Raw genomic sequence first — 56,307 nt, forward strand, 5'->3', positions numbered from 1 at the left:
CCTGACTCCGATTGAATATCGAAATCAGGCCTTACAAGCCGCTTAACCGAAATGTCCAACTTTATGGGGTCACATCACTGTCAGGCTTTTTTATTATTTAATGTTTAATCACGCTGTAGCGCAAAATGCATGAACTGGTGACCACGATAAGTCATGGTGCCTTTATCGCCTGGGTTTAGGGCGTGGTAATAATGGATACCGACCATAAATTCACGTTTTGGACCTCCGGCAACGGGCTCAACGTAAATCCAATATTCTTCATCTTCTTCACCTGGGTGAGAGCCGATAACCTTATTACTTTGCTTATCAAGGATCATGACATCCAGTTTTCGCTCTGGTGCATCAAGTCCTAATGTATGGCGGCGATAGCTAAAAATGAAATAGCCAAATGAGAAGATAAATAGAATGCAAATTGCCACAATGATCCCTGTTGGCATAAGGCTTACTCCTTGAAAGATGAAAGACTGTCTTGCTGGTTATTATTCACAATCAGGGAGATATCACTAATCAATGGGTAGAAAAGCGTGATCTAACCGTAACAAAAATAAGATAACTTTACGTAAGCTATCTTGCATATTGGCACTTTAGTTGTAAGGTAAATATAAGGCATCAACAAGGAGTGGGCTCATGGTCGATATTGAGCAAGTAATTGATCGTTCACGACGTATTGAAGATTTATTACGTCACCATTATCACGCCAAAGGTTCTGATCTTCAGCAATTGATTGGCAGTTGTGAAGATCGTTTACCCCATGATGTGTTAATGACACTAGAAAAGATCGCTGAACTGAATCAACGCTTTACGTCATCGGATGAATCCGTTGATTCAAGTGATGAATTTATTCAACTGTGTGATTGGTGTGAAAAGGAGTTAGCACCACGCAGCAGTCGCTTGGTATGGGGTGTTGCCATTACCTTGCTTTGTGGTTTTACATTAGCCGCAATATGGTTTTATACCGTAAATTGGCACCATATTAAGCTCTAAGCACTAAATTCCCCTGTTTTTATTCAAGCCCTGTGTAGTAATGCATCGGGTTTTATTTTGCGCTAAAACGGAGAAGTTGTTGTTATTTGGTGCAATTAAGGAAGGTGGGTGTGAAGCAGATAAAAAAATGGCGCCAAAAGGCGCTATTTTTTTTAATTGAGTAATTCTTTTAGTAGAGAATTGGTAGTGTCATTAGGCCAACGACTACAGCAATCATCATAAGTCCTTGTTTTTGAGAAGATGTGAACATATTGTCATCCTTTTTTTTGTTAACAGTTTAGCTTGACAAAAAGAATAACATTTTTTTTACCGCTTAAGCAATATGATGGCGTCAAAATCAAGATAAAAACATTTTTATATCATGATAAAGGCTTCAAATAGCCAAATAAACAGTGTTTTTCTTACCTTTTTAAACTGTTTAATGTTGTCTTTGTAGTTTTTTATCGATTTTAACTTGCTGTTTTTATTGGTTTTGGTGTTGTTTTTCTTGTTCTTTTCTTATCTGTTGGGAATTTTATCTGTTAAAACATGGCTTATTTGTTCAATGTTTTGAGTATGGCAACTTATTAGTAATTAATTTGTTTATTAAAGCTTTGCTATATAACCAAATCTAATGAATTTCTTACTTAATATTTCCAATAGCTCTATTGAGTGGTGTTTTTTATTGGAAATAGCGCATACTCAAAGCGTATATTTTACATTTTAACGGCTATGGATATTATCTTTTTGTTTTTAAGGTGTTGTTTTTCAAAGTAGTGTTTGTTTTTTTTGATGACGATTCTTAAATGAAGAAGGTTATGGTTTTTAGGTATCTTTATTAAAATGGCAGGAAAACGCTACACAAGAAAAGTAAACGTTTGCTTTGTATTGTTTAGTTGTTCGTGATGTTAGCTTTTGTAGGCTTTGTGATCTCGGAGTGAAGAATTTCCGATTATTGAGATGGCAAAAGCCGTGATATTTAGTCACTGTTACAAGAGCTACGAAAAGGAACGTGAATCGTCACTTATGTGGTTATGTATTATTTTATTAGCAGTGCTCCATATCATGGCTGCTTATCGGGGCCCTCGTTGGCTGTTCTATGTCAGTAAGCCGCTCACGGTCGTGTTGATGGTGATCGCTTGTTTATGGAGTGGTGCGCCAAGTTTTTATTATTGGGCAATTGTTGTTGGGTTATGTTTCTCGGTGCTGGGGGACATTTATCTGATGTTGCCACAAGATCGATTTATGGCGGGGTTAATCAGTTTTTTTCTCGCTCATGTCGTTTACACTGCAGCGTTTGCGAGTCAATGGCAAGGGCATGTGGGCTGGTGGCTACTGGCATTGTGTATAGCGATTGGTATTGTGGTGTTTCTACTCTTGTTACCTTATTTAGGGAAGCTACAAGCGCCCGTTGCGCTATACATGAGCGTGATCATGTTGATGGCTTTTGCCGCTGGGCAATTTTGGTTGTTATCTCACAGCCAAGCAGCATTGTTAGCTGTGGTAGGGGCGGTGTTGTTTGTGCTATCGGATCTGACATTGGCGATTAATCGTTTCAAACAAGAATTTACCGCTTCAACAGCGATCATTATGTCGACGTATTTTATTGCTCAAGGGCTGTTTGTGGGATCAGTGCTTGCGCTGTAGCGAAAGTGTCATTTGAGGAGTTCCCATGTCTGAGCAATGGCAATGTATATATAGCGCGAGTAATAGTCTTGAAGCACATAGTGTAAAAGGCTTATTAGAAAGCGAAGGGGTAAAAACACGCTTAACGGGAGAAGCCTTAGGTGCTGCAATAGGTGAGCTTCCGGCTAATGTGGTCGAAGTGAAGGTGTGGGTTTCACCGTGGCAATGGCAACGAGCGCAAGTGATTGTGAGTGATTACCAACGTAATGATTATCACGATTGGTGTTGTAGGCAGTGTGGTGAAGTCAATCAAGGGCAATTTGAATTGTGCTGGAATTGCCAATGCGATCGCGACCAGCATTAATCATTGTTATAAGACAATAAAAAAGCGAACTTGTGAGTTCGCTTTTTTGTTCTATTCTATGTCACATCATGTGCTTGCGACGGATATCGAGTAGGGCGAAGATACCAAAGATAAGTATCGACCACTTCTCCCAACCGGACATATTAATTTTATCGCCAAATGCGCCGATAAAAATCAGCATTTGCAGGCCGTGCATCATAAACAAGAACGCGGTCATGATATATAACGCCATGGCTGCCACGCCAGGGAATGGGTGAACAATATTGACCAATAGCACTAGCCAAACAAAAGCGATGGCGAGTTTAGCGACAAGTATTAATGCCTTCATGGTTCCTCTCTAGCAAATAAGCGATAGCAAACCTGTCCTGCTGTTTTTTCACGGTGCAGGTGCCAATGGCTTGGCGTTGTCAGGTTGCCTAATTCCTTTTCGGCTTCAATATAAATCATTGCATGGGGAGCAAGCCAGCCGTTGTTTTCCAATGCGGTGATCACATCTTGAATAAGATCTTTTCTAAAAGGAGGATCAATAAAGATTAAATCATGTGCACTGCCTGGTTGTGACAGAAACGCTAAGCTGTCACCATTAACCACTGTCGCATTTGTTGCACCAACGGTTTTTAAATTTTGCTCCAATTGATTGGCTGCTTTTTTGTCCAGTTCAAGCATCGTGACGCTTTCTGCACCACGAGAAAGGGCTTCAAAACTTAAACCGCCGCTACCAGCGAACAAATCAAGGCATTTAGATTGATAAATGTCTTGCGCTAACCAGTTGAAAAGTGTTTCTTTTACACGGTCTGTGGTAGGACGTAGTCCTTCGACATCATGAACGGGTAATTTGCGTCCACGCCATTGTCCGCTAATGATGCGAACGAACCCGCCAGGACGATTATTTTGTGGTTTGCGAGTTGTTTGTTGTCTACGCTGCGTCATAGATTTTTTTGACCGTTGAGAAAATGATAGTATACACCTGTTTTTAGGCTGCAAATTGTACCAATCAAGCGCTAGGATTCGCCAATGGCAGAAAAAAAGAAACGCGGATTATTTTCATGGCTCGGATTTGGCTCTGAAGATAACGATGCTCAAAAGGAACAAACTACTGAACAATCAGTAGTCGATGGGGCTTCAGAAAGCCCTGAATCAACACATTCCTCTGACGAGGCAACAGCGAAAGTTGAGCATAATGAAGATGTTCAAACTGACGACTTAGCTGCAGCAGAGCAAGAGAAGATTGCTAAGACTGATGATGTCGAATTGGCAGAGACGTTGCAAGTAAATGACGCTGAAAAAACGCACGTTGTTGAAGAAACGGTAACGGAAGCGCCAGAAGTTTCATCAGAGCTTGAGCCATCAGCACCAAGTAAAGATGCAAAAGAAGACGAGGCAGAGCTAACTGCACAAACAGAGGCTGAAAATGAAACAGCCCCTGAGGTAGTAGAAGCCAAGCCAGTTGAGCAAGAAAAGCCAAAATCTGAAGGCTTCTTTGCCCGCCTAATGCGTGGTTTAAAGAAAACCAAGACCAATTTTGGTGCAGGTTTCTTCGGTCTATTTAGCGGTAAGAAAATCGATGACGAACTGTTTGAAGAGCTGGAAGAGCAGCTATTGATTGCAGATGTCGGTATGGATACCACGCTGAAAATTATCGAAAATCTGACCGATAAAGCATCTCGAAAGGAACTTAAAGACGGTGAAGCCCTCTATGGTTTACTAAAAGATGAATTGGCAGACATGCTAAGCAAAGTCGAGCAGCCTTTGGTTGTTGATACGAGCAAGAAGCCGTATGTCATCTTAATGGTAGGCGTTAATGGTGTTGGTAAAACCACCACTATCGGTAAGCTAGCGAAGCAATTCCAATCTGAAGGTAAATCCGTCATGTTGGCGGCAGGTGATACGTTCCGTGCGGCGGCTGTTGAACAGCTGCAAGTATGGGGTGAGCGTAACCACGTCCCAGTTGTGGCGCAACATACGGGTGCTGACAGTGCTTCAGTGATCTTCGATGCCATTGAATCGGCAAAAGCGAAGAACATTGATGTGGTGATTGCCGATACCGCAGGTCGCTTGCAAAACAAAGGCAACCTAATGGAAGAGCTGCGTAAGATTGTTCGCGTAATGAAGAAGGTGGATGTCGATGCCCCTCATGAAATTATGCTAACAGTGGATGCGGGCACTGGCCAAAATGCGATCAGCCAAGCTAAGTTGTTCAGTGATGTGGCTCCGGTATCGGGGATCACGATCACCAAATTGGACGGCACAGCAAAAGGTGGCGTAATTTTCGCTATTGCAGATCAGTTTAATATTCCTATTCGTTACATCGGTATCGGTGAGGGCATTGACGATCTCCGTCCATTTGCAGCAGATGAGTTTATTGAAGCGTTATTTAGCGATGAGGAATAAAGCGTGATTCGATTTCAGCAGGTAAGTAAAGCTTATCGTGGCGGTAGGCAAGCCCTACAGAAAGTAGATTTCCATCTACGTCCAGCAGACATGGCTTTTTTAACCGGTCACTCAGGTGCCGGTAAAAGTACCCTGCTGAAATTAATTTGTGCTTTAGAACGCCCAAGTGATGGTCAGATCTGGTTTAACGGTCATGACATCACGCGTTTACCCAATAAGCAGATCCCATTTCTGCGCCGAAATATCGGCATCATTTTCCAAGATCACAAGCTACTGATGGATCGCAGTGTGTACGACAACGTTGCATTGCCATTACGTGTTGAGCAAGTGCCGGAAAATGACATCAAGCGTCGTGTTTGTGCGGCGCTTGATAAAGTCGGACTGTTGGATAAAGCCAAGTGTTTGCCAATCCAACTCTCCGGTGGTGAGCAACAGCGTGTGGGTATTGCCCGCGCTGTTGTGAACAAACCTATGTTACTGCTTGCCGATGAGCCAACTGGTAACTTAGACCCAGATTTATCACAACAAGTATTGCGCTTGTTTGAAGAATTTAATCGTGTTGGGGTAACCGTATTAATGGCAACCCACGATACATCATTACTAGCGAGCCGAGATTATCGTCGCTTAGATCTACAAAAAGGAAACCTAAGGGAGTTGAGTCATGGCGCGTAAATCGACCGGTTTCTTTGCGATTCATCGCCAGCAAGGTGGAGCAGCTTTAAGAGACATGTTCCGTCGCCCATTAGGTAACTTTTTAACCCTAGCGGTATTGGCTTTTGCCCTTACGCTACCGTGTACTTTCTACCTAATGGCAAAGAACATCACTGTAGTGGCTGATTCTTGGCAAAACCCAAGTCAAATCACCGTTTACCTGAATAACAAGGTCAGTGATAGTGACGGTGAAGCTTTTGCTGACAGCATTAAAAAGTGGCCAGAAACCGAAAGTGTTCAATACATTTCAGCCACACAAGGGTTAGAAGAGTTTCGTGCTCATGGCGGTTTTGAAAAAGCACTGAGCTTGTTTGATGCTAAAGATAACCCACTGCCAGCGGTGATCATTGTTAAACCTGCGCCTGATTGGCAAAGTGATGTTCAAGCCCGTGCTCTTGCTGACAAGCTAGGCAAAGACCCAATGGTGAACGAAGTACGTTTAGACAGTGATTGGCTACAGCGTTTAGCCGCAATTCAAGATTTAGCGATCACACTGGCAATGCTAATGTCTGGCTTGATGCTATTTGCGGTCTTTTTGATTGTGGGTAATACCCTGCGTCTACAAGTACTGAGTCATAAAGATGAAATCCAAGTGATGAAGATGGTGGGCGCAACAGACAGCTACATCCTACGCCCTTATCTTTATGTTGGTGTTTGGTATGGCTTAATTGCCGCTGTGATTGCGTGGATCTTAACAGCAGTGGTAACGCTATTGCTTGATGAAGCGGTTGCAAAGCTGGCTAACCTCTATGGTAGCAATTTTAGAATGATCGGATTGAGCTGGGATGAGAGCTTAATTATGGTTATGCTAGCAGCGTTTTTAGGCTTACTAGCAGCAAGATTATCTGCTGGACGTCACCTAAAGGAGATCGAGCCGGTGTAAATTGTCGTTTATATCAGTTTCGATACAGCTTTATTGATTAATGATGCCTGTAATTCATATTCATTAGCGCTTCGGCTTGCAATTGGACTATGTTTACAGGCATTATTGCAGGTTCACGTAACGTAAGTTGGCGTTTATTTATCGTTACGATAGAACAAAAATAGTACAAAACACGCGAGGTCTTTGAATGTCAAAAGAGATGTCTGCAATGGCTCTGGTATCAACGGACAGTTTGGATAGTTATATTCAGACCGTAAACCGTTATCCCATGCTCACGCCAGAACGTGAGAAAGAGTTAGCTGAACGTCTGCATTACGATGATGATATTAACGCTGCGAAAGCATTGGTAATGTCGCATCTGCGCTTCGTTGTGCATATTGCTCGAGGTTATTCTGGTTACGGCCTGCCGATTGCTGATCTTATTCAAGAAGGCAATATTGGTTTAATGAAAGCGGTGAAACGTTTTAATCCTGAAGTTGGGGTGCGATTGGTTTCATTTGCAGTGCATTGGATCAAAGCAGAAATTCACGAATACGTTTTGCGTAACTGGCGTATTGTGAAAGTGGCAACCACCAAGTCTCAGCGCAAATTATTCTTCAACCTACGTAAGTCGAAAAAACGTTTAGGTTGGTTCAACAACGAAGAAGTTAACATGGTTGCCGAGCAACTGGGTGTTGAGCCTGAAGAAGTACGAGAAATGGAATCGCGCTTAGCGGCGCAAGATCCGACCTTTGAAATGCAGAACGATGATGACGATCGTGATGCTGCACCGATGGCGCCCGCATATTTCCTTGAAGATAAAAGCTCTGATGTGGCACTGACCTACGAAGAGAATAACTGGGAAAACCATGCTAATAACCGTTTATCACAGGCATTAGCCAGCCTTGATGAGCGTAGCCAACACATTGTTCGCTCACGCTGGTTAGACGATGATAAGTCGACCTTACAGGATTTAGCGGATAATTATGGTGTGTCTGCTGAGCGTATTCGTCAGCTAGAAAAAAATGCGATGAAAAAGCTAAAAGATGCCGTGGGCGATTTTTATTGATCCATGATCGCAGTTTAGCAATGAGAAAAGCCGACCTGAGTGTCGGTTTTTTTGTGCCTGAAGATCCGGCTAATCAGTGAGTAACTAAGTCTTGTGAGATGCGAGTAATAACAGCTCGCTAGGGTATTGAAAATAATGAGATAACCGTCACTATTGTGAGTATCTCTGTGTATTAAAGAACATATTATCCACAGCTTATGATTGGATCCGATCTACATGTAGTGGATCATTTTTTAGCAAAACACATTATCAACGCAATTCACAGATTTTTCCACAGATGAACACTTTGTGTTCATGTTGTGGGTAAGATCGACGGCAAGCCCTTGTCTTCACTTGAAAGTTATTTTGTTACTCGCTTCGGAAAATGTGGATAAACCGTAATTTTCTGATGGAATATATTCATCATAAGCTGAGGTATAATGGTTTGGTTAGCGCGAAAGCGTGATTCAAGCGTCAGGATCGTGTTAAAAGGATCCTATGTTTAACCCTGTCGATCTGATAATAACAACAGTAAGGATCGATAGAGATAACCTAAAGTCAGTCAAAGGAAATTCATGGAACAGTTTCAGCACATTTCAGTAGAACAAGCTTACGAATTATTACAGCAGGTAGACAGCCAAGCGGTGTTAGTTGATATTCGTGATCCTCAGTCGTTCGCGTTAGCGCATCCCGAGCAAGCCTTTCATTTAACCAATGACACCATGGTGAGCTGGATGGATGAGGTGGAGTTTGAACAACCCGTGATCGTGATGTGTTATCACGGTATTAGCAGCCAAGGTGCGGCGCAGTATTTGATCAATCAAGGCTATGAGAATGTTTATAGCTTAGATGGTGGTTTTGAAGCATGGCGCCGTGCGGCATTGCCGATGATCCAAGCATAAACTGCTTTATAGTGGTATCTCGTATGAGATAATGATAGATCTTGGTTTAGACATTTTTTCTGACAGATAAGGTCATCATTATGTATCGCTTAGCGGGATTCTATAACCCTCGACAAGCCCAGGCTTTTATCGACTATATGGCCTATCGGGGGATTGAAATCTCCATGGCGCCAGAGCCAGAGGGTAAATTTGCATTATGGCTGGCAGATGAGCAGTATCTGGTGGAAGCCGAAGCTGAGCTGAATGCCTTTTTGCAAGATCCTACCAATAAAAAGTACCAAGCCGCATCATGGCAGGTTGCGGAAAGCCGCACTGCCAAATTCCATTACAACAATCCCAGTTTGATCAACATGGTCAAAGCACAAGCGGGGCCTTTTACCTTACTGGTTATGGTCGCTTCGCTAGTGATTTACGGCTTATGGTTGTTAGGGTTTGAAAGTACCTTATTTGCATGGCTTCATTTTCCCTTTATGAATGGCGATCAATGGGAACTATGGCGTTACTTCTCTCATGCACTTCTGCATTTCTCACCAATTCATGTCATTTTTAACTGCCTATGGTGGTGGTTACTAGGTGGACAAATTGAGCGCCATAGTGGCTCGGCTAAACTGGTGCAGATCTTCTTATTGTCTTCATTAGTTTCAGGTTTTGGTCAGTTCTGGCTAGATGGCCCTAATTTTGGTGGTTTGTCTGGCGTGGTATACGCATTAATGGGTTATATCTGGTGGATGGGCTGGTTAGCACCTCAACGAGGTTTGGTGATTGCGCGCTCTTATGTGATCTTCATGCTGGTATGGTTGGTGATTGGTTTTGCTGAGCCGATGGGAACATCCATTGCGAATATGGCGCACCTATTTGGCTTATTGACCGGTTGTGTGATTGCGTTTTTTGACGCAAAAATTAATCCGCCACGTCAGGCTTAATGGGTACTAGAAATATCGTTAAAGCGGCAATGTTCGCTTTAACGATATCACCAAAGTGCGATGTTACTGGTAAAGGAACTTGGTAAAGAGTAATTCAGCAACAGGCTGTTGACGGGTCTCTGCCAGCAGCAGTCGATTGACTTGATCTTGGCAAGCTCTACGAATTTCTTCACGACCTGCGAGCGATTTAATTTTCGCTTCTGGCTGCTTGCTCACAATTTCTATGATGGCGTCACGGATCAATGGAGTATGGTATTCAATTTCCGTTAAGTGCTTTTGATCTCTGATCATTAGATCAATTTGCAAACGAATATAACCGAGTCGTTTACCTTGAGTCACATAGTTGGTGGTGATATCAGGCTCTAAGGTGTAGTAGGTGATCTGAGGCTGGCTTGCGACCTCTTCACTGGGGGATGCCACCGCAATGGGGCTTTGAAGCAAGCCAACAAGCGTTAGTGCTGTCGCAAAAGCAGATAATTTCATCATTATACTTATGTTGTCCACGTAGTTTGTGAGAAACAGGTGTAATCTTTTCACAGTAACGATATTCGTACAGGTTACAGCTTGCTACAATAGCAGATCATTATGTTAATAAATTAACCGCATTCAACCAAGTGTTATCGATCACGAGTTCGTTGATTAAGTAGTGAGAACATGTCGGAATTCAAGCAGTTATATAGTCCGTTACTTGAAGGTGCTGTATGGTATCCCGCCGTTGAATGGGCATTAGAAGGAAGCTCTGTCGGGCATTGGTTATTAGAGTCTGACTCTCTATCTCGCCGTTTTGCTGCTCACTGCCGTGTTTTCTCGGTCACAGTTTTAGAGCAAAAAATAGTGAACAATGGTGAGTTGTCACTATCAGAGCGAGCACTGCTTGGCATGAGTGATTGCCTTGAGCGTACGGTTATGTTGCAAGGCGATCAACAATCTTGGGTTTATGCGCGCACGTTAATTCCAACCTCGACGTTATGTGGTGAGGAAAGTGATCTCGCAGAGCTTGGCACCAATCCCCTTGGATATCGTGTTTTTAATGGTTCGAATGCACGTCGTGATGCATTGGAAATTGCAAAGTTAGGTATGCCCGAGCGACCGATTTGGGCGCGTCGTTCACGATTATGGATCAATGAAAAACCCCTGCTGGTGGCGGAATTGTTTTTAGATGGCTCACCAGTTTATGCAAGGAAATAACCCATGTTAGAAATGACCAAGGCCAGAGCGTTTTGGCAATTAGCACGTTTTGACCGCCCAATAGGCAGTCTTTTATTGTTATGGCCAACCTTATGGGCGCTGTTTTTGGCTGCAGATGGGATGCCAAATATCAATGTCTTAGTGGTGTTTGTGCTCGGTGTGATTTTTATGCGTGCAGCAGGGTGTGTGATCAACGATTTTGCTGATCGTAATTTTGATGGCCATGTTAAACGTACTAAGCATCGCCCAATGCCGTCGGGAAAGGTATCAGAGCGTGAAGCATTAGGGCTGTTTTTCTTATTAGTACTGGTCTCGTTTTTGCTGGTACTAACAATGAATAAATTAACCATCATGTTGTCTGTGGTGGGGTTGTTATTAGCATCAAGTTATCCGTTTATGAAGCGTTACACTCACTTGCCGCAGTTGGTATTAGGGGTGGCATTTGGTTGGTCAATCCCAATGGCCTACGCTGCGCAAGCGGGCAATTTATCGGTGAGTGCATGGCTACTGTTTGCGGCAAATATTTTGTGGACGATTGCTTATGACACTCAATATGCGATGGTTGATCGTGATGACGATTTAAAAGTTGGCATTAAATCCACAGCGATTTTATTTGGTCGCTTCGATAAATTAATCATTGGTGTGCTGCAACTGGCAACGCTTGGGTTATTGATCGCTGTGGGTATGGTGTTGCAATTAGGGCAGGTGTTCTATTGGTGCTTATTATTAGCATCATGTTTGTTTGTTTATCAGCAAATGTTGATCAAAGAGCGTCAACGAGAAAGCTGTTTCCGTGCCTTTTTGAATAACAATTACTTCGGCATGATTGTCTGCTTAGGTATTGTATTGAGTGTTTGCTTATAACACTGAAAATGAGCAAGAAAAAAGCGCCTTCAAGGCGCTTTTTTTATATCAGAACACTAGGGTTAATTACGCTTGTGTCTCTGCTGTTACTTCTTCTTTACCGTCATCTGGCTGCATTACCGCTTGAATGGTGAGGTTCACTTCTGGTGATACTAGCGATGTAAGAAGGTTTGCCAGATTCTCAACCGGGCGAGTGACTGCGTGACATTCACTGTTCAAGTAGCCTTCGCTGCGTAATGTTTTCACTAAGCTACTGAATACGCCTTTGTCGAAGAACTCAGGCGCATTAATACCGTGTAGACGGCTTAGACGCTGTGCTAATACTTGGCTGTGTTGCTCTAAGTCATCTTTCGCCATTTCAGGCTCTGCGCGCAGTAGTGTTAAAGTGATCGCATAGCGTTGCAGGGTTTCTGAAATCGTACGTGCAAGTAGCTGTAGTGAGCGAATACGGGTGCTATTGATTGAGATGTTAATGCCATCGTTAAGAAGTAGACGCTGACGTACTAGCTCATCAATGATCTTATCAATTTCAGTATTCAGTTGCTCTTCATCAAAGCGTAAGAATAACTCTGCTTTCAAGAATGGGTAGAGTAACTCTACCTGCTCATGGATCTCATCGTTCGTCAGGCTTTGCTGCTGTACCACGATGTGGGCAATCAATGATGGCAACGCAAACAAGTGAATGATGTTATTGCGGTAGTAGGTCATCAAAATCGATTGCTGACGATCAAGCGAGATAATATCACCTAACTTATCACGCTCTACCACGAATTTATCCATCGCAATGGCGTGATCAACCATTTGCTCAGCACTTTCTTTGGGTGTCGTACATTCGCTTGAGTATGGCGTATTACGCAGTAGCTCAAGGTAGCATTCAATCTGTTGCTCTAGTACTTCACGACTCAGTGCACGTTGGCGAGATGAGAGCAACGCAAGGGCACACAGTGTCATGGCGTTAGTGGCTGCCGCATCGTTAATATGCGTCATCATTTTAACGGCCAAATCATTAACCACAGGATTTAACCATGTCGGCTTTTGTGGCTCGATAGGGTTAATCTCTTTGTGCCACTCTGGTACGTTATCGTTGAGGTATTGGTTAAGTGGAATTGGCTCACCAAAGTTGACGTAACCTTCGCCTAAATTGCGTAATTTACGTAAAGTTCGCAGCACTTGGCCGGCATTTTCTTTTTCTTTGCGCTTACCTTGTAGCTCTTTGGCATAGGTACCTACTTCCATTACATGCTCATAACCGATGTATACAGGCACAAGCGTAACCGGGCGGTTAAGACCACGTAGCATCGCTTGAATCGTCATTGAAAGCATACCTGTTTTGGCAGGAAGCAGACGACCAGTACGAGAGCGACCGCCTTCACTGAAGTACTCAACGGAATAACCTTTGGTAAATAGCTCTGATAAGTATTCACGGAATACCGTTGAGTACAGGCGATCACCACGGAAGCTACGACGAATAAAGAATGCACCACCACGGCGGAAAATAGGGCCTGCTGGGAAGAAGTTTAAGTTAATACCCGCGGCAATGTGCGGTGGCACTAAACCTTCGTTATATAGCACGTAAGAAAGCAGCAGGTAGTCCATGTGGCTACGGTGACAAGGCACATATACGATTTCATGACCATCTTGTGCTAAGCGACGTACGCGTTGCGCTCCTTTGATGTTTAAGCCTTGGTATAGCTTAGTCCATAACCAACGTAGGAAACGTTCACCGTTTTTGATCAATGGGTATGAGAAATCCGCAGCGATTTCTTCCATCATACCAATGGCTTCTTTGCGTACTTTTTCGACTGGTACTTGGCGGCTGATCGCTTCTTCTTGTACGACTTTATCAATTGCTTTTGATTCAAGTAAGCGTTTGAATAGCTGTTGACGATCAGGTAAACGAGGACCTGATGCCGCAATTTGTTGGCGAGAGAAATGGATCTTAGCTACACGTGCTAATTTCTGCGCGATAGCATCATCAGTACCGTGATGATCGGCCATGTAACGCAGTGATACCGGCGTGCTTAAGCGAACTAAGCAGTCACGACCATGGCTGAGAATTGCCCAGAATTTTGCTGGACCATTAAGCGGACGTAATGCTGGTTTGCGCTTGGATTCTTTTCCAGGTGCGCGCCCCCATAAAATAGAAGCAGGAATAAGCTGAATATTTAACTCAGGATCTTGTTTGTGTTGCTCAAGTAACTCAGTAAAGAGTTCGATTGACTCTTGAGGCAGCGCACTCGTTGAGCCAAACACACTTGGACCTTCAGCAACAAAGACAAAACGTGGAAAACTTTGACCGTTAATTTCAAGCTTAGATAGCGGATCTGGCAAACCTAGTGCCTTAGCGCTATTGCGTAGCGTTAACAAGTCGGTGTTTGAACAGTACGGTAAGATGTAGACGATAGGTCGTTCTAAATCTAACTCCAAATCCGCCACGGGATCAGAGGGAATAGTTGCAGGTTTTACAAGGATAGAAAGTGGCAACTTTAATAACTGTTGATAAAATTTCTGCCAACGTGACATATTTATAACGAGCCTCAGAATCTTAATGCGCCGCAAGGATAGCAGAAAATGCTTGATTTCATGCTGCTAAAATACGGCAGATAACATTTAAATTATCATTATTTATGGTCTTTTATGGTCTATTTTTTGCCAATTTTCGGTGCAAAAAACAATCTGGCACGACCAGTTGAGTCAAATCTAATTGATTATGCTTGAATTATTATTTTTTGCGATAGTGTTGAGATAATTTAGTTCGGCAAAGTTAAATTGCTTTGAATAACTGATCAAATTGGTGTTTTCGTAAACAATTGCCTTTTAATGTGGGGTAACACTGGATATACTCACAGTGAACTGTATAAAAAGACAGGTGACTCATGAAGCCGTTGACATTACGCCAACAACAAGTCTTTGATTTGATCAAAGCAAAGATAGATGAAACAGGTATGCCACCAACACGTGCCGAAATTGCGCGTGAATTGGGTTTTCGCTCAGCGAATGCGGCAGAAGAACATTTAAAAGCGTTAGCACGTAAAGAAGTACTGGAAATTATTCCCGGTGCATCACGTGGTATTCGCTTATTGGTAACAGAGGAAGAGCCAGAAGAGCAAGGGCTACCATTGATTGGTCGTGTTGCTGCTGGTGAGCCGATTTTAGCGCAAGAGCATGTTGAAGCGCATTACGAAGTCGATCCTATGTTATTTAAACCTCGTGCTGATTTTTTACTGCGTGTAAATGGTATGAGTATGAAGAACATCGGTATTATGGATGGCGATTTATTAGCTGTGCATAAAACCCAAGATGTACATAACGGTCAGGTTGTGGTTGCTCGTGTTGATGACGACGTGACAGTAAAGCGTCTTGATAAAAAAGGCTCAAAGGTCTTACTTCATGCGGAAAACGAAGAGTTTTCACCGATTGAAGTTGATTTAGAACATCAAAGCTTAACCATTGAAGGTATTGCCGTTGGCGTGATCCGCAACGCCGATTGGATGTGATGGGTTAAGAACGACGGATTGAGTGAAACAGAAAAGCGTGGCGCAAGCTGCGCTTTTTTATTATCAAAAAAACGCTAAGGTAACTTTGCAAATCTAACTGATAACTATTATCATCCAGTTGGTTGTAAGGAGAGGATGATAATGACGAAAGTAGATCGCTACATAATACCTGCTGATTTGCTTCAACCGCTATGGTATCGCAGTCGTGAAAGCTTAGCCGATGATGGATTGATTTATGATCCTGTGGCGGCTGCAGCGTGTCGTCAGTGTTATCTCGTGCCTGATTGTGTCAATCAAGACGTTCCTCAACGTCAGTTATTGCATGCCACATTGACTCTGCAATGTGATCATCAAGTCAGACATTTTCTTATTCGTCATCCCCAAGGATTAATCATCAATGTTGGTGCAGGACTAGATACCCGATTTTACCGTCTTGATAACGGACGTTGCCGTTGGTTTGAGTTAGATACTGATGAAAACCTGTTGTGGCGAGAAAAACTATTTCATCGCAGCGATCGCTACACCTTAAAAACCGGCTCAGCGTTAGAGTTTGATTGGCTAAAGCGACTGCCTAAAATGACTAATGTACCCATGATGCTATTGTGCGATCACGCTTTATTAAATTGTAATTCGCAGCAGTTAGCGACATTTTTACAAAAAATAGGCTGTCGTTTTAGCAATATCGAGATATGTATCGTCGTTGCAGGCGATCTTTGCCATAGTCCGCTAGCGAAAAAAATGGGCTGTAGTGAATATCAACATGGTTACCGTGATCCCGCTCAGCAGGTGCTAAATTGGCTACCTTGGGCGGAATTAGTTCGTTGTTATAGTCCGTTAGATACGACCTGTCCTCGCTGGCGTGTTTGGCAGCGTTGGCTCGCAAAAATGCCGAGTATGAAATACCGTCTAACCCCTGTACTTGTTCATTTGAAACTATAAAAACACTAAAAAAACAGCTGTTATTACTGCTTGTTATCCATTCTTAAGCGGATCTATAGATATTAAAAAACGTGTGTTGATGGGGTTGTTTGTATCTATATTTCAATGTGTTATCTACTTTTTTGTTAGTTGTTTTTTTGACGTTGATTCTTTGCGTTATTCACAAATCCTGCCTACGTTAAATATATCGAGACATTTTTATGTGTTGGTATGTGCTATTTGAAAATGCTTCAAATCATAAAAATAAAGCCACACCTGATGGCAAAGAGAAATAACTAGATTAGCCGAAGCATCTGAGCCACATAGAAATCGTTCATTTTTGTATATTTGAATGACAGGGGAGGTCAGGGCGATGATTCGTTCATTGATCGCAGGAAGTGCGGGTGTATTTTTCTCACTGCCGTTGATGGCAGAAACCATGCAACTGAACATGACACCGGGTGTGACGGCGGTAAGTCAGGAAGTTTATGGTCTTCATATGACCATTCTCTATATCTGTATCGCTATTGGTGTCGTGGTGTTCGGTGCCATGTTTTGGGCAATTTTCCATCACCGAAAATCCAAAGGGGCAAAACCTGCTTCGTTTCATGAAAGCACTAAAGTCGAAATTATCTGGACGGTGATCCCTTTCATTATTCTCATTGCAATGGCGGTACCTGCCACTAAGACCTTAATCGCAATGGAAGATACCTCTAAATCTGATGTCACCATTTTAGTCACGGGATCGCAATGGAAATGGCATTACAGCTATTTCGATCAAGACGTTGAATATTATTCCCACCTTGCCACCAGTGCTGAGCAGATCAGTAATCAGCGTCAAAAGCGTGATAACTACTTACTTGAAGTGGATTACCCGTTAGTCCTTCCTGTCGGGCAAAAAGTCCGCTTTCTTATTACCTCGCAAGATGTGATCCATTCATGGTGGGTACCTGCGTTCGCTGTGAAAAAAGATGCTAATCCCGGCTTTATCAATGAAGCGTGGACTCGGATAGATGAGCCTGGGATTTATCGTGGTCAGTGTGCCGAGTTGTGCGGAAAAGATCATGGCTTTATGCCGATTGTGGTGATTGCTAAACCGCAAGCCGAATACGAGGAATGGCTACAACAAACAAAGATCACCCAACGTAAAGCCAAGGAAGAAGAGCAACGACTACTGGATATGGAAATGACTATGGATGAGTTAATGAGTTTAGGAGAGAAAACCTATACCGCTCGTTGCGCTATGTGTCATCAAGCCAATGGTCAGGGTATTCCGGGGGCATTTCCTGCATTAGCTGGAGAAGGGGTATCGGCCGATCCAAAACGTAAGTTAGAGCATATCAGTGTTGTGGTACATGGCAAAAATGGTACCGCAATGCAGGCGTTTGGACCTCAGCTGAGTTTGAAAGAGCTCGCAGCTGTTATCACTTACGAGCGTAATGCCTGGGGTAATGATACTGGTGAAGTGATTCAAGCTGCGGAAGTACAAGCAATTAAAAATGGCCAGCAATTATAAGGAGTAGGAGCATGACGGATATGATGCGACAAGAAGCCGAAATAGATACTGCTGGTCATACAGAAACCGAGCATGAACATCATGAGCATCACCCTGCAAAGGGATTAAAACGCTGGCTGTTTACCACTAATCATAAAGACATTGGCACACTGTATCTGTTGTTCAGCTTAACCATGTTCTTTGTTGGTGGTGCTATGGCGATGGTGATCCGTGCTGAATTATTCCAGCCTGGATTACAGCTTGTTGAGCCTAACTTTTTTAATCAAATGACCACGGTACATGGTTTGATCATGGTGTTTGGGGCGGTGATGCCTGCCTTTACTGGGCTGGCGAACTGGATGATCCCAATGATGATTGGGGCGCCTGATATGGCACTGCCAAGGATGAATAACTGGAGCTTTTGGATCTTACCTTTCGCATTTTCTTTATTGTTGGCATCTCTTTTTATGGAAGGGGGCGGTCCTAACTTTGGGTGGACTTTCTACGCGCCGCTTTCAACCACGTATAGCCCAGCCAGTACAGGCTTATTCGTCTTTGCTATTCATATTATGGGGATCAGCTCCATTATGGGGGCGATTAACGTTGTTGTGACCATTGTAAATATGCGCGCACCGGGTATGACGTATATGAAAATGCCATTGTTTGTTTGGACATGGTTGATCACAGCGTTTTTATTGATTGCGGTGATGCCAGTACTTGCAGGGGCAGTAACCATGGTTCTGACTGATAAATACTTTGGTACCAGCTTTTTTGATGCTGCTGGTGGTGGCGATCCGGTGATGTTCCAGCATATTTTCTGGTTCTTTGGTCACCCTGAAGTCTATATCATGATTTTACCGAGTTTCGGTATCATTTCAGCCATTATCCCTGCATTTTCACGCAAAAAGCTGTTTGGTTATAGCTCAATGGTGTACGCCACTGCATCCATTGCTGGGCTTAGCTTTTTGGTGTGGGCACACCATATGTTTACCACTGGGATGCCGGTCGCTGCTGAGTTGTTTTTCATGTATTGCACCATGTTGATTTCGGTGCCCACAGGGGTAAAAGTCTTTAACTGGGTCGCTACCATGTGGCGGGGCTCGTTAACCTTTGAAGTGCCGATGTTATTTGCACTGGCCTTTATCGTTCTATTCACCATCGGTGGTTTTTCTGGGCTGATGCTGGCGATCACTCCTGCGGATTTCCAATACCACGATACCTATTTTGTGGTGGCACATTTCCATTATGTGCTGGTATCGGGAGCGATTTTCTCGATTATGGCTGCTGCCTATTACTGGCTACCTAAATGGACAGGGCATATGTTCGATGAGCGTCTAGCCAAATGGCATTTTTGGTGCTCACTGATTTCGGTCAACATTCTTTTCTTCCCAATGCACTTCTTAGGGCTGGCGGGTATGCCACGCCGTATTCCTGATTATGCGCTGCAATTTGCTGATATTAATGCAGTAGTGAGTATTGGTGGGTTCTTATTTGGCGCATCCCAACTTATTTTCTTAGCAGTATTGTTCAAGTGTATTCGAGGTGGTGAGAAAGCGGCTGCGAAACCTTGGGAAGGGGCTGAAGGGTTGGAGTGGACAGTACCGTCTCCAGCGCCATACCACACCTTCTCGACACCACCCAAGATTGATCCTTAGGAGGCACTATGAGTGAGCCGAAAAAGCGTCGGTCATTGTTAGGACTCATCTTTGCATCTATTGGCATGTTTGGCTTTGCATTTGCATTAGTGCCTCTCTATGACGTGTTTTGCGATATCACAGGGATCAACGGAAAGACATCGACAACCCCAACAGAAACCAGTGATCGGGTTGATACCAGTCGAGAAGTCACAGTGGAATTTGTTGCTTACATCAATCCGGGGGTGAAGTGGCAATTCACCCCACAGGTAAAGCAAATCACGGTGCATCCCGGTGAGACGAAAATCATCAAATATGATGCGAAAAATTTAAATAAAGTCGCCACTATCGGACAAGCTGTGCCTTCGGTAACACCGGGCGTGGCGGCGAAATACTTCAATAAAATCGAATGTTTTTGTTTTAACCATCAGCCTTTAGAGGGTGGTGAAAATGCAGAATTGCCGTTGGTGTTCTATATCGATCCTGACTTGCCGAAAGAGATAGAAACACTGACGTTAGCTTACACCCTGTTTAACGTTGCCATGGATAACCCAACGGCTGAGCAACACAGTGAGGTGGATAATGTCAAAGCCCTATAGTGAAACCGATAACTTACCGCCAACAACGAAATATTATGTGCCCGATGAAAGCGCATGGCCCATAGTAGGGGCAATTGCCTTATTTCTTATAGCCTTAGGTGCTGGTGCGACTGTCGGGGATCTGTTTGGTGGTCAAGGTCCTTGGATCTTACTGGCAGGTGTAGGGCTCATTTTATTTATGCTGATTGGTTGGTTTCGGGATGTGATCCGAGAGTCCATGGGCGGGCTTTATAGTGCACAGATGGATCGCTCGTTTCGTCAAGGAATGAGCTGGTTTATTTTCTCTGAAGTGATGTTCTTCGCCGCTTTCTTTGGTGCGTTATTTTATGCCCGAATGATTGCGGTGCCATGGCTTGGTGGTGCAAGTAATAACGCCATGACCAATGCCGTGTTATGGCCAGACTTTGTTGCTATGTGGCCGTTGCTTAAAACGCCTGATGGTACGGAAACTCAAGCCATGGGACCGATTGGTTTGCCACTGTATAACACCATTTTATTGCTGACATCATCGGTTACTCTACATTTTGCTCATACCGCATTAGAGCAAAATAATCGTCCTCGACTGAAGTTGCTGCTATTGCTTACGGTATTGTTGGGCGCGGTGTTTGTGTACTTACAAGGGGTGGAATATGTCCATGCTTATGAATACATGAACTTGCGTTTAGATGCGGGGATTTACGGTAATACTTTCTTTATGTTGACGGGATTTCATGGGGTTCACGTCACCTTAGGAGCAATCATCTTATTTATTGTTTGGTGTCGTATTTTAAAAGGACATTTTACCCCTAAACATCATTTTGCATTTCAAGCGGGAGCTTGGTACTGGCACTTTGTTGATGTGGTATGGCTAGGGCTATTTATCTTCGTTTATATCATTTAACACAAGTTAATACGGGCGAGGATTTGGGGTGATAACACCTGTTAAGAGCGCAATGACAATCAACGTAAAAGCAAGCACAGAGAGTCCGATACGCCAACCTAAATAGTGGGACATAGGACGAGAAGATTGACCTTTTAACATGACAGGGAGAGCCTTAAACAGGCTAATGATGATCACCAGTAATAAGCTAATAAGCAGTATTTTTATCAACATAAAACATCCTTTTAAGGTGGGTTTGATAAGAAATTAAACGCTTATTTAAGGATAGCGGTTTCAGCCAATAAGGATGGAGGAAAATCAATGCGAAAAATAGCTTTTGTTGTTTTTACCTTCGTCATTGTCGCTATGTTGGGAAAATTAGGTTTTTGGCAATTAAGCCGAGGGGCTGAAAAACTCAAATTACAGCAACAGGTTGAAGAAACTGCTGAAAGTACGGCTATCTCCGATCTTACGTTATTACCCACAGCACCACTATGGTACAGGGTGTCATTGGTCGGGGTGTTTGATAATAGTCGTCCTATTTTATTGGATAACCAACTTAATAATGGGCGAGTGGGCTATCACCTTTACTTGCCTTTTAGAACCCAAGAACGTTGGTTATTGGTCAACCTTGGTTGGCTTGCTGCACCTCCGTATCGTGAAATGTTGCCAGTGCTCCCCACTTTTCATGGGGAGCAAACCATTACTGGCATCATTGCTCCAGCCTCATCATTGTTAACACTCAAGCAAGAGGTCGCCCCAACACAGTGGCCGCTGCGTGTACAAAATATTGAGTTAACTGAACTCGCAACAGTATTAGATCGCCATTTACCGACTTGGGTGATTCAGATCTCAGCAACAAATCCTGTTGCACTTCAGCAAAATTGGCAACCCGTAGTGATGAAAGCAGACAAGCATTATGGCTATGCCATGCAATGGTTTGTGATGGCATTTGCGGTACTTGGGATGGCGGGATGGTGGTTATTAAGGGAGAGCGACTAATGAAAAAATATCAGGTATTGGTGTTATTAGGCGTGATGTTTCTACTGCCTGTGGTGCTGGCGAAAGTCATATTAAATCAAAACTGGTACACCGGAGGGGTGACCAATAGAGGGGAGTTGATAACTCCGCCGATCAGCGCACAGTGGTTAGCAAAACCTGAGACGTGGCAGCTGGTTTATTGGTTACCTCAGCAGTGCGATGAAGGATGTGAAGGGGCACTGTTTCACCTACAGCAGATCCCGATAGCGGTGGGGGCTTATCAAGATCGGGTTAAAAGTGTGTTGTTAGTGGCACCACAAAATCAGACTTTACCGACACCGCCATCATTAACTGGTATTGAGCGTTATAACAGCGATGATAGCGAGCTTCATCCATTTGAAAACTCAGAGTATGGCTTTAATGCGGTTTATATTGCCGATCCTCATGGCAATGTGATGATGGCTTATCCATTGGTAACTGAACAACAAGCAATTCTTACGCAAGGTAAAGATATTCTAAAAGATCTAAAAAGACTGCTAAAAGTCTCGAAGATTGGCTAACTAACAAAATATGGCGGGGAATGATTATGCATAAAGCGCAAAAAGATAAACCGTTTTATTTCTTAGTCACTGGTGCCTTTATTCTGTCATTGTTGGTCGTCGGGCTAGGCGCTTATACTCGATTAACCGACGCTGGATTAGGTTGTCCTGATTGGCCTGGGTGCTACGGCTTTATGTCTGTGCCACAAACGCAAGCTGAGTTACAAACCGCGCAGGCGGCTTTTCCTGAAACCCCAGTTGAACCAACTAAAGCATGGAATGAGATGATCCATCGCTACATTGCAGGAAGTCTGGGTTTATTGATCCTTGCTATAGCGGTAATGGCGTGGTGTCGCAAAGGTCGTCCGAAACTCTTGCCTAGTCTGTTATTACTGGTGGTGTGCTTTCAAGCGCAGTTAGGGATGTGGACGGTTACTATGCAATTAATGCCAGTGGTGGTGATGGGGCATTTGCTCGGTGGATTTACGACGGTGTCACTGCTATGGCTTCTAAGGCTGCGTATTCAACCTAAGCCCTTATTTTATCATCACGGCTTCACACCCAATTTATCACTATCGGCTAAGTATTTAACTAGCTTAAGAACATTAGCTATTGCTGCGTTATTCATCGTGATCGGGCAAATCGCTTTAGGAGGATGGACTGCCGCCAACTATGCCGCTGTGGTTTGTACTCAATTACCGATTTGTGAAGGCGATTGGCAAGGGAACTTCCAAGCCAGTGCGTTTGAACTAATACAGCCACCGCACAGCAGTTATGAATATGGAGTATTAGATTATGCGCAGCGAGTGTCTATTCATGTTGCGCATCGTATCGGAGCGATGATTGCGACAGCCGTCGTCTTGATGTTAGTGGTATTACTTTGGTTTAAGCCACCATTGCGACGTTATAGTTTATGGCTCATCGCTTTTCTATCGCTACAAGTGACATTAGGTGTCACCAATGTGGTGGCTAGTTTACCGTTATCGGTCGCAGTGACACATAACCTGGTTGGATTGCTATTACTGATAGCGTTAGTAACGACCTGCTATCGCCTTGTTTGCGATTGTCGTTGCTCGTTAGAAATGAAGTATTTTGCATCGGAGGGCAGTACTCATGGCTAAATCAGAACTCCTTCATACTCGTCGAGCCCGAACACCAGCAGTTGCCCTGTGGCGTGATTATCTCACCATGACCAAACCTAAAGTGGTGGCGATGTTACTGCTCACGGCATTAGTGGGAATGTGTCTTGCTGTACAAGGTATTCCACCTGCGGATGCGGTGATTTTGGGGCTTGCCGGGATCGGCTTACAGTCAGCGGCAGCGGCAGCGTTTAACCATGTATTAGATCGCCGTTTTGATGCTCAAATGGCACGTACTTATCATCGACCATTGGCGAAAGGACGGATTGAAACATGGAAAGCTGTGGTCTTTGCGACCAGTTTAATGCTAATCGGCTTTGCTTTATTGCTGATGCTTAACGCTTTAACGGCGTGGCTGACAATGGCAAGTTTAGTCGGTTATGCACTGATTTATACTGTGTGGTTAAAACATGCAACGCCACAAAACATCGTGATTGGTGGCTTAGCTGGAGCAGCACCGCCACTGTTGGGCTGGACAGCGGTGACAGGTCAGCTCGATCCCCATGCATTTCTCTTAGTGATGTTAGTCTTTGCGTGGACCCCACCTCATTTTTGGGCATTAGCGATCCATCGTCGTGATGACTACGCTAAAGCGGGTATTCCAATGCTGCCTGTTACCCATGGTATCGAATACACCAAAACCATGGTGTTGCTCTATACCCTGATCTTATTTGCAGTTGGTCTGCTACCTTGGTTAACCGGTATGAGTGGTTGGCTGTATTTAGTCGGTAGTAGCGTACTCAACCTTGGCTTTATTGCTTATGCATTGAAGCTAAAATTTGCTGATAGTGAAGGCCATGCTTGGGCAACCTTTAAATATTCTATCTGGCACTTACTTGCTTTGTTTGTGGTGCTATTAGCTGATCATTGGTTATTACCTTTATATGGTTAATGCACTTTAGTCATAGCTCTTTAGTTTTTAAAAACATAAGGCTGTTGCCGCCTCTATCATCTGGTTAAACTATCACGCTGTTTAACCCGTTTTATTGCGATAGAGGTAGTACGTGCTAACAGCGTTAAAAGACAAATCATTACATTATCAGGTGTTTGCACTGGCGTTGCCGATGGTGCTTTCCAATATCACCGTACCGTTATTAGGGCTGGTGGATGCTGCGGTGATCGGGCACCTTGATAAGTCATGGTATCTCGGTGGCGTTGCTGTCGGTGGCACCATGATCAACGTAACGTTTTGGCTGTTAGGCTTTCTACGTATGGCGACTACTGGGATCACCGCCCAAGCTTTTGGTAGTAAAGATAAACATGCGCAAGCGGCGATTTTTGTCCAAGGGATCGCGCTGGCATGGTTATTTGCCTTCCTTCTTATTGCACTGCATCAACCTGTTAGCAGCATGATCTTCCATTTCAGTGATGCTAGTAGCGAAGTCAAAGTTTACGCCGAGCAATATTTCTCTATTCGTATTTGGGGTGCACCTGCGGCACTGGCGAACTTCGTTATCATGGGGTGGCTGCTAGGGGCACAAAATGCCAAGTTGCCAATGTGGCTGCTTATTGTCACTAACCTTGTCAATATCGTTTTAGATGTGTTATTTGTGCTGGGTTTTGGCTGGAAAGTTCAAGGTGCAGCTGCGGCTTCTGTTCTTGCAGATTATAGTGGCATGTTGCTGGGTTTATGGTTTGTTTCTCGTCAGTGGTTAGCGCATGCCTTGCCCCCATTAAAAGAAAAGATCAGTACAGTTCGCCATGGTATGGGACGACTACTTAAACTAAATCGCGATATCTTTCTGCGTAGTTTATGTTTGCAAGCCACCTTTACTTTCATGACCTTCCAAGGGGCAACATTAGGCGATAACGTGGTGGCAGCCAATGCGGTGTTGATGAGTTTTCTAATGTTAGTGTCTTATGCAATGGATGGTTTTGCTTATGCGATGGAAGCACTCGTTGGTAAAGCGGTAGGGGCAAACAATCGCGATCAGCTTGAACGTTATTTAATTACCACTACGTTTTGGAGTTTTATCATCTCGGTGATACTGACATTGGTATTTTCTTTAGCAGGAGATCGTATTGTCAGTTTGATTTCCGATCTGCCCGCAGTGCAAGCGGAAGCTGATATTTATTTGCCATGGCTTGCAGCTGTACCGTTAGTGGCGATGTGGTGTTTCTTGCTTGATGGGATCTTTGTTGGTGCAACACGTGGGCGCGCGATGCGTAATAGCATGTTTGTCGCGACTTGTGGTTTTTTTGCCATTTGGTGGTTACTAGATAGTTATGGCAACCACGCATTATGGGCTGCGATGTTAGGATTTATGGCACTACGTGGCATCACGTTAGCGGTGGTTTTCGGTTATCAGTGGAGAAAAAATATTTTTTTATCTCCTGCTATAAAACAGTAAGTTAGATTGAAAATGTCAGATTTGTATTAAATTTAAGCAAAAAATGCTGTTAAATCGATATCTGTTTTGGTTAAAATGCGAGCACTTTTTAGCCGGGTGATGGATATGAAAAAGAATATTCTTGCTTATTTCTTACTGACTATTGCGTTGATGTTTAGCGTGAGCAGTTATGCTGCAAAACCTAAAAAAATGCATGTGACAGCCACAGCGTATAACTCTGTTAGGGCACAGACAAACTCAAACCCTAGCATTGCTGCGTGGGGAGATAGGTTAAAACCAGGGATGAAAGCGATCGCAGTATCACGTGATTTACTGCGTAAAGGATTAAAACGAGGAAGCAAAGTAAAGATATCGGGTTTACCTGGCGAATATGTGGTGTTAGATAAAATGCATCACCGTTGGCGCAACAAGATTGATATTTACATGGGAAAAGATATCCGCGCTGCTAAGCGTTGGGGACGTAGAAAAGTGACGTTAACTTTATTGTAAAATCCTCATGCTTCTTCGCAGAGACTAAAAAGCCGCACTAAGATGCGGCTTTTTGATGTCTACTATTCAGGGTTGAATTAGTAGTAAGAGTGCTCACCACGGGCGTGGTCGGTAATATCACGCACACCTGTTAGCTCACCTTCAAATTGTGCTAGTAGTTCTTTCTCGATGCCTTCTTTTAGCGTTACATCTACCATTGAACAACCGTTACAACCGCCACCGAATTGTAAGATAGCAATACCATCTTCAGTGATTTCAGACAGTGAAACGTGACCACCGTGACCTGCAAGTTGTGGGTTAACTTGAGTTTGGATCACGTAATCTACGCGCTCCATTAGTGGTGCATCGTCAGCCACTTTACGCACTTTCGCATTAGGTGCTTTAAGCGTAAGTTGAGAGCCCATTTTGTCAGTAACAAAATCGATTTCTGCATCTTCTAGAAATGGCAGGCTTAGCTCATCAATAAAGGCAGAGAATAGCTCTAGTTTGATTTCAGTATCACTTGCTTCAACCGCTTCTGGTGGGCAGTAAGACACGCCACACTCAGCACTTTGTGTGCCAGGGTTTACAACAAAAACACGGATATTAGTACCCTCAGGCTGCTGGGCAAGAAGCTTGCCGAAGTGCTGCTGAGCGCTTTCAGAAATAGTGATCATTGACACGACGTAATACCTGACCTATTTAGTAAGTTTTCTCTATTCTACTCTTAGAGAGACGTTCTATCATCCCTTAATCTTAGCATTTTTAATTTGACCACGTTTTGCGTAGGAATGCGCGACTTTTTTGTTATAAGTGATGGCTACATAGGCTTTTCTGTGTGGCAGACGGCAATGATATCGACTTTCTTGACGCCTTTACGTAACAGTAATTGGGTCAGTAAGCTGACGGTTGTGCCTGTTGTTACTACATCATCAACAATCGCAACATGCTCGGGTAGTGCGATATCTTGAATTGAAAACGCATTTGCAAGATTGGTTTTTCGTTGCTGTTTGGTCAGCGCTTTTTGTGCTGGTGTATGACGGCGTCGCTTTAGTACATGATGGTTAACCTCACTGCCAAGCTCTTTGGCAAGTACGAGAGCAAGATAGTGGCTTTGATTGAAACCGCGTTGCCAGTAACGTCTGCGGTGAAGTGGAACGGGTAATAATAACGGGGCAGGCTCTGCGATCTGTTTAGCGAGTTGCCGCGCTAATGGTTTTGCCAGCCAAAACTTTTTTCCGAATTTATATTGGCTAATGAGCTGTTGTAGTGGCGGTTGATATTCACCTAGACGGTAAAGTCGATGCCAAGGAGGTGGTTCGGCTAAACACAAACCGCAGTACTCCACATTTTTAAACGTGCTGGTACCGCAGCGATGACAGTATGGAGATGATGGGAAATGGTTGAGGCAATGCTGGCACCAATAGTCAGCATTGGGCTCAAGTGGTAACTGGCATAAGCTACAGTGGCGAAATAACAGTTTACGACTGGTGCGAGATAGCCAAGCTGTGATGTTTTTTGGCATCATAAACAAAACCTCAAAAAACCGAATAAGGAAGTGTAATGGCGGTAATGCTTGATTGGCACAGTAAAGGTCAAGGCTCGGATCTGGTTCTCATTCATGGCTGGGGAATGAATGGTGCGGTATGGCAAGATGTGATCCCAGCCTTAGCTGAGCACTTCACGGTGCATTGGTGTGACTTACCGGGCTATGGTAACAGTGGGGAGGTAAGTGCTGAGTCATTGGTTGAGATTACTCAAGCGGTATTAGCGCAAGCCCCTTTGCAAGCAACGTGGTTAGGTTGGTCTCTCGGTGGTTTAGTGGCAACCCAAGCTGCGCTGATGGCACCTGAGCGTGTAACGCAATTAATAACCTTAGCCAGCTCGCCGAGCTTTATGGCGCGAGAAGAGTGGCGAGGGATCAAACCAGATGTTCTTATTAACTTCCAATCTCAGTTAGCGTCTGATTTTACCTTAACGGTTGAGCGTTTCTTGGCGTTGCAAGCGATGGGAAGCCCAACAGCACGCCAAGATATAAAGAACTTAAAGCTGGCAGTCCTAGAGCGTCCAATGCCAGATCCTAAAGCGTTAGCATTAGGGTTACGGTTATTAGCAACCATTGATCAGCGTGAAGAGTTGTCAAAACTGACGCAATCTTGGCTTCGTATGTATGGGCGTTTAGATGGGTTAGTGCCCGTTAAAACAGAGGCTGTGATAACCAAGTTATGCCCACAGTCATCAAGCTATATTTTTCAGTCTGCGTCACATGCGCCGTTTATTTCTCACCCTGAGGAATTTATTTCGGTGGTGCAGCAATTTATTTGTAAAGAGTCTGTTGGAGCAGCCGAATTATCGTTATGATTAAATTATAACCACTTAGTGATTACGTTGATGATGTAAAGGCATAATGAATATTTCTCCTCTACAAGCTGGTGGCGTGCCATTAGCAACCACGGTCAATCCGCCAACAGATCAAGTTGCGCGGGATAACCGAGTGCGAGAAAAAATTGTGCCGTTAACCCAAAGCAGTGCTGCCGCAGGTGAAAAGCCGCTGTCGAGTGAAGAGAAGCAACTTAAAAAGCCAAGTTGGGATCCTAGTGAGCACCCCACTTACGAACAGCAAGAAGATGAGATATTAAAGGGCTATCAAGACGATATTGCCCGCTTTATTGAGGTGTTATCTGCTAGTAACTATCTCGATAAAGACAGTGCGCTTGGCTATAGTATGCACATTAAATTGCCACGGGATCTGCTTGAGCAGTTAGATAGAATTAATCAAAACGAGCGTATTAAAGGTGTCGTCGCATTTAAGTATGCTCAAGCTAGTGTGCCGAACCCTCCGACGGAATATTTGCAGGTGATTTGATTTTCCGCCAGATAAAACAAAGCCAGACATCATGTCTGGCTTTTTCGTTTATAAATAAGGTCTCTACTTATTTTTTCTTAGCATTAGCATTAGCATTAGCATTAGCATTAGCATTAGCATTAGCAAAGGCTGCTGCAAACGCACCACCCATAGCGGCATTACCGTTATCACGTTGACGTGTTGGTTGTGATTGGCGAGCAGGGCGTGGCGCATCATCACGAGGTTGACGCGCTGGCTTTTCTTGACCCGGTTCATCAGACAGACGCATCGACATACCAATACGCTTGCGCTGTAAATCCACTTCCATCACTTTAACTTTAACAATATCACCGGCTTTAACCACTTCACGTGGGTCGGAAACAAACTTATCCGATAGCGCAGAAATATGAACTAAGCCATCTTGGTGAACACCGACATCGACGAAAGCGCCGAAGTTCGTTACGTTTGTGATCACACCTTCTAGCACCATGCCAGGGATCAGATCTTTGACTTCATTAATGCCTTCAGCAAAGGTCGCGGTTTTAAACTCAGGACGAGGGTCACGACCGGGCTTATCAAGCTCGCTAATGATGTCGGTCACGGTTGGTAAACCGAAATCTGCATCGGTGTAGTCAGCCGCTTTCAGGCTACGTAGGAAATCCGTGTTACCAATGATGGCATCAACAGGTTTGTTGTTTGCCGCTGAAATCGCTTTAACCACTGCATAAGATTCTGGGTGAACCGCAGAGCTATCAAGTGGGTTTTTACCGTTCATGATACGTAAGAAACCAGCACACTGCTCAAAGGCTTTAGGTCCTAAGCGTGCCACTTTTTTCAGTGCGGTACGCGCATCAAAGCGACCGTTTTCATCACGGTAGTTTACGATGTTCTGCGCAATGGTTGCGTTTAAACCTGCGACCCGTGTTAGTAGGGCTGCTGATGCGGTATTCACATCCACACCTACGGCGTTTACACAGTCTTCAACTACCGCATCTAGACGTTTAGCGAGCATGCTTTGGCTAACATCGTGTTGGTACTGGCCCACACCGATAGACTTTGGATCAATCTTCACAAGCTCTGCTAGTGGATCTTGGAGACGACGACCGATAGATACCGCACCACGAATAGATACGTCTAGGTTAGGGAACTCGTTAGCCGCAAGCTCTGATGCTGAGTATACCGAAGCACCCGCTTCGCTCACCATGACGCTTTGTACTTTAAGGTTATTATCTTTAAGTAGTTTGGCGACAAACGCATCTGTTTCACGTGAAGCAGTGCCGTTACCAATCGCAATTAAGCTGACGTTGTATTTCGCAATGAAGGCTAAAACTACTTTGCTTGATTCAGCAATTTTGTTGTGTGGTTGGTGTGGGTAGATAGTCGCGGTATCAAGTAACTTACCGGTTTCGTCAACCACAGCAATCTTACTACCCGTACGTAAACCTGGGTCAAGTGCAAGAGTGACGCGAGGACCTGCTGGCGCTGCCATTAACAGATCTTTTAAGTTATCAGCGAAAACCTGCATTGCGCCATCTTCGGCTTTCTCACGCAGGGCACTCATTAGCTCGGTTTCCATGTGCATTAAGATCTTAATACGCCATGCCCAGCTAATGACTTGTTTGCGCCATAGATCGGCTGCAGCCGTACCCAGTTTTACACCGTAATGATCGGCGATAATGACTTCACAGTAAGAGCCACGCACACCTTCTTCTTGGCTTGGGTCGGCATTAAGGGCTAATTGTAAGAAGCCTTCGTTACGACCACGGAACAGTGCGAGGGCACGGTGCGATGGAATGTTTTTTAGTGGCTCGTTGTATTCAAAGTAATCTTTAAATTTCGCGCCGTCATGCTCTTTGCCTTCAACCACACGAGAAGTTAGCTCTGCTTGGCTCGTTAAATGGCGACGGATTTTCTCAAGTAGTGCAGCGTCTTCAGCAAAGCGTTCCATTAAAATGGCACGTGCGCCATCAAGTACCGCTTTGGTATCTGCAAAGCCTTGTTCTGGATTTAAGAATTGTTCGGCAGCTTGCTCAGGATTGTTATCTGGTTGGCCCCAAAGCAGATCAGCCAGTGGTTCAATACCGGCTTCAATGGCAATTTGACCTTTAGTGCGGCGCTTAGGCTTGTAAGGCAAGTACAGATCTTCAAGGCGCGTTTTGCTGTCTGCGCTCTTGATTTCAGCTTCTAGCGCTGGGGTCATTTTACCTTGTTCGGTAATGGATTTTAGGATCACTTGACGACGGTCATCGAGTTCACGAAGGTAACCAAGGCGTGATTCTAAAGTACGAAGTTGGGTGTCATCCAATCCGCCTGTAACTTCTTTACGGTAACGGGCAATAAAAGGCACGGTGTTACCATCATCGAGCAGTGTGACTGCTGCATTGATTTGTTCGTTACGAACATTCAGTTCGCTGGCAATCAGCTGATTGATAGAGTTGCTCATCCGTAGATATCTCTTGTTTATCGTTAAGCTTACATTCTACGTCTCCCGGTGAGGGTAGCAAGTTTGCAGGTGTTAAGAGTGTGTCAGTGAGCAGAAAAAACAGTACAAAAGAAAGAAGCTGCGAGCATCGCTGGCAGCTTCTATAAATGCGAGGAGGTATTGTTAATTACTCTGCATGGGTGTCGTAGCGAATGTCATTAATAAACCATTCTTTTTTACCAAGCGGTGTGGTCACGACAATATCGTCATCTACTTCTTTACTAAGCAGCGCACGCGCCATTGGAGAATCAATCGAGATATAGTCGTTACGACCGTAAATTTCGTCAGGGCCAACGATGCGAAATGTTTTCTGATCGCCGTCGTCGTTTTCAATTTCTACCCATGCACCAAAGAACACTTTGCCGTCTTGTTGCGGCGAGTAATCAATCACTTTTAATACATCAAGACGTTTACGTAAAAAGCGCACTCGTCGGTCGATTTCACGTAAGCGTTTCTTATTGTATTGGTAATCAGCGTTCTCTGATCTATCACCTAGGCTTGCGGCCCATGTGACTTTCTTGGTGACTTCTGGGCGTTCTTCACGCCATAAGAAGTCAAGCTCTTGTTTTAATTTATTGTAACCTTCACGTGTCACTAGGTTGGTTCTCATGGCTATCCTTATAACATGGCGTGAATGAGAAATAGGGCGATGATCTAACGCTTATCCTTATGGGTCAATAAGCGCAATAATAAATTGTCGCGGTAGGTTTCAATATATGAAGATATTAAAATAAGATGTAACAAGCACTTGAGGCTTTTAGGTGATATTTATCTATGATGCAACCCTAGTTTTCACATCATTTTAGCGATTTTATGATTACTTAATTGACTCAAACGCGTATCTAGCGCATAAAGCGCATATACATACTCTGTTACATATTTGCCTGAAAAAAACGCAGGAAATTCTGAGTCTGTTCAGTGAGCTGACGTACACTACGGCAAAGCTCAAGACCTCGACCGCTGAAGGTGGATTATGCAAGAAAATTACAAAGTTCTGGTTGTTGATGATGACATGCGTTTACGCGCACTATTGGAACGTTATTTATCTGAGCAAGGATTTCAGGTTCGAAGTGTAGCGAATGGCGAACAAATGGATCGCTTATTAGCTCGCGAAACTTTTCACTTAATGGTATTGGATTTAATGCTACCAGGTGAAGATGGTTTATCAATTTGTCGCCGCTTACGTAATGCGAACAATATGTTGCCTATTTTGATGCTAACAGCAAAAGGCGATGAGGTTGATCGTATTGTGGGTCTTGAAGTGGGTGCAGATGATTATCTGCCAAAACCATTTAATCCTCGTGAGCTGCTAGCACGTATTCGTGCTGTATTACGTCGTCAAACCATTGAAGCACCGGGCGCACCGAGTGTTGATAGTAAGATGATTGAGTTTGGCGAGTTCCGCCTAAACTTAGGCACCCGTGAAATGTTCCGTGGTGATGTTCCAATGCCACTGACATCCGGTGAGTTTGCAGTATTGAAAGCACTGGTTACTAATGCCCGTGAGCCAATGTCTCGTGACAAGCTAATGAATATGGCGCGTGGTCGTGAGTACTCTGCAATGGAACGTTCTATCGACGTACAGATCTCACGTTTACGTCGTATGGTAGAAGAAGATCCAAGCCGTCCTCGCTACATTCAAACAGTGTGGGGCTTAGGTTACGTATTCGTGCCTGACGGTCGTGAGGCGTAAGCCATGCGTTTATCGCCAAAAAGTACCTTTGGTCGAACGTTAATTCTTCTGGCTGGCTTGCTTATCGCAAGCCAGATTTTTTCGTATCTGACCATCGTCAATTACGCCTTATTGCCAAGCATCCAGCAATTCAACCGTATCTTATCTTATGAAGTGAAGTTGATGCTTAATGATGAATTGGCTATGCCTGATGATCAATGTGTTCATCTTGACCGTCCTCTACGTCGCAAATTATTAGAAGAGTTAGGGTTAACCTTAATTGCTCCTAATAGTGAAGCCGCCAAACCTTTCGATGATGCGATGCATATTGGTTATCTCAGTGAGCAGATGACCAAAGATCTTGGTTCGCCAACCGATGTTCGTTTGCTACTCGGTGCTGACAGCTATGTCTTGTGGCTTAAAACCGATGCAATGCCGAACTTCTTAATGCGAGTACCGCTATCAGAATTACAAGAAGAAGACTTTGCCCCGCTATTTCGCTATAGCCTGATCATTGCCTTTCTTGTGATTGCTGGCGGTTGGTTATTTATTCGGCTCCAAAACCGCCCGTTGATGGAGCTTGAGCAAGCTGCATTAATGGTCGGCCGTGGGGAAACACCACCACAACTTCCGGAGCAAGGCGCATCGGAAATTCGCTCGGTAACGAAAGCATTTAATCAGATGTCGCAAGGCATTAAGCAGCTAGAAGAAGATCGCGCATTGTTAATGGCAGGTGTTAGTCATGATTTACGAACGCCATTAACCCGTATTCGCTTAGCAACAGAGATGATGTCACCTGAAGATAGCTATTTAGCTGAGTCGATGATCACTGATACTGAAGAGTGTAATGCGATCATCAGTCAGTTTATGGATTATCTAAAGTCGACCAAGAAGCAGGAAGAAGAAGAGTTAGATCTCAATACCTTACTGCTTGATGTTGCGCATACTGAAGGTGGATACAGCAAAAACATAGAGCAACAATTAGGTGAGATCCCTGGTACGGTATCAGCCAATGCTGTTGCGCTAAAACGTGCTGTTGCAAACCTTGTGGTGAACGCACAACGCTATGGTAATGGCTGGGTGAAGATCTCAAGCGGTGCATCGGTAGATCGCAAATCCGCATGGTTCTGTGTCGAAGATGATGGTCCGGGTATTGCGCCTGATCAGGTGACGAAAATGTTCCAGCCGTTAACTCGCGGAGATTCAGCCCGAGGCAGTGAAGCGGAAGGAACAGGTTTAGGTTTAGCGATTGTGAAGCGAATTGTGGATCAACATGATGGGGTGATTTTAGTTCGTAACCGTAGTGAAGGTGGGTTACGTGTTGAAGTGACCTTACCGCTACATAAGCTGAAGCTGTAAACCTGCACAGCATAGAATAGAAAAGCCCACAGTGAGTTGCTCGCTGTGGGCTTTTTTTGTAGCGGTAATTAGGCGTTGGAGTAGTTTTCTCGCTGACCTAGCCAGCGGTCAATGATCGCTTTGGCGTTATCAGGGTAGTTATCGTGAATATAACGCGCCAGTTTTTGTACTTGGGGAATTAAGTATTGGTCGCGGATAAGATCGGCAACTTTAAATTCAGCAATACCGGTTTGTTTAGTACCAAGTAACTCACCGGGGCCACGAATTTCTAAGTCACGTTGGGCAATCACAAAACCATCGCTACTTTCACGTAGTACGCCTAAACGCTTTTGTGCAGTTTTCGATAGCGGTGCGTGATAAAGCAGGACACAGTGACTAGCCACTTTGCCTCGACCAACACGCCCACGAAGCTGGTGCAGCTGTGCTAAACCTAAACGCTCAGGGTTTTCAATTACCATCAAGCTAGCATTGGGCACGTCAACGCCCACTTCAATTACCGTTGTGGCGACCAGTAAATCAAGCTCACCGGCTTTAAAGCTTACCATCACAGCTTGCTTTTCTTGCGCCTTCATTCGCCCGTGTACTAAGCCAATTTTCAGCTCAGGTAGCAAGCCTGTCAGTTCATTAGCGGTATCAGAAGCGGCTTGCGCTTCTAACACTTCTGACTCATCAATTAACGTACAGACCCAATAAGCTTGGCGACCTTCGTTAAGACAAGCTGAACGAATACGCTCAATGATTTCCGCACGACGGGCATCAGGCAACGCCACGGTTTGGATCGGCGTTCGTCCTGGTGGTAATTCATCAATGATTGAGGTGTCCATATCAGCATAAGCTGTCATAGCTAATGTGCGAGGGATCGGTGTTGCCGTCATTACCAGTTGGTGTGGATAGCGCCCGTCATTTGCGCCTTTTTCACGAAGCTCTAAACGTTGATGGACACCAAAGCGGTGTTGTTCATCAATGATGACTAAAGCTAAGTTGTCGAACTTTACGTGATCTTGAAACAGCGCATGAGTGCCGACCACCATTTTCACTTCGCCGCTAGCAATACGAGTTAGCTCGGTTTCACGGGCTTTACCTTTAAGCTTACCAGCCAGCCAGCCTACTTGGATCCCCATTGGATTAAGCCAATTGGTAAAGTTGATCGCATGTTGCTCTGCCAGCAATTCAGTAGGTGCCATTAATGCCACTTGATAGCCATGCTCAATAGCACGTAGCGCTGCAAGTGCGGCGACCAAGGTTTTACCTGAGCCCACATCACCTTGCACTAAACGCATCATAGGCTGGGCTTTGGTAAGATCGGTTTCAATATCTGCCACCACACGTTGCTGAGCACCTGTTGGTGAGAAAGGCAGACTATCGAGTAGTTGTTGCTTTAAGGTATCTTTCGCGGCAAGCGGCCAAGCGTTGTGTTGTTGCCCTTTGCTGCGCAGTGCCAGCATTGATAAATTTTGTGCTAGCAGCTCTTCTAAAATCAAACGATGCTGGGCTGGGTGTTTACCGGCATCAAGTTGATCGAGAGAAATATCAGGCGTAGGGCGATGCATTAAACGCAGCGCTTGAGCAAGTGTCATTTGACGATCGTATAAACCTTCAGGCAGTAGCTCAGTGACAGCGGCTTTATCAAGCAAGTTAAGCGCTTGGTCGGTTAAGTTACGCAGCGTTAGTTGGCGTAAGCCATCAGTGGTTGGATACACTGGCGTTAAGGTTTCTTCAACGCTGAGCTCGGTTGGCTCTGAGAAAATACGGTAATCAGGATGAATGATTTCAAGACCGAATTTACTGCCTTTAATTTCGCCATAGGCTTTAACTTGTTTACCTTCAGCGAAGCTATTTTTCATCGCCGCATTGAAGTTAAAAAAGCGCAGGGTTACCGAGCCAGTACCATCACCGATTTTTACCGCCAGCATTTTTCGCTTACCGAAAGTAATACTGGTATGGTGGACTTCACCTTGAACGGTGAGATGTTGCCCCGGCATGGCACGGTTAATTGGCCAAATACGAGTGCGATCCTCATAGCGCAGTGGCAAGTGAAACAGCAAATCTTGGACGTTGTTAAGCCCAATCTTTTCCAGCTTTTCTGCCATTTTTGCTCCAACGCCAGAGAGTTCACCTAGCGATATGGTATTGAGGAGTTGTCCACTCATTACTCGTCCTTATCTGTTACAAGTTGGCGTGTTTTCACCTTTTTCGCTTGCATTGCAGCCCACCATGTTTCATCTGCCACAATCTGACCGTCATCATCTAATTGTGGATATGGTAAGCCTTTTTGCTTCGCAACTTTTGCGAGCACAGGGTGGCCTCGTTCAAACAAAATACGGTTGACGACATCATCAGGCAGTAAGGTTTTCTCACGCTCATACATGCCTGCATTTTGGCGTTGGCGTTGTGCTTCATACAAAATCAGTGCGCTTGCTACCGATACATTTAATGACTGTACCATGCCAACCATTGGGATAATGATATCTTGATCTGCCATTGAAAGTGCTTCGGCAGTGATCCCGTTTTTCTCGCCACCTAAAATGATCGCTGTCGGCTTGGTGTAATCCACGTCACGAAAATCAATCGCAGTATCTGACAGGTTGGTTGCAAGTACTTGCATGCCTTGAACTTTTAACGTTTGAACAGCTTCCACCATCGAATCGTGAGTGTCTAATTCAACCCAGTTTCGAGCACCTGCTGAGGTGTGGCTTAGTACACGCATGCCTTCTTTAGGCCACACCGCATGGACTTTGTGAACACCAACCGCATCAGCGGTACGGATGATAGCAGAGACATTATTTGGCTTATGAACTTCTTCCATACATACCGTCAGATCGGGCTGACGTGTTGCCAATACTTCATGGATACGTTGAAAACGATCTGGGGTCATGGAGATACCTAAGAAAAAAATAATAGAGATAGGTAGATGATAATAAGGCTTTATTGCCAAATACACAAAACGCCCAATAAAGGGCGTTTTGAGGATGAAAACTAAGCGCTAAGCGCTAGTTTTTCTGGCGAGCAACACGTACAACATTAGGCATAATTCGAATGCGACGCATAATGTTAGCTAAGTGGATTCGGCTACGTGTGGTGAGCTTCACTGTGATGGTGTACAAGCGACCATCTTTCTCTTCCGTTGCTAAGCCTTGGATGTTAGAGCCTGTAGCTGCAATGGTGTTGGTGAGATCGGCTAAGGCACCTTGGTGGTTTTGCATATCGACTTTCAAACAAGTGACAAATTCTTGATCGAAATCTTCACTCCACTCCACCGCCATGTACTTATCGGGCTCTTTACGATAGCCACGAACATTGGCACATTCTTCACGGTGAATAACCAAGCCTTTACCCGGACTCACATGAGCAATGATTGGATCGCCATGGATTGGGTGACAACAGTTAGCAAAGGTGAGCAGAATGCCATCAGCACCTTGGATCGGTAGGCGACGATCGTTTTCTTTTGGTGTTAGCTCATCAGCATTACCTAAGAAACGACGCGCGATCACCACGCTCATGACTTCACCTAAACCAATTTCAGCCAGAAGATCTTCTATTGAATTGAGTTTAAGATCAGTTAACACCTTAGTGATGTTTTCACTGGCGATACTATCAAGGCTAGCGCCGCCAAGCGCATGATTGAGTAGACGACGACCGAGAGTGATCGACTCATCACGACGCATGGTTTTCAGCACTTGACGGATCTTGGTGCGAGCTCGAGAAGTCACAACATAGTTTAACCATGCCGCATTCGGACGCGCACCAGGAGCACTGATAATTTCAATGGTCTGACCGTTTTTCAGCGGCTTACTTAATGGGTAAGGCTGGCGATCTACGCGAGAGCCGACACAAGCATTACCGACATCGGTATGTACTGCGTAAGCGAAATCTACCGCGGTTGCGCCAACAGGCAATTCAACGATACGGCCTTTCGGGGTGAAAACGTAAATCTCATCTGGGAAGAGATCGGATTTTACGTTCTCAATAAATTCAAATGAGCTACCTGCACTTTGTTGAAGTTCAAGTAAGCTTTGCATCCAACGCTGGGCTTTTACTTGCGCGGTAGTACCTGAGCTTTCGCCATCTTTGTAGGTCCAGTGCGCAGCAACACCTTTGTCTGCCATTTGATCCATGTCTTCGGTACGAATTTGTACTTCAACAGGAACACCATGAGGGCCAACAAGCGAGGTATGCAGCGATTGATAGCCATTGGCTTTCGGGATCGCAATATAGTCTTTCATGCGACTAGGACGTGGTTTGTACAGGTTATGTACTTGTCCTAATACGCGGTAGCAGGTATCTAAATCACTCACAAGCACACGGAAAGCATAGATATCCATGATGGAGTGGAAACGCTGCTCTTTGTTCTTCATCTTGTTATAGATGGAGTACAAGTTTTTCTCGCGACCTAATACGGTGGCATTAATTCCCGCATCACTGAGGCGACCCTCAATTTCAGCGTGAATTTTATTGATCATCTCTTTACGGTTACCACGTGCCGCCGCCACAACTTGTTTTAATACACGGTAGCGATTTGGGTATAACGCTTCAAAGCCAAGCTCTTCAAGTTCAGATTTGATGTTATGAATACCCAGACGGTGGGCAAGAGGAGAGAATATTTCAAGGGTTTCGCGGGCAATACGGCGACGCTTATCTGGACGCAGTGCGCCAAGGGTTCGCATATTGTGGGTACGGTCAGCCAGCTTAATTAAAATTACGCGAATGTCATGCGCCATTGCCATGATCATTTTGCGGAAGTTTTCAGCTTGAGCTTCTTTACGATCGCGAAACTTTAATTTATCAAGTTTCGATACGCCATCGACCAGTTCAGCAACAGTGTCGCCAAAACGGCTGGCAAGATCTTCCTTGGTGACCTCGGTATCTTCGATAACGTCATGAAGCAATGCCGCCATGAGCGTTTCAATATCGAGACGCATTTCCGCCAAGATGCGAGCAACCGCAACGGGGTGGATAATATAAGGCTCGCCAGTGGAGCGAGTTTGCCCTTCGTGTGCGTCGCGAGCAACGAGAAAAGCCTGCCGAAGAGCCTCTAGTTGAGGCTCTGGCAGGTACTCGATTGCGACTTCTTTCAGGCTATCAAAAAGATACAATTCGCCCGGTTCCCTGATTAACGGTGGTCGCCAGCAATAGCACTAACTGCTGCTAGTTCTGCAGCTTCTTGCTCTTGCAGTTCCTGACGCTCGCGAGCATCTAGGATATCTTTAGTAATTAGACCTTCTTCGATTTCACGAAGTGCAATTACTGTGTACTTGTCGTTTTCTTCAGGAACCAGTGGATCCTTACCGCCTGTTTGCATTTGACGTGCGCGGCGAGCAGCAATTTGGATCAGATCGAAACGGTTGCCAATTTTATCAACAGCGTCTTGAACGGTTACGCGTGCCATGGAGGACTCCAGTGGTTATATAAATTAGGATTGAAAATTGTACAAAATAACTTACTGATCTGCTAGTAGTGCAGACAACATGCTTTTATATTTAGCAGCTTGCTTGTCTTGCTTCAATCGTTCTGCACGAATAATTGCCTTAAAATCAATTAAAGCAACATCGAAATCGTCATTAACGATAACGTAATCGTATTCATCGAAATGAGAGATCTCAGAACGTGCTTCTTGCATACGGCGGGCAATAACAGTTTCGCTGTCTTGACCGCGTGTATTTAGACGACGTTCTAGTTCTTCTTTTGATGGTGGTAGGATGAAGATGCTCTTAGCCGCTGGCATCAGTTTGCGAATTTGACGCGCACCTTGCCAATCGATATCAAGGAATACGTCGATACCTTTTGCTAATTGCGCTTCGATCCATGGACGTGAAGTGCCATAGTAGTTGCCGAATACTTCCGCATGTTCAAGGAATGCACCTTGTTCTACCAAGTCAGTAAATTCTTCTACGCTAACGAAATTGTAATGAACACCGTGCTCTTCGCCCGGGCGCATGCCGCGAGTGGTATGGGACACGGATACTTTCATGTCATAGGTCGGGTTAGTTTCAAGAAGGGCATTAATCAGACTTGATTTACCAGCACCGCTTGGGGCCGACACGATGTATAGAGTACCTTTGCTCATTGCCTATTTTCACTCAGTGATAGAAGGGCGCGAAGATTATCATGATCTGCGCATAATTGAAATTAGCTAGTTGTTGGAAAATTCATCTTTTTGCTGAATATAGCTTAAGCCTAGTTGGCTTTGATGGGATTTTCATAACGGAAGCTATTTATATATAAATCATCAAGGAAGCCTAAGCTCCCTTGATGTTAAAACGATGACAGTTATTCGATGTTCTGAATTTGTTCGCGCATTTGCTCGATAAGCACTTTTAGCTCTACAGCCGATGCGGTGACTTCAGTATTGATCGATTTTGATGCTAGGGTGTTCGATTCACGGTTGAACTCTTGCATCATAAAGTCTAAACGACGGCCACAAGCGCCACCTTTAGCTAAGATTTTCTGGGTTTCTTTGACGTGAGAATCTAGGCGATCTAGCTCTTCTGCGACATCGCTCTTTTGCGCGAGCATGATCAGCTCTTGCTCAATGCGGTTAGCATCAAGGTCAACTTTGGCTTCTTCTAGGCGAGACATAATGCGCTCACGCTGCCAGTTGATGATTTCTGGCATCATGCTGCGTACTTTGGTCGCTTCTGCAGAAATCGCATCAAGACGTTGGTCGATCAGCTGCTTCATGTTTTCACCTTCGCTAGCACGTGCCGCGATGAAATCATCAATAGCTAATTCAAACCCAGCCAGTAGATCTTTGTTGATTGTATCGAGATCTTGCTCTGGTGCTTCCATCACACCCGGCCAGTTAAGTACTTGGAATGGGCCAATGTTACCTTCACCCGCAGTCTCTTTTACCCATTTCGCCGCGTGAATCACTTGTTTTGCTAACTCTTCATTGATGGTTAGCTCAGTGTTTGCTGCAATGTTGGCTTCAAAACGTAGGTTACATTCAACTTTACCGCGAGCAAGACGTTTACGGAAACGCTCACGCAATACTGGCTCTAAGCTACGGAATTGCTCAGGCATACGAATGTAAGTTTCAAGATAACGCTGGTTTACTGAGCGGATTTCCCACACAGCAGTACCCCAATCGCCTTTAATTTCGCGACGGGCATACGCAGTCATACTATGGATCATGGCTTGTTGACCTTAAGGTTGTGAATGGTGCGACGACGAACTTACCGTTACCCACGATAAGTCTTGGTAATTAATCAATGGGTGCGTCGTTACCGGGTGTAGAGATTATATGCGATATTGGCATCGGGGGGCTACTGTTTGTCTATTTACGGTATCGTTTTCTCGTGCACTGGAATGGAGTTATCGTTATAATCGCCGGTTAATATCATCCAGCCAAAGGGAAATCCCGATGCGTCCAAGCGGAAGAAGTGCGAATCAAGTTCGTCCAATCACTATTACTCGTCAATACACGGCTCATGCTGAAGGTTCAGTACTGGTCGAGTTTGGCAATACCAAAGTTATTTGTACGGCGAGTGTAGAAGAAAATGTTCCGCGTTGGTTAAAAGGTAAAGGTCAAGGTTGGGTGACAGCTGAATACGGTATGTTGCCACGTGCGACTCACACTCGTAACCGTCGTGAAGCTGCGAATGGTAAGCAAGGTGGTCGTACGATGGAAATCCAACGTTTGATCGCACGTAGCTTACGTGCAGCGGTTGATCTGGAAGTGCTAGGCGAGCAGATGATCACGGTTGACTGTGATGTGATCCAAGCCGATGGTGGCACACGCACGGCATCTATTACAGGTGCGATGGTGGCACTGGTTGATGCCATCAACTACATGCTAGAAAAAGGCATGATCAAAAAGAATCCACTAAAAGGGATGGTGGCTGCGGTTTCTGTTGGTATTTACAACGGTGAGCCAATTTGCGATTTGGAATACCTTGAAGATTCAGCGGCTGAAACCGACATGAACGTGGTGATGACTGAAGAAGGTAAGATGATTGAAATCCAAGGCACAGCCGAGGGTGAAGCTTTCAGTCACGAAGAATTACTAGCAATGCTGGCGTTAGCGAAAGACGGCATTAGCGACATTATTTCAATGCAGAAACAAGCGTTGGAAAATTAATTTTTAAGCGGTTCCTATTGGGAGCCGCTTTTTTTTGCCTAAAGCAGAGTTCCGTGCGGAGTGCATGTCTGTTTTGGTGGTTACCAAAGCATAAGTTTAGGTAACAGGTACATTGTTAAAACACAGAGAAGTAGTTTAAGGAGACACAATGAAAGCATATCAGCGTCAGTTCATCGAATTTGCCCTAGAGAAAGGCGTATTGAAATTTGGTGAGTTCACACTGAAATCCGGTCGTAAGAGCCCGTATTTCTTTAATGCTGGCTTATTTAATACCGGTCGCGACTTAGCGCGTCTTGGTCGTTTTTATGCTGAAGCTTTGGTTGATGCCAAGATTGAATTTGATGTGTTATTTGGCCCTGCCTACAAAGGTATTCCAATTGCAACAACAACGGCGGTTGCGCTGGCTGATCATCATGATGTAGACACGCCATACTGTTTTAACCGTAAAGAGGCTAAAAACCATGGTGAAGGTGGCAACTTAGTCGGCAGTGCGCTAGAAGGCCGTATCATGTTAGTCGATGACGTGATCACTGCTGGTACAGCAATTCGTGAATCAATGGAAATCATTAAAGCAAATGGCGCTGATTTAGCGGGTGTGCTGGTTGCTATTGATCGTCAGGAAAAAGGTCAAGGTGAGCTATCAGCAATTCAAGAAGTTGAGCGTGACTTTGGTTGTGCGGTGATTTCGATTGTCTCGTTAGGCGATGTGGTGACATACCTTTCTGAGCAAGCGGGTATGGAGCAACACCTTGAAGCGGTAAAAGCGTACCGTGCAGAGTTCGGTGTGTAACAACATTTGTAATGAATAATAAAAAAGCGAGGGCTAAGGCTCTCGCTTTTTTGTTTGTTGCTAGGTTTGTTTAGTTTAGCTGTGCGCTTAATAGCGTCCAGTAATCATCAAAGTTTGCTGTTGGCTTGTACTTAAAGCTCGAGCGAACGTAGCGGTTTAAGCTGCCTTCTACTTGACCTAGAAGCTGTGCTGCTAAAACTGACTCATCAATTGGAAAGCCTTTACCTTCACGTAATTTACGCTCTTTTAAGATCTGGCGAAGCTGAGATTCAACACGTTCGAACAGTTGATTAATACGAGATTGAAGACGATCTTGTTCAAACATCAGAGCATGGCCCGTCATGATACGAGTCAGGCCTGGGTTACGCTCAGCAAACATTAGAATGAACTGCATCACCATACGTAAGCGATTCAGCGTATCTTTTTCGTCATCTAAAATGCGGTTAATACGAGTGGTAATTGAATCTTCGATAAATTCAATTAAGCCTTCAAACATACGCGCTTTGCTTGGGAAATGGCGGTAGAGTGCGGCTTCTGAGACTCCAACATTCGCGGCTAGCATTTTAGTGGTGATACGTTGACTGCCTTGATTTGACTCCAGCATGTGCGCTAAGCACTGAAGTATTTCTTCGCGGCGATTGTTCTTTTTGGTGCCTGCCATGAATTATCGTTCCTTTACAAAATGAGACTGTCCATGGACAGTGTGAAACCCGCCTATCTTAGCGATGCCTTGGCGTTGTGAAAAGTAGCGCAATAGAAATGTATGAACTTTTATCCGCAAAAAAAGCGCAGGCGAAAATGCTTGCGCTTTTGCTGTCATACGTGGTGCTCATCTTATCATCAAAATGGATAATACAAGACTTACCAGATCACGCTTTTTTAACATCAATGGACTAGCTACGGCCTGAATGACCAAAGCCACCTTCGCCACGCTCGGTGCTATTAAAATCTTCAACGATATTAAATTGCGCTTGTACTACAGGGAGGAATACCAGCTGAGCAATGCGATCGCCAGGCTCAATGGTAAATGTAGTATCACCACGGTTCCACACTGATACCATAAGTTGACCTTGGTAATCAGAGTCAATTAAGCCAACAAGGTTCCCTAATACGATACCGTGTTTATGACCTAAACCTGAACGTGGCAAAATGGTTGCTGCAAGGTTTGGATCGCCAATGTGAATAGCAAGGCCCGTCGGAACAAGGTGAGTTTCACCCGGTGCGACTGTTAGGACTTCATCTAGACATGCACGTAAATCAAGGCCAGCTGAGCCTTCAGTCGCGTAAGCAGGTAGTGGAAATTCGTTACCGACACGAGGGTCAAGAATTTTAAGATCGATACTATTCATAGTTAGCTCTAGTGGTTCGCTTGTTGGTAAAGATTAACAATTTCGTTGATTAATTGCAGCCCAAGCTCGGATTTTGCCGCCAGTGGTAAGGCTTTATCTCCGTTAGGCCAATACAGATGTAGGGCGTTGCTATCGCTGTTAAAGCCTTGTCCTTGAACTGATACATCGTTAGCACAAATCACATCAAGATTTTTATTTGCCAGTTTGCCACGGGCATATTGCTCCACATTTTGGGTTTCAGCGGCAAAGCCAACCGTAAATGGGCGACTGTCTGTAAGCGCAGCAATGCTTGCCACGATGTCAGGATTTTTCACAAGTTGAATTACCATCTCATCATGACCATCTTGTTTTTTCATCTTCTGCTCAGCCACGTGAGCTGGACGAAAATCAGCAACAGCCGCACAAGCAATAAAAATGTGGTTGTTTACCGCATGCTCCAATGCGGCTTGGTGCATCTCTTGGGCGCTTTTAACATCAACGCGATTAACCCCATTGGGTGTCGCTAAGTTAACAGGGCCACTGATCAGCGTGACATTTGCACCACGTTTAGCGGCAGCTTGAGCTATGGCATAACCCATCTTCCCTGAGCTGTAGTTACTTAAATAACGTACCGGATCAATAGCTTCTCGGGTTGGACCTGCCGTCACCACAATGTTTAGATCACTAAGGTCTTGCGGCAGGAAGAAGTCTTCACATAAGTGAACGAGTTGCATTGGCTCTAACATGCGGCCAGGACCAACATCACCACAGGCTTGCTCACCGCTTGCAGGTCCCCAAATCTGAAAACCTCGGCGCTTTAACGTAGCGATATTCTCTTGGGTGGCAATGTTGCGGTACATCTGTTGATTCATCGCAGGTGCTACCGCAATAGGGGCGTCAGTAGCAAGACATAGGGTTGAGAGTAAGTCGTTACCCATGCCAGCACTCACGCGAGCAATCAAGTCGGCAGTCGCAGGAGCCAGTAAAACAAGATCAGCCCATTTCGCCAGTTCAATATGTCCCATTGATGCTTCAGCAGAGGGGTCAAGTAAGCTATCAGCGACAGGGTGACCTGATACAGCTTGCATGGTCAGTGGGGTAATAAATTCTTTGGCTGCCTTGGTCATCACGACATGAACCTGTGCACCACGCTCGATTAAACGTCGAGTGAGTTCTGCACATTTGTAAGCAGCGATACCGCCGCTAATGCCGAGAAGGATTTTTTTTCCTGCCAGTGTTTGCATCAGTCTGCCTGTCTCTTTGGGCTATAAAATTGGCAACAAGATACCATCAAAGTGGTTTGTGATCATCGGTTGGGATCAACTCTTACGGGGATAGAACATTGTCTGTCTCGCAATTTGAGTACTGTGATTTTTATTGGTTACTTTTGGGCTGTGAAGATTTTCTAAAACCCAATTTATCTTGGTTGTGAAATTGGTCGTAACTGTTTTGCTTATGACATATCAAAGGGAGAGGTTATGTCACTTAAGCAACTACCAGAGGCTTCACGTCCGCGAGAGAAATTATTATCTCATGGCTCAGATGCATTAACGGATGCCGAATTATTAGCCATTTTTTTACGCACTGGTACCCAAGGGATGAATGCGTTGGAGTTAGCCACCCATTTGCTTGATGAGTTTGGCTCGTTGCGTTCGCTGTTAGGGGCAGAAAAACAGATATTTTGCCAGATGAAAGGATTGGGACCGGCAAAATTTGCACTTTTGCAGGCCGTTTTGGCGTTAGGCGAGCGATATTTAGAAGAAACGTTAAAAAAAGATGATGTGCTCACTAGTCCGCAAAATACCCGTCGATATTTGGCGCAAAAATTGCGAGATAAACACCGAGAAGCCTTTTATATCCTGTTTCTAGACAACCAACATCGGGTGATCAACGGAGAGATATTATTTGAAGGAACTATCGATTGCGCGAGCGTTTATCCGCGTGAAGTTGTAAAAAGATCGCTAGAACTTAATGCAGCGGCGCTCATTTTAGCGCATAATCACCCGTCAGGCGTCGCTGAACCTAGTCAGGCAGACCGTCGAATAACCCGCAAAATCAGCGATTCGCTGGCTTTGGTCGATATTCGTGTTCTTGATCATTTTGTTATTGGTGACGGGGAGATTGTCTCTTTCGCTGAGCGAGGTTGGCTATAAAATAGCCAAAGTTTCGTTAAAAAAGTGAGAAAGAATCTGCTCGGGACTTGAGCAACTGGTTTTGACTTAGTATAATGCGCGACCTTTGATAGCTGTGGTTATCTGTGAAATATTTTTTTGCAGTGAATTTTCCACAGTAGATATCGAGCTGAAACGATTTGGAGAAGACAGTAATGTCCCGAGTATGCCAAGTAACTGGTAAGCGTCCTGTAACGGGTAACAACCGTTCACACGCACGTAATGCCACCAAGCGTCGTTTTCTGCCGAACCTGCAAACTCATCGTTTCTGGGTAGAAAGCGAAAAACGCTTCGTTAAACTACGCCTTTCTGCGAAAGGCATGCGTATCATCGATAAGAAAGGCATTGATGTCGTTCTTGGTGAAATGCGTGCTCGCGGTGAGAACGTTTAAGAGGATTTGAAGAATGGCTAAAGGCATTCGTGAGAAGATCCGTCTAGTATCATCTGCTGGTACAGGCCACTTCTACACTACCGACAAGAACAAGCGCAACATGCCAGGCAAATTTGAGATCAAGAAATTTGATCCAGTAGTTCGCCAGCACGTGCTTTACAAAGAAGCTAAAATCAAGTAATTGGTTTTATCACTCTTTGATAAAAACCCAGCTTCGCTGGGTTTTTTTATATCTGTTATTTTCTAATTTCCCTTCACTGACGACTTTTCTGTTAGTTATTTATCAGCCAATGGTGCAATGACTTAACCAGTGTTATCTTTATTCTCATTAAGATAAGACAGGAATGGATGAATGCGCTTAACTCGACGTGGCTGGAATAACATCATCATCATTGGGGTGCTGTGCTTTATCGCGATAATTAAATTGCCAGATTTACTTCGCGAACGATTTGCACCTAAAGATTCGGTGACGCAGGTTGTTACCGAGCAAGCTAGCAATATCCCTAATACTGTTTTTGTCCTCTCGCCCGATCTTTTGATTCAGCGGGTTGTTTTCCCTTATTTCACGCTTAAGCAAAGTAATGGGCAGTGGCAAAGCTCGTCTAACTTATCGATTTCAGCCAGTGAATTAGTACAACGTTGGCAACATCTACAAGGCACTGTGGTGGATGAAGCAACAATATCAAAGTTGAGTTTACAGCTACCACCACCGCAAACCGTGGAAGTGTGGGGGAAGCAGCAAGCAGAGCCTATTCGATTAACAGTATATACTTTGCCTAAGTTTTGGCTGTTTAATAATGGTCAACATTGGGTCGCTGTGTCGGTTGCTGCCGATTATCTGTTCCCGACATCTTTATCAAATAACAAATAAAACGAGATGAGTCATGCCTGAATTACCTGAAGTGGAAGTGAGCCGAATGGGGATCTCTCCTCATGTCGTTGATCAAACTGTCAAAGAAATCATTATTCGTAACCCTCGACTGCGCTGGCCTATCCCTGACGCCATCAAAGCGATTGAGGGACAAGTGATCCGCAGGGTAACTCGAAGAGCTAAATACTTGCTGTTAGAAACCGATGCTGGCTATGCCATTGTGCATTTAGGCATGTCTGGCAGTTTACGTGTTTTGCCCGTTGGAACTCCAGTTGAAAAGCATGATCATGTTGATTTGGTGCTAACTAGTGGCGAAGTACTGCGTTATAACGATCCTAGGCGCTTTGGTGCGTGGTTATGGGAAGAGAAAGGGGTAACACACCCTGTGCTTGAGAAAATGGGTCCAGAGCCGCTGAGTGACGAATTTAACGAGGAATATTTGCATCAAAAAGCTCAAGGGAAACGTACCGCAATAAAACAATTTATTATGGATAATCATGTGGTTGTTGGTGTTGGTAATATTTATGCCAATGAATCTTTGTTTGCCGCAGGTATTCACCCTAAACGTGCGGCTGGAAAAATCTCACTTGCTCGTATGACTAAGCTGGTAGCAGAGATCAAATCGGTATTAGCGTTTGCCATTCAACAGGGTGGTACGACATTAAAAGATTTTAAAAACGCAGACGGAAAACCTGGCTATTTTGCACAAGAGCTGCAGGTGTATGGTCAAGCCGGTAAACCTTGTCCAAAGTGTGGTAAGCCATTAAGTGAGGCTAAAATCGGTCAACGTGCGACAGTGTTTTGTGCTGATTGCCAGAAGTAGGTTCGATTTTAGTTAACCTAACCATCATATTTATTGAGTCGGTTTGCTTAGGATTTCCCTTCGTTGATTGAGCTAAAATGTTATTATGCTCGCAGTTTTCAGGTTGAGTAACGCTGCATGATGCGTTATTGAGGATAAAGTATGAAATATCTTGTTACCGGCGTCGCTGGTTTTATTGGTAGCGCAGTGACAGAGCGTTTATGTGCTCAAGGCCATCAAGTGGTCGGTATCGATAATCTTAACGATTACTATGACGTCTCACTCAAGCAAGCACGTTTAGCCCGTATTGCTCATCCTAACTTTACCTTCATTGGATTAGATTTAGCCGATCGTGACGGTATTGCAAATCTATTTGCCGAACAGCAATTTAACCGTGTTATCCATCTAGCGGCACAAGCGGGTGTGCGTTACTCAATTGATAATCCACTGGCGTACGCTGATAGTAATTTGGTTGGACATCTAACGATTTTAGAAGGTTGCCGTCATAACAAGGTTGAGCATCTTGTTTATGCCTCTTCAAGCTCAGTATATGGCTTAAATCATAAGACGCCATTTAATACGGCAGATAGCGTTGATCACCCAATATCTTTGTATGCAGCGACGAAGAAATCCAATGAGTTAATGGCACATACCTATTCGCACCTTTATGGCGTACCAACCACAGGCCTACGTTTCTTTACCGTTTATGGCCCATGGGGACGTCCAGATATGGCATTGTTTAAATTCACCAATGCAATCATGGAAGGGAAAGAGATTGATGTGTACAACCATGGCGATATGCGTCGTGATTTTACTTATATCGATGATATTGTTGAAGGTGTAATCCGTATTCAGGATGTGATCCCGCAGCCTAATGCTGATTGGACGGTAGAAGCCGGCTCACCAGCGACCAGTTCAGCACCTTATCGAGTGTATAACATTGGTCACGGTAGTCCTGTAAAGCTGATGGATTACATTGAAGCGCTAGAAGAAGTGCTAGGTATGGAAGCGAAGAAAAACTTCATGGACATGCAGCCGGGTGATGTTTACATGACGTACGCAGATACAGAAGATTTATTTAAAGCAACGGGTTATAAGCCTGAAGTGAAAGTCAAAGAAGGTGTAAAAGCCTTTGTTGATTGGTATCGTGAGTATTATCAAAAGTAATAAAAAGGCCTAATCTTAGGCCTTTTTATTTATTCCGTTATCACAATAAATTTTTCCATCTTCTTGCTTTTGTTTAAAAAGATTGAATGCGTGGGGGTTGGGTGCATTTTCTTTGTGATCAAGATGGTACTGACAACAACGCCCAAGAGATCCATGTGACGTCAATCCTATTTGTTCTAGGCGCCACAGTAGATCGGTATCTTCATATCCCCAGCCTTCAAAGTCTTCATCAAGACCATTAACTTTTAATAAAGAATCTAAACTCATCGCAATATTTGAGCCAAAAATCGTTAAATCTGGTTTTAATCTATTGATAAATGGAAGAATAAAGTCAGGATATCGGAGAGCTTGCTCTGGCTTAGATACTCGTTCTTTTAAGGATTGTGATAGCAACCAAAAACCGTTAAATAAACGGGATGGCGTTAAGCTGTCATTGCGAAAACAATTTGATAAGTAAGGTTTTAGATATACACGTATACCTACAGTATAATGCTTAGGTGATGCAAATTTACGATGATCAGCAACGAAATAAGGTGAAGGAATACAGTCGTTATCGGTAAAAACAATATGATCAGCAGTGCTTGATTTGATTGCTTTATTGAGAATTGCAGCACGTCTGAATCCTAAATCTTCATGCCAAATATGACGTATAGTCAAATTTGTCTGAGAGTATTTTTGGATTAAGTCTGCAACTTCATGTGTTGAACCATCGTCAGCAATACATAAAGAGAAGTCATTATCTAATTGATTTAGATAACCATTTAAAACGAGCTCTAGATCACGTACGTTATTGTATGCGCTCATAATAACTTCTATTTTCATATATTATATCAATGACCTTAGTTAGGCTTACTGTTTCGTTGCATAAATGAACGGTGGATTCTATCAAAATAAATCGAAGACAGTAAGATAGATACTTTTATATAGTATAAAAATTACAATGGCTAAAGCTTATAGCTATTATTGATATAAAGTTAAGTTACACTTAATATCTTATTTTATTGTAAATAAAGCCAATTTTGGGCTTTAAGTGATTAAAGGCGCGCTTAGCGCCTTTTTAATATCTATTTAGCGAGTTTTTCCAATAATGCAGTGGTGATCAGTGGATCAACAAACTGGCTAACATCACCTTTATGTAGCGCAACTTCTTTAACTATGGTTGAAGAAATGAATGAGTTTTCTTCTGCTGGCGTTAAGAAAACAGTTTCTAACTCTGGCATCAAGCGACGATTCATATTGGCTAACTGAAACTCGTACTCAAAATCGGATACCGCACGAAGACCACGCACTAGAATGTTAGCGTTGTGCTCTTTGGCGAAATCAACCAATAGTCCAGAGAAGCCAACAATTTCTACATTATTCAAATGTGCTGTAATTTTACTCGCCAGTTCTACACGTTCATTAAGATCAAATAGCGGTTTTTTACTTGGATTGAAAGCAACGCCAACAATCACATGATCAAACATTGCCGCTGCTCGTTCAATTAAGTCTAAATGACCGTTAGTAATAGGATCGAAAGTACCAGGGTAAATTACTCGAGTTGTCATAATAGTCGTTACTTCTTGTGCTTAAGGTGAAGGCCTAAGTATTTATTTAGGACGTATTGGGCATTTATACAAGCAATGATGAACCCATGCTTACCATCTAAAAATCCCGCTTTAAGAATGTAAGTTCGAATAAAGCTAAATATTGAGTGAATAACAGCAGAGGCAATCGATGACTTTTTGCCTTTTAAATACTTTTCTTCAGCCCAAAGCTCTGCATACTTTTGTTGTTTGCGCTGAAATTCAAAGAAATCTTCAAAAGTGTAATGTTCTAAATTACCACTTAGCTTTTCAACTTTGCCATTAGCAGGGATCACAATAGATTCATGTACTTTGACGTCATTATATTGGGTTTCATTACGGCGATGTAAGCGAGAAATCCAATCAGGATGCCAACCAGAGTGATGAATAAATTTGCCAAATGCGGTGCTAAGACGATTGACTTGATAAACCGTATTATGCTGGTTCTTTGCAATAGCCTGTTGAATAGACTGACGTAGCTCTGGCGTCACTCGTTCGTCAGCATCAAGCCATAATATGTAATCACTTTCGACAAAGGTTTGTGCTTGTTGACGTTGCAGCCCAAAGCCAGGCCAACCATTACTGATAAAAAATTTATCGGTATATTGACGGGCAATGGTTTCGGTTTTATCGCTACTGCCCGAATCAAGGATCACGATTTCATCAACCCAATCTTTTACTGAGTCTAAACATGCTGCCAGATGCTTGGCTTCATTTTTAACAATCAGTGCCACAGCAAGGCTTGGTGTGGTGTTTTGCTGGTTCATTGTTTTCTCACTGTGATTGAGTCAAAGTTGCTGAGTCGATGATGGTATCAAGTTGCGTGATCACATCATCAACGGAAATCGCAGTCATAATATCACGGCCTTTTATTCGAGCACCCCAAGGAAGCTCTGAGACGAGTTTACCGTAATGTTTTTCTGCAAATTGTTGATACACACTCACCACATTTTGTTGGCTAAGGTAAGGTCCTGTGCGTGTTGGATTACTGTGCCCGTATAAACCGATCACTGGTGTGCCTTGTGTTGTGGCTAAATGGGCTGGGCCTGAGTCAGGTGCAATAACTACGGTTGCGCATTTTAGCAGTGCAGTTAACTGGATCAGGCTTGTTTTACCAATAAGGTTAGTAATAGGGTGATGACAATGTTGTATGATCGATTCACCCAACGCTTGCTCACGTTGCGTCGGTGAGCCACATAAGATCACCTTTAATCCCTTCTCAACGGCATGATCGGCAACGGCAGCATAGCGTTCAGTCAGCCAGTTTCGCTCATCCTTACTGGCTGCTGGTGAGATGATCAATGTCGGTTTATTGATATGTTGCTGCGCAAAGGCAATGTCTTCACTCGATAGTGGGATATGCCAATGTGGTTCAGTAAATGGTACGCCAAGGTAGCGTGCAAACTCAGCAAAATTATCAAGTACATGGAGAGCATTGGTTTGCGGTAGTTTTTTATTGGTAAATAGCCATTGGCCTTCTTTGGCTCTTTGACGTGAAAAACCCACTTTATAGCGTGCTTTAATGCCTAAAGATAACAGGCTTGCACGCAGTGCGACTTGCATATCGAGTAGGGCATCAAACTTTTGATCTTTCAAAGTATGCCAAACCGTTTTGATCCCTTGCCAGCCTGCTTTTTTATCAAAACTAACCACCTTGATATTAGGCAGTGTACTTACAAGCTGAGCTTCTGTTTTGCCTACCACCCATGTAATACTGGTTTCGGGCCAATGTTTTTGGATGGCTTGTACTACAGCGATCGCATGACAAACATCGCCAATGGCTGATAGGCGTAAAATACAGATGGATTGAGGCGCAGTAGTAAACAAAGCCATAGTGATACCTAATAAAAAGTTGTCAGCGAATTATGCAGTTAGTGCTGGTAATTGTAAAATAAACCAAAATAGACAGGAGAAAGACAGCAGTGCAGAAAATTAGCCATGAACAGCAAATGATATGGTTTGATGACAACTATTTAACTGTCGATCCGCATTGTTGCTTCGATATTGATTTTTGGCGTCAACAAAATGCAATTGTCGGCTCGGCACAAGGGCGAGGCACCACTTGGTTTGTTGCTGGCGATAAGATGGAAATGGCATTACGTCATTACCGTCGTGGTGGCTTGTTTGGTAAGCTGGTGAGTGATAGCTATTGGTTTACTGGTTGGGAGAAGACCCGCAGTTATGCTGAATTAATGCTGTTAAAAGTATTACGAGAAGAGGGAGTCAATGTTCCTCGTCCTGTTGCGGCAAAAGCAGAAAAGAAAGGCTGTGTTTATCGTGCCGATATTTTGGTTGAGAAAATTCCTCATAGTCGCGATCTCGTTGCGTTACTTATCGAATCCTCTTTGCCAAGTTCGGTTTGGCATCAAATTGGCGTCATGATCCGTAAAATGCATGACTTGCAGGTTTGTCACACAGACTTAAATGCCCACAACATCTTGCTTGATATGGATCAGCAAGTTTGGCTGATTGATTTTGATAAGTGTTACCAGCAATCGGGAGATAGTTGGAAAAAAGACAATCTCGCCCGCTTAGAGCGCTCATTTATCAAAGAAGTAAAGAAGCGCAATATTCAATGGCAGCCACAAGACTGGCAAGCGCTATGCGATGGCTATCGAGGTGATAGTCAGTGATAAAACGAGCGATGAGAATTGATCTCATCGCTACGTATTTAATGTAGGTAGTTGGTAATACTATCAATGGTACGTTGTACAGCGCCTTGATTTTGTTCTACCACTTTTTTACCGTTTTCTCCCATCACTTGCTGACGTTCTGGGTTATTAAATAGGGCTATCACTTGCTTGGCTAACTCAGTGCTATCTTGGCAGAGCTCAATGGCATTCGCTTGAAGTAATTGCTCTGTAATATCTATAAAGTTGTAGTAGCTAGGGCCTGTTATAGCAGGTTTTCCTACGGCTGCAGGTTCGAGCAGGTTATGTCCACCGACTTTATCTCCGATCAAACTGCCTCCCATAAACGTTACATCACTGCTAGCCAACAGTAAGAGCATTTCACCCATAGTATCGGCCAAATAGACTTGGCTCTGTGGTGAAAATGGCTCTTTATCTGTACGGCGATGAACGGATAACTGAAACTGCTCTTTCGCCATTATTTCAACATCATTGAAGCGTTCAGGGTGGCGAGGAACGATGATGAGTAATGCATTTTCGTTGTGCTGCAATATGGTTTTAAACGCACTAAAGACTTGCTCATCTTCACCTTTATGAGTGCTCGCTGCGATCAACACTGGGCGCGTTTGACCTAGTTGAGATCGCAGTTGTGTCGCATGCTCGAAAACCGTAGGTGCGATAGTAAGATCGTATTTAATCGATCCAGTTACCGTAACCTTCTCTTTGGTCGCACCAATATCGATAAAACGTTGTGCATCGTCCTGATGAAGACAAAGAATGCTATCAACGTTTTTGAGCAGAGGCTTGGTAAAAAATGTCGCTGATTGGTAACGCTTTGCCGAGCGCTCAGATAAGCGAGCATTGGTGATCACAATTGGAATGTGCTGTTTTTTAACGGTTGCTAGCGTGTTGAGCCATAGCTCTTTTTCAACAATCAACATCAGCTTGGGGTTTACTGCGTTTAGAAAACCTTGTACACACCAAGCAAAATCAATTGGCATGTAGCGGTGCTCGACCAAATCGCCTAACTTAGCTATTTGCTCTGCACCTGTGCTGGTGGTGGTCGTAACCACGATGGCTTGTGTTGGATATTGCTCTTTTAGCGCTTTGATAAGAGGGGTGATCGCAATAGATTCTCCAACCGATGCGGCATGGATCCAAATAGGACTTTTACCATTAATGGCTGGCGTAAAACCAAAATGCTCTTTCCAACGTTCGCCAAAACGAGGCTTCCCCGGCTTGTGTTTGTATAGCCCAAACAGAAGTAACGGGGAAACGAAAGCAAGCAGTAGGGTGTAAACGATTCTAAGTAACATATTCACTTACGCTTGTTGTAACTTATTGATCGCATTAACCACTAAATCGGGAGTCAGCTCGGTTAAACACTTCAAATGACCTAATGGGCACTCGCGTTTAAAGCACGGACGACAGCTGATATCGGTATGCAAGACTTCAACATGCTCTGCCAATGGTGGCGTATAACCCGGTGATGTTGAACCGTATAATGCTACGATATTACAGCCAACAGCAGCTGAAATGTGCATTAGGCCCGAGTCATTACTAACGACGGTTGTACAGGCTGCCAGCAAATCAATAGCCTCAATTAAAGACGTATTACCCGCTAAATTTTGGCAATGCGCTTGCATTTCTTGCGGCAGGCTCGCTTTGATTTTATCAGTCACTTCACGATCTTTGGCGGAGCCAAATAACCATACTTGGTGTCCTTGCTCAATTAGCATTTCTGCCGCTTTGGCAAAATGTTGCTCAGGCCAGCGTTTTGCTGGACCAAATTCAGCACCGGGACATAAGCCAATTACCGTTCTTTCTCGGTTTA

At 44.1% G+C, this 56,307-nt stretch carries 61 protein-coding genes (1 of these 61 only partly in view); 36 read left to right on the plus strand and 25 right to left on the minus strand.

The window, feature by feature from the left end; translation table 11 throughout:
* Positions 1-104: 104 nt before the first annotated feature.
* A complete protein-coding gene (locus E5A76_RS04415) occupies positions 105-437 on the minus strand; it encodes a DUF2500 domain-containing protein (protein ID WP_161118207.1) in 333 nt (110 codons plus the stop codon).
* Between the two features lie 190 nt (positions 438-627).
* On the opposite strand from E5A76_RS04415, the gene E5A76_RS04420 reads away from it, so the two are divergent.
* The 3 genes from E5A76_RS04420 to E5A76_RS04430 all read left to right on the plus strand — a co-directional run bounded on the left by E5A76_RS04420 (position 628) and on the right by E5A76_RS04430 (position 2,953).
* Positions 628-984 (plus strand): hypothetical protein, encoded by a 357-nt coding sequence (locus tag E5A76_RS04420; protein WP_053987413.1) that lies wholly within the window; start codon positions 628-630, stop codon positions 982-984.
* A gap of 1,005 nt (positions 985-1,989) precedes the next feature.
* The gene (locus tag E5A76_RS04425; RefSeq protein ID WP_107166744.1) at positions 1,990-2,610 is read left to right on the plus strand and encodes a lysoplasmalogenase; all 621 of its coding nucleotides are present in this window, start codon (positions 1,990-1,992) and stop codon (positions 2,608-2,610) included.
* Between the two features lie 25 nt (positions 2,611-2,635).
* The gene (locus tag E5A76_RS04430) at positions 2,636-2,953 is read left to right on the plus strand and encodes a putative signal transducing protein (RefSeq protein WP_053987415.1); all 318 of its coding nucleotides are present in this window, start codon (positions 2,636-2,638) and stop codon (positions 2,951-2,953) included.
* A gap of 61 nt (positions 2,954-3,014) precedes the next feature.
* Here E5A76_RS04430 and E5A76_RS04435 read toward each other — a convergent pair whose 3' ends face one another.
* A complete protein-coding gene (locus E5A76_RS04435; RefSeq protein ID WP_161118208.1) occupies positions 3,015-3,281 on the minus strand; it encodes a DUF1145 domain-containing protein in 267 nt (88 codons plus the stop codon).
* Positions 3,278-3,883: a 16S rRNA (guanine(966)-N(2))-methyltransferase RsmD gene (rsmD, locus tag E5A76_RS04440; protein WP_023933901.1), complete on the minus strand. Its 606-nt coding sequence runs from the start codon at positions 3,881-3,883 to the stop codon at positions 3,278-3,280. Before rsmD ends, E5A76_RS04435 begins: the two co-directional genes overlap by 4 nt.
* An 84-nt stretch (positions 3,884-3,967) precedes the next feature.
* Here rsmD and ftsY point away from each other — a divergent pair, with 84 nt between their 5' ends.
* The 6 genes from ftsY to glpG all read left to right on the plus strand — a co-directional run bounded on the left by ftsY (position 3,968) and on the right by glpG (position 9,790).
* The gene (ftsY, locus tag E5A76_RS04445; RefSeq protein ID WP_161118209.1) at positions 3,968-5,344 is read left to right on the plus strand and encodes a signal recognition particle-docking protein FtsY; all 1,377 of its coding nucleotides are present in this window, start codon (positions 3,968-3,970) and stop codon (positions 5,342-5,344) included.
* A gap of 3 nt (positions 5,345-5,347) precedes the next feature.
* On the plus strand, positions 5,348-6,016 hold the full coding sequence (gene ftsE / locus E5A76_RS04450; protein WP_161118210.1) for a cell division ATP-binding protein FtsE: 669 nt from the start codon (positions 5,348-5,350) through the stop codon (positions 6,014-6,016).
* Positions 6,006-6,938, plus strand: a complete 933-nt coding sequence (gene ftsX, locus E5A76_RS04455) for a permease-like cell division protein FtsX (protein WP_161118211.1) — start codon at positions 6,006-6,008, stop codon at positions 6,936-6,938. The genes ftsE and ftsX overlap by 11 nt, the downstream gene beginning before the upstream one ends.
* A gap of 187 nt (positions 6,939-7,125) precedes the next feature.
* Positions 7,126-7,986, plus strand: coding sequence for an RNA polymerase sigma factor RpoH (gene rpoH / locus E5A76_RS04460; RefSeq protein ID WP_053987420.1), 861 nt, complete (start codon positions 7,126-7,128; stop codon positions 7,984-7,986).
* A 554-nt stretch (positions 7,987-8,540) separates the two neighbouring features.
* Positions 8,541-8,867: a thiosulfate sulfurtransferase GlpE gene (gene glpE, locus E5A76_RS04465; RefSeq protein ID WP_161118212.1), complete on the plus strand. Its 327-nt coding sequence runs from the start codon at positions 8,541-8,543 to the stop codon at positions 8,865-8,867.
* A gap of 80 nt (positions 8,868-8,947) precedes the next feature.
* Positions 8,948-9,790, plus strand: coding sequence for a rhomboid family intramembrane serine protease GlpG (glpG, locus tag E5A76_RS04470; protein WP_045066001.1), 843 nt, complete (start codon positions 8,948-8,950; stop codon positions 9,788-9,790).
* A 63-nt stretch (positions 9,791-9,853) separates the two neighbouring features.
* On the opposite strand, the gene E5A76_RS04475 is transcribed toward glpG, so the two are convergent.
* Positions 9,854-10,276, minus strand: coding sequence for a flagellar basal body-associated protein FliL (locus tag E5A76_RS04475; RefSeq protein ID WP_161118213.1), 423 nt, complete (start codon positions 10,274-10,276; stop codon positions 9,854-9,856).
* Between the two features lie 168 nt (positions 10,277-10,444).
* Between E5A76_RS04475 and E5A76_RS04480 the strand changes: the two genes are divergently transcribed.
* The gene (locus E5A76_RS04480; protein WP_053987423.1) at positions 10,445-10,978 is read left to right on the plus strand and encodes a chorismate--pyruvate lyase family protein; all 534 of its coding nucleotides are present in this window, start codon (positions 10,445-10,447) and stop codon (positions 10,976-10,978) included.
* Positions 10,979-10,981: 3 nt separating this feature from the next.
* Positions 10,982-11,842 (plus strand): 4-hydroxybenzoate octaprenyltransferase, encoded by an 861-nt coding sequence (gene ubiA / locus E5A76_RS04485; RefSeq protein ID WP_053987424.1) that lies wholly within the window; start codon positions 10,982-10,984, stop codon positions 11,840-11,842.
* Positions 11,843-11,908: 66 nt separating this feature from the next.
* Here ubiA and plsB read toward each other — a convergent pair whose 3' ends face one another.
* Positions 11,909-14,365: a glycerol-3-phosphate 1-O-acyltransferase PlsB gene (plsB, locus tag E5A76_RS04490; protein ID WP_161118214.1), complete on the minus strand. Its 2,457-nt coding sequence runs from the start codon at positions 14,363-14,365 to the stop codon at positions 11,909-11,911.
* 353 nt (positions 14,366-14,718) lie between these two features.
* On the opposite strand from plsB, the gene lexA reads away from it, so the two are divergent.
* The 6 genes from lexA to E5A76_RS04520 all read left to right on the plus strand — a co-directional run bounded on the left by lexA (position 14,719) and on the right by E5A76_RS04520 (position 20,865).
* Positions 14,719-15,339: a transcriptional repressor LexA gene (gene lexA / locus E5A76_RS04495; protein WP_008988213.1), complete on the plus strand. Its 621-nt coding sequence runs from the start codon at positions 14,719-14,721 to the stop codon at positions 15,337-15,339.
* Between the two features lie 141 nt (positions 15,340-15,480).
* Positions 15,481-16,278, plus strand: coding sequence for a class I SAM-dependent methyltransferase (locus E5A76_RS04500; RefSeq protein ID WP_161118215.1), 798 nt, complete (start codon positions 15,481-15,483; stop codon positions 16,276-16,278).
* 352 nt (positions 16,279-16,630) lie between these two features.
* On the plus strand, positions 16,631-17,773 hold the full coding sequence (gene coxB / locus E5A76_RS04505) for a cytochrome c oxidase subunit II (RefSeq protein WP_161118216.1): 1,143 nt from the start codon (positions 16,631-16,633) through the stop codon (positions 17,771-17,773).
* 11 nt (positions 17,774-17,784) lie between these two features.
* On the plus strand, positions 17,785-19,407 hold the full coding sequence (ctaD, locus tag E5A76_RS04510) for a cytochrome c oxidase subunit I (RefSeq protein ID WP_053987428.1): 1,623 nt from the start codon (positions 17,785-17,787) through the stop codon (positions 19,405-19,407).
* A gap of 8 nt (positions 19,408-19,415) precedes the next feature.
* The gene (locus tag E5A76_RS04515; protein WP_161118217.1) at positions 19,416-19,985 is read left to right on the plus strand and encodes a cytochrome c oxidase assembly protein; all 570 of its coding nucleotides are present in this window, start codon (positions 19,416-19,418) and stop codon (positions 19,983-19,985) included.
* Complete coding sequence (locus E5A76_RS04520) at positions 19,969-20,865, plus strand: cytochrome c oxidase subunit 3 (protein ID WP_161118218.1); 897 nt, start codon at positions 19,969-19,971, stop codon at positions 20,863-20,865. Before E5A76_RS04515 ends, E5A76_RS04520 begins: the two co-directional genes overlap by 17 nt.
* A 6-nt stretch (positions 20,866-20,871) precedes the next feature.
* Here the strand turns inward: E5A76_RS04520 and E5A76_RS04525 are convergent, their stop codons facing one another.
* On the minus strand, positions 20,872-21,078 hold the full coding sequence (locus E5A76_RS04525) for a DUF2909 domain-containing protein (RefSeq protein ID WP_161118219.1): 207 nt from the start codon (positions 21,076-21,078) through the stop codon (positions 20,872-20,874).
* Positions 21,079-21,165: 87 nt separating this feature from the next.
* On the opposite strand from E5A76_RS04525, the gene E5A76_RS04530 reads away from it, so the two are divergent.
* The 6 genes from E5A76_RS04530 to E5A76_RS04555 all read left to right on the plus strand — a co-directional run bounded on the left by E5A76_RS04530 (position 21,166) and on the right by E5A76_RS04555 (position 26,343).
* Entirely contained in the window at positions 21,166-21,846 is a 681-nt protein-coding gene (locus tag E5A76_RS04530; protein ID WP_161118220.1) for an SURF1 family protein, read from the plus strand.
* Positions 21,846-22,385: a cytochrome oxidase gene (locus E5A76_RS04535; RefSeq protein ID WP_161118221.1), complete on the plus strand. Its 540-nt coding sequence runs from the start codon at positions 21,846-21,848 to the stop codon at positions 22,383-22,385. The genes E5A76_RS04530 and E5A76_RS04535 overlap by 1 nt, the downstream gene beginning before the upstream one ends.
* Positions 22,386-22,411: 26 nt before the next feature.
* Positions 22,412-23,485, plus strand: coding sequence for a COX15/CtaA family protein (locus E5A76_RS04540; RefSeq protein WP_161118222.1), 1,074 nt, complete (start codon positions 22,412-22,414; stop codon positions 23,483-23,485).
* Positions 23,478-24,395 (plus strand): heme o synthase, encoded by a 918-nt coding sequence (gene cyoE, locus E5A76_RS04545; RefSeq protein WP_161118223.1) that lies wholly within the window; start codon positions 23,478-23,480, stop codon positions 24,393-24,395. Before E5A76_RS04540 ends, cyoE begins: the two co-directional genes overlap by 8 nt.
* Before the next feature lie 112 nt (positions 24,396-24,507).
* Positions 24,508-25,854 carry an MATE family efflux transporter DinF gene (gene dinF / locus E5A76_RS04550; protein WP_161118224.1) on the plus strand — a complete coding sequence of 449 codons (1,347 nt, stop codon included), beginning with the start codon at positions 24,508-24,510 and terminating at the stop codon, positions 25,852-25,854.
* Positions 25,855-25,959: 105 nt separating this feature from the next.
* Complete coding sequence (locus E5A76_RS04555; RefSeq protein ID WP_008988201.1) at positions 25,960-26,343, plus strand: 3D domain-containing protein; 384 nt, start codon at positions 25,960-25,962, stop codon at positions 26,341-26,343.
* Between the two features lie 77 nt (positions 26,344-26,420).
* Here E5A76_RS04555 and nfuA read toward each other — a convergent pair whose 3' ends face one another.
* Both nfuA and E5A76_RS04565 read right to left on the minus strand, forming a co-directional pair.
* On the minus strand, positions 26,421-26,999 hold the full coding sequence (gene nfuA / locus E5A76_RS04560; RefSeq protein ID WP_053987436.1) for a Fe-S biogenesis protein NfuA: 579 nt from the start codon (positions 26,997-26,999) through the stop codon (positions 26,421-26,423).
* Positions 27,000-27,142: 143 nt separating this feature from the next.
* Complete coding sequence (locus tag E5A76_RS04565) at positions 27,143-27,850, minus strand: ComF family protein (protein WP_161118225.1); 708 nt, start codon at positions 27,848-27,850, stop codon at positions 27,143-27,145.
* A gap of 35 nt (positions 27,851-27,885) precedes the next feature.
* Between E5A76_RS04565 and bioH the strand changes: the two genes are divergently transcribed.
* Both bioH and E5A76_RS04575 read left to right on the plus strand, forming a co-directional pair.
* On the plus strand, positions 27,886-28,683 hold the full coding sequence (gene bioH / locus E5A76_RS04570; RefSeq protein ID WP_161118226.1) for a pimeloyl-ACP methyl ester esterase BioH: 798 nt from the start codon (positions 27,886-27,888) through the stop codon (positions 28,681-28,683).
* Positions 28,684-28,729: 46 nt separating this feature from the next.
* Positions 28,730-29,188 carry an ATP-dependent Lon protease gene (locus tag E5A76_RS04575; RefSeq protein ID WP_161118227.1) on the plus strand — a complete coding sequence of 153 codons (459 nt, stop codon included), beginning with the start codon at positions 28,730-28,732 and terminating at the stop codon, positions 29,186-29,188.
* A 67-nt stretch (positions 29,189-29,255) separates the two neighbouring features.
* Here E5A76_RS04575 and E5A76_RS04580 read toward each other — a convergent pair whose 3' ends face one another.
* Together E5A76_RS04580 and greB are read right to left on the minus strand one after the other, a co-directional pair.
* Positions 29,256-31,610, minus strand: a complete 2,355-nt coding sequence (locus E5A76_RS04580; protein ID WP_161118228.1) for a Tex family protein — start codon at positions 31,608-31,610, stop codon at positions 29,256-29,258.
* Between the two features lie 166 nt (positions 31,611-31,776).
* Entirely contained in the window at positions 31,777-32,259 is a 483-nt protein-coding gene (gene greB / locus E5A76_RS04585; RefSeq protein WP_023933863.1) for a transcription elongation factor GreB, read from the minus strand.
* Positions 32,260-32,622: 363 nt separating this feature from the next.
* On the opposite strand from greB, the gene ompR reads away from it, so the two are divergent.
* Entirely contained in the window at positions 32,623-33,342 is a 720-nt protein-coding gene (gene ompR, locus E5A76_RS04590; protein WP_008988194.1) for an osmolarity response regulator transcription factor OmpR, read from the plus strand.
* A 3-nt stretch (positions 33,343-33,345) separates the two neighbouring features.
* Positions 33,346-34,680 (plus strand): two-component system sensor histidine kinase EnvZ, encoded by a 1,335-nt coding sequence (gene envZ / locus E5A76_RS04595; protein ID WP_161118229.1) that lies wholly within the window; start codon positions 33,346-33,348, stop codon positions 34,678-34,680.
* A 68-nt stretch (positions 34,681-34,748) separates the two neighbouring features.
* Here envZ and recG read toward each other — a convergent pair whose 3' ends face one another.
* The 6 genes from recG to E5A76_RS04625 all read right to left on the minus strand — a co-directional run bounded on the left by recG (position 34,749) and on the right by E5A76_RS04625 (position 41,811).
* Positions 34,749-36,830: an ATP-dependent DNA helicase RecG gene (gene recG / locus E5A76_RS04600; RefSeq protein ID WP_161118230.1), complete on the minus strand. Its 2,082-nt coding sequence runs from the start codon at positions 36,828-36,830 to the stop codon at positions 34,749-34,751.
* Positions 36,830-37,555 (minus strand): tRNA (guanosine(18)-2'-O)-methyltransferase TrmH, encoded by a 726-nt coding sequence (gene trmH, locus E5A76_RS04605; RefSeq protein ID WP_161118231.1) that lies wholly within the window; start codon positions 37,553-37,555, stop codon positions 36,830-36,832. The genes recG and trmH overlap by 1 nt, the downstream gene beginning before the upstream one ends.
* A gap of 115 nt (positions 37,556-37,670) precedes the next feature.
* On the minus strand, positions 37,671-39,773 hold the full coding sequence (spoT, locus tag E5A76_RS04610) for a bifunctional GTP diphosphokinase/guanosine-3',5'-bis pyrophosphate 3'-pyrophosphohydrolase (protein ID WP_008988190.1): 2,103 nt from the start codon (positions 39,771-39,773) through the stop codon (positions 37,671-37,673).
* 17 nt (positions 39,774-39,790) lie between these two features.
* A complete protein-coding gene (gene rpoZ, locus E5A76_RS04615; protein ID WP_005371960.1) occupies positions 39,791-40,066 on the minus strand; it encodes a DNA-directed RNA polymerase subunit omega in 276 nt (91 codons plus the stop codon).
* Positions 40,067-40,117: 51 nt separating this feature from the next.
* Positions 40,118-40,744: a guanylate kinase gene (gmk, locus tag E5A76_RS04620; RefSeq protein ID WP_053987444.1), complete on the minus strand. Its 627-nt coding sequence runs from the start codon at positions 40,742-40,744 to the stop codon at positions 40,118-40,120.
* 203 nt (positions 40,745-40,947) lie between these two features.
* Positions 40,948-41,811: a YicC/YloC family endoribonuclease gene (locus tag E5A76_RS04625; RefSeq protein ID WP_008988188.1), complete on the minus strand. Its 864-nt coding sequence runs from the start codon at positions 41,809-41,811 to the stop codon at positions 40,948-40,950.
* A gap of 229 nt (positions 41,812-42,040) precedes the next feature.
* On the opposite strand from E5A76_RS04625, the gene rph reads away from it, so the two are divergent.
* Positions 42,041-42,757, plus strand: a complete 717-nt coding sequence (gene rph / locus E5A76_RS04630) for a ribonuclease PH (RefSeq protein ID WP_008988187.1) — start codon at positions 42,041-42,043, stop codon at positions 42,755-42,757.
* Positions 42,758-42,905: 148 nt separating this feature from the next.
* Positions 42,906-43,547: an orotate phosphoribosyltransferase gene (gene pyrE, locus E5A76_RS04635; RefSeq protein ID WP_053987445.1), complete on the plus strand. Its 642-nt coding sequence runs from the start codon at positions 42,906-42,908 to the stop codon at positions 43,545-43,547.
* A 70-nt stretch (positions 43,548-43,617) separates the two neighbouring features.
* Here pyrE and slmA read toward each other — a convergent pair whose 3' ends face one another.
* The 3 genes from slmA to coaBC all read right to left on the minus strand — a co-directional run bounded on the left by slmA (position 43,618) and on the right by coaBC (position 46,119).
* A complete protein-coding gene (gene slmA, locus E5A76_RS04640; RefSeq protein ID WP_053987446.1) occupies positions 43,618-44,208 on the minus strand; it encodes a nucleoid occlusion factor SlmA in 591 nt (196 codons plus the stop codon).
* A gap of 232 nt (positions 44,209-44,440) precedes the next feature.
* Positions 44,441-44,896, minus strand: a complete 456-nt coding sequence (dut, locus tag E5A76_RS04645; RefSeq protein ID WP_161118232.1) for a dUTP diphosphatase — start codon at positions 44,894-44,896, stop codon at positions 44,441-44,443.
* Between the two features lie 8 nt (positions 44,897-44,904).
* Positions 44,905-46,119 (minus strand): bifunctional phosphopantothenoylcysteine decarboxylase/phosphopantothenate--cysteine ligase CoaBC, encoded by a 1,215-nt coding sequence (gene coaBC / locus E5A76_RS04650; RefSeq protein ID WP_053987448.1) that lies wholly within the window; start codon positions 46,117-46,119, stop codon positions 44,905-44,907.
* Between the two features lie 234 nt (positions 46,120-46,353).
* Between coaBC and radC the strand changes: the two genes are divergently transcribed.
* From radC to E5A76_RS04680, 6 genes are all read left to right on the plus strand, one after another.
* Positions 46,354-47,028: a RadC family protein gene (radC, locus tag E5A76_RS04655; RefSeq protein WP_161118233.1), complete on the plus strand. Its 675-nt coding sequence runs from the start codon at positions 46,354-46,356 to the stop codon at positions 47,026-47,028.
* 173 nt (positions 47,029-47,201) lie between these two features.
* Complete coding sequence (gene rpmB, locus E5A76_RS04660; protein ID WP_005371944.1) at positions 47,202-47,438, plus strand: 50S ribosomal protein L28; 237 nt, start codon at positions 47,202-47,204, stop codon at positions 47,436-47,438.
* Positions 47,439-47,451: 13 nt separating this feature from the next.
* Positions 47,452-47,619, plus strand: coding sequence for a 50S ribosomal protein L33 (gene rpmG, locus E5A76_RS04665; protein ID WP_005371942.1), 168 nt, complete (start codon positions 47,452-47,454; stop codon positions 47,617-47,619).
* 171 nt (positions 47,620-47,790) lie between these two features.
* A complete protein-coding gene (locus E5A76_RS04670) occupies positions 47,791-48,309 on the plus strand; it encodes a hypothetical protein (RefSeq protein ID WP_161118234.1) in 519 nt (172 codons plus the stop codon).
* Positions 48,310-48,322: 13 nt separating this feature from the next.
* Entirely contained in the window at positions 48,323-49,132 is an 810-nt protein-coding gene (gene mutM, locus E5A76_RS04675; protein ID WP_161118235.1) for a bifunctional DNA-formamidopyrimidine glycosylase/DNA-(apurinic or apyrimidinic site) lyase, read from the plus strand.
* A 141-nt stretch (positions 49,133-49,273) separates the two neighbouring features.
* The gene (locus tag E5A76_RS04680) at positions 49,274-50,278 is read left to right on the plus strand and encodes an NAD-dependent epimerase (RefSeq protein WP_161118236.1); all 1,005 of its coding nucleotides are present in this window, start codon (positions 49,274-49,276) and stop codon (positions 50,276-50,278) included.
* A gap of 15 nt (positions 50,279-50,293) precedes the next feature.
* Here the strand turns inward: E5A76_RS04680 and E5A76_RS04685 are convergent, their stop codons facing one another.
* From E5A76_RS04685 to E5A76_RS04700, 4 genes are all read right to left on the minus strand, one after another.
* On the minus strand, positions 50,294-51,100 hold the full coding sequence (locus tag E5A76_RS04685) for a glycosyltransferase (protein ID WP_237459235.1): 807 nt from the start codon (positions 51,098-51,100) through the stop codon (positions 50,294-50,296).
* A gap of 242 nt (positions 51,101-51,342) precedes the next feature.
* Positions 51,343-51,825, minus strand: a complete 483-nt coding sequence (gene coaD / locus E5A76_RS04690) for a pantetheine-phosphate adenylyltransferase (RefSeq protein ID WP_053987454.1) — start codon at positions 51,823-51,825, stop codon at positions 51,343-51,345.
* Positions 51,826-51,833: 8 nt separating this feature from the next.
* The gene (locus E5A76_RS04695) at positions 51,834-52,610 is read right to left on the minus strand and encodes a glycosyltransferase family 2 protein (RefSeq protein WP_161118237.1); all 777 of its coding nucleotides are present in this window, start codon (positions 52,608-52,610) and stop codon (positions 51,834-51,836) included.
* Positions 52,611-52,617: 7 nt separating this feature from the next.
* Complete coding sequence (locus tag E5A76_RS04700; RefSeq protein ID WP_161118238.1) at positions 52,618-53,676, minus strand: glycosyltransferase family 9 protein; 1,059 nt, start codon at positions 53,674-53,676, stop codon at positions 52,618-52,620.
* Between the two features lie 89 nt (positions 53,677-53,765).
* Here E5A76_RS04700 and E5A76_RS04705 point away from each other — a divergent pair, with 89 nt between their 5' ends.
* Entirely contained in the window at positions 53,766-54,476 is a 711-nt protein-coding gene (locus E5A76_RS04705) for a 3-deoxy-D-manno-octulosonic acid kinase (RefSeq protein WP_161118239.1), read from the plus strand.
* A gap of 38 nt (positions 54,477-54,514) precedes the next feature.
* Here E5A76_RS04705 and waaA read toward each other — a convergent pair whose 3' ends face one another.
* Together waaA and waaF are read right to left on the minus strand one after the other, a co-directional pair.
* Entirely contained in the window at positions 54,515-55,789 is a 1,275-nt protein-coding gene (waaA, locus tag E5A76_RS04710) for a lipid IV(A) 3-deoxy-D-manno-octulosonic acid transferase (RefSeq protein WP_161118240.1), read from the minus strand.
* 6 nt (positions 55,790-55,795) lie between these two features.
* On the minus strand, positions 55,796-56,307 hold the 3' portion of the coding sequence (waaF, locus tag E5A76_RS04715; RefSeq protein ID WP_161118241.1) for a lipopolysaccharide heptosyltransferase II. 520 nt of this gene lie beyond the right edge of the window; 512 of the gene's 1,032 nt are visible here — the last part of the coding sequence; its start codon lies off the right edge, out of view; it ends in the stop codon at positions 55,796-55,798.

It is taken from the genome of Photobacterium lucens (assembly GCF_009873615.1).
GTDB lineage: Bacteria > Pseudomonadota > Gammaproteobacteria > Enterobacterales > Vibrionaceae > Photobacterium > Photobacterium lucens.

Excerpts from the sequence above, each read along its gene's own strand:
- E5A76_RS04415 (WP_161118207.1), bottom strand. The coding sequence starts at position 437 with ATGCCAACAGGGATCATTGTGGCAATTTGCATTCTATTTATCTTCTCA.
- E5A76_RS04420 (WP_053987413.1), top strand. The coding sequence starts at position 628 with ATGGTCGATATTGAGCAAGTAATTGATCGTTCACGACGTATTGAAGAT.
- E5A76_RS04425 (WP_107166744.1), top strand. The coding sequence starts at position 1,990 with ATGTGGTTATGTATTATTTTATTAGCAGTGCTCCATATCATGGCTGCT.
- E5A76_RS04430 (WP_053987415.1), top strand. The coding sequence starts at position 2,636 with ATGTCTGAGCAATGGCAATGTATATATAGCGCGAGTAATAGTCTTGAA.
- E5A76_RS04435 (WP_161118208.1), bottom strand. The coding sequence starts at position 3,281 with ATGAAGGCATTAATACTTGTCGCTAAACTCGCCATCGCTTTTGTTTGG.
- rsmD (WP_023933901.1), bottom strand. The coding sequence starts at position 3,883 with ATGACGCAGCGTAGACAACAAACAACTCGCAAACCACAAAATAATCGT.
- ftsY (WP_161118209.1), top strand. The coding sequence starts at position 3,968 with ATGGCAGAAAAAAAGAAACGCGGATTATTTTCATGGCTCGGATTTGGC.
- ftsX (WP_161118211.1), top strand. The coding sequence starts at position 6,006 with ATGGCGCGTAAATCGACCGGTTTCTTTGCGATTCATCGCCAGCAAGGT.
- rpoH (WP_053987420.1), top strand. The coding sequence starts at position 7,126 with ATGTCAAAAGAGATGTCTGCAATGGCTCTGGTATCAACGGACAGTTTG.
- glpE (WP_161118212.1), top strand. The coding sequence starts at position 8,541 with ATGGAACAGTTTCAGCACATTTCAGTAGAACAAGCTTACGAATTATTA.
- glpG (WP_045066001.1), top strand. The coding sequence starts at position 8,948 with ATGTATCGCTTAGCGGGATTCTATAACCCTCGACAAGCCCAGGCTTTT.
- E5A76_RS04475 (WP_161118213.1), bottom strand. The coding sequence starts at position 10,276 with ATGATGAAATTATCTGCTTTTGCGACAGCACTAACGCTTGTTGGCTTG.
- E5A76_RS04480 (WP_053987423.1), top strand. The coding sequence starts at position 10,445 with ATGTCGGAATTCAAGCAGTTATATAGTCCGTTACTTGAAGGTGCTGTA.
- ubiA (WP_053987424.1), top strand. The coding sequence starts at position 10,982 with ATGTTAGAAATGACCAAGGCCAGAGCGTTTTGGCAATTAGCACGTTTT.
- plsB (WP_161118214.1), bottom strand. The coding sequence starts at position 14,365 with ATGTCACGTTGGCAGAAATTTTATCAACAGTTATTAAAGTTGCCACTT.
- lexA (WP_008988213.1), top strand. The coding sequence starts at position 14,719 with ATGAAGCCGTTGACATTACGCCAACAACAAGTCTTTGATTTGATCAAA.
- E5A76_RS04500 (WP_161118215.1), top strand. The coding sequence starts at position 15,481 with ATGACGAAAGTAGATCGCTACATAATACCTGCTGATTTGCTTCAACCG.
- coxB (WP_161118216.1), top strand. The coding sequence starts at position 16,631 with ATGATTCGTTCATTGATCGCAGGAAGTGCGGGTGTATTTTTCTCACTG.
- ctaD (WP_053987428.1), top strand. The coding sequence starts at position 17,785 with ATGACGGATATGATGCGACAAGAAGCCGAAATAGATACTGCTGGTCAT.
- E5A76_RS04515 (WP_161118217.1), top strand. The coding sequence starts at position 19,416 with ATGAGTGAGCCGAAAAAGCGTCGGTCATTGTTAGGACTCATCTTTGCA.
- E5A76_RS04520 (WP_161118218.1), top strand. The coding sequence starts at position 19,969 with ATGTCAAAGCCCTATAGTGAAACCGATAACTTACCGCCAACAACGAAA.
- E5A76_RS04525 (WP_161118219.1), bottom strand. The coding sequence starts at position 21,078 with ATGTTGATAAAAATACTGCTTATTAGCTTATTACTGGTGATCATCATT.
- E5A76_RS04530 (WP_161118220.1), top strand. The coding sequence starts at position 21,166 with ATGCGAAAAATAGCTTTTGTTGTTTTTACCTTCGTCATTGTCGCTATG.
- E5A76_RS04535 (WP_161118221.1), top strand. The coding sequence starts at position 21,846 with ATGAAAAAATATCAGGTATTGGTGTTATTAGGCGTGATGTTTCTACTG.
- E5A76_RS04540 (WP_161118222.1), top strand. The coding sequence starts at position 22,412 with ATGCATAAAGCGCAAAAAGATAAACCGTTTTATTTCTTAGTCACTGGT.
- cyoE (WP_161118223.1), top strand. The coding sequence starts at position 23,478 with ATGGCTAAATCAGAACTCCTTCATACTCGTCGAGCCCGAACACCAGCA.
- E5A76_RS04555 (WP_008988201.1), top strand. The coding sequence starts at position 25,960 with ATGAAAAAGAATATTCTTGCTTATTTCTTACTGACTATTGCGTTGATG.
- nfuA (WP_053987436.1), bottom strand. The coding sequence starts at position 26,999 with ATGATCACTATTTCTGAAAGCGCTCAGCAGCACTTCGGCAAGCTTCTT.
- E5A76_RS04565 (WP_161118225.1), bottom strand. The coding sequence starts at position 27,850 with ATGATGCCAAAAAACATCACAGCTTGGCTATCTCGCACCAGTCGTAAA.
- bioH (WP_161118226.1), top strand. The coding sequence starts at position 27,886 with ATGGCGGTAATGCTTGATTGGCACAGTAAAGGTCAAGGCTCGGATCTG.
- E5A76_RS04575 (WP_161118227.1), top strand. The coding sequence starts at position 28,730 with ATGAATATTTCTCCTCTACAAGCTGGTGGCGTGCCATTAGCAACCACG.
- E5A76_RS04580 (WP_161118228.1), bottom strand. The coding sequence starts at position 31,610 with ATGAGCAACTCTATCAATCAGCTGATTGCCAGCGAACTGAATGTTCGT.
- greB (WP_023933863.1), bottom strand. The coding sequence starts at position 32,259 with ATGAGAACCAACCTAGTGACACGTGAAGGTTACAATAAATTAAAACAA.
- ompR (WP_008988194.1), top strand. The coding sequence starts at position 32,623 with ATGCAAGAAAATTACAAAGTTCTGGTTGTTGATGATGACATGCGTTTA.
- envZ (WP_161118229.1), top strand. The coding sequence starts at position 33,346 with ATGCGTTTATCGCCAAAAAGTACCTTTGGTCGAACGTTAATTCTTCTG.
- recG (WP_161118230.1), bottom strand. The coding sequence starts at position 36,830 with ATGAGTGGACAACTCCTCAATACCATATCGCTAGGTGAACTCTCTGGC.
- trmH (WP_161118231.1), bottom strand. The coding sequence starts at position 37,555 with ATGACCCCAGATCGTTTTCAACGTATCCATGAAGTATTGGCAACACGT.
- rpoZ (WP_005371960.1), bottom strand. The coding sequence starts at position 40,066 with ATGGCACGCGTAACCGTTCAAGACGCTGTTGATAAAATTGGCAACCGT.
- gmk (WP_053987444.1), bottom strand. The coding sequence starts at position 40,744 with ATGAGCAAAGGTACTCTATACATCGTGTCGGCCCCAAGCGGTGCTGGT.
- E5A76_RS04625 (WP_008988188.1), bottom strand. The coding sequence starts at position 41,811 with ATGATCCATAGTATGACTGCGTATGCCCGTCGCGAAATTAAAGGCGAT.
- rph (WP_008988187.1), top strand. The coding sequence starts at position 42,041 with ATGCGTCCAAGCGGAAGAAGTGCGAATCAAGTTCGTCCAATCACTATT.
- pyrE (WP_053987445.1), top strand. The coding sequence starts at position 42,906 with ATGAAAGCATATCAGCGTCAGTTCATCGAATTTGCCCTAGAGAAAGGC.
- slmA (WP_053987446.1), bottom strand. The coding sequence starts at position 44,208 with ATGGCAGGCACCAAAAAGAACAATCGCCGCGAAGAAATACTTCAGTGC.
- dut (WP_161118232.1), bottom strand. The coding sequence starts at position 44,896 with ATGAATAGTATCGATCTTAAAATTCTTGACCCTCGTGTCGGTAACGAA.
- coaBC (WP_053987448.1), bottom strand. The coding sequence starts at position 46,119 with ATGCAAACACTGGCAGGAAAAAAAATCCTTCTCGGCATTAGCGGCGGT.
- radC (WP_161118233.1), top strand. The coding sequence starts at position 46,354 with ATGTCACTTAAGCAACTACCAGAGGCTTCACGTCCGCGAGAGAAATTA.
- rpmB (WP_005371944.1), top strand. The coding sequence starts at position 47,202 with ATGTCCCGAGTATGCCAAGTAACTGGTAAGCGTCCTGTAACGGGTAAC.
- rpmG (WP_005371942.1), top strand. The coding sequence starts at position 47,452 with ATGGCTAAAGGCATTCGTGAGAAGATCCGTCTAGTATCATCTGCTGGT.
- E5A76_RS04670 (WP_161118234.1), top strand. The coding sequence starts at position 47,791 with ATGCGCTTAACTCGACGTGGCTGGAATAACATCATCATCATTGGGGTG.
- mutM (WP_161118235.1), top strand. The coding sequence starts at position 48,323 with ATGCCTGAATTACCTGAAGTGGAAGTGAGCCGAATGGGGATCTCTCCT.
- E5A76_RS04680 (WP_161118236.1), top strand. The coding sequence starts at position 49,274 with ATGAAATATCTTGTTACCGGCGTCGCTGGTTTTATTGGTAGCGCAGTG.
- E5A76_RS04685 (WP_237459235.1), bottom strand. The coding sequence starts at position 51,100 with ATGAAAATAGAAGTTATTATGAGCGCATACAATAACGTACGTGATCTA.
- coaD (WP_053987454.1), bottom strand. The coding sequence starts at position 51,825 with ATGACAACTCGAGTAATTTACCCTGGTACTTTCGATCCTATTACTAAC.
- E5A76_RS04695 (WP_161118237.1), bottom strand. The coding sequence starts at position 52,610 with ATGAACCAGCAAAACACCACACCAAGCCTTGCTGTGGCACTGATTGTT.
- E5A76_RS04700 (WP_161118238.1), bottom strand. The coding sequence starts at position 53,676 with ATGGCTTTGTTTACTACTGCGCCTCAATCCATCTGTATTTTACGCCTA.
- waaA (WP_161118240.1), bottom strand. The coding sequence starts at position 55,789 with ATGTTACTTAGAATCGTTTACACCCTACTGCTTGCTTTCGTTTCCCCG.